General features: G+C 66.5%; 51 protein-coding genes, 1 tRNA gene and 2 pseudogenes (2 of these 54 only partly in view). 16 read left to right on the top strand and 38 right to left on the bottom strand.

What is annotated here, in order from left to right; all coding sequences use genetic code 11:
* Window positions 1–1,380: the 5' portion of an ATP-dependent DNA helicase RecG gene (locus JOD60_RS10845; RefSeq protein WP_076690624.1), read on the bottom strand. 786 nt of this gene lie to the left of the window's left edge; the window shows 1,380 of its 2,166 coding nt (coding positions 1–1,380); it begins with the start codon at window positions 1,378–1,380; its stop codon lies off the left edge, out of view.
* A gap of 54 nt (window positions 1,381–1,434) precedes the next feature.
* On the opposite strand from JOD60_RS10845, the gene JOD60_RS10840 reads away from it, so the two are divergent.
* Together JOD60_RS10840 and rsmD are read left to right on the top strand one after the other, a co-directional pair.
* Complete coding sequence (locus tag JOD60_RS10840; protein WP_076690623.1) at window positions 1,435–2,016, top strand: 1-acyl-sn-glycerol-3-phosphate acyltransferase; 582 nt, start codon at window positions 1,435–1,437, stop codon at window positions 2,014–2,016.
* 18 nt (window positions 2,017–2,034) lie between these two features.
* Window positions 2,035–2,592: a 16S rRNA (guanine(966)-N(2))-methyltransferase RsmD gene (gene rsmD, locus JOD60_RS10835; RefSeq protein ID WP_076690622.1), complete on the top strand. Its 558-nt coding sequence runs from the start codon at window positions 2,035–2,037 to the stop codon at window positions 2,590–2,592.
* Between the two features lie 33 nt (window positions 2,593–2,625).
* On the opposite strand, the gene thiL is transcribed toward rsmD, so the two are convergent.
* Window positions 2,626–3,612, bottom strand: a complete 987-nt coding sequence (thiL, locus tag JOD60_RS10830) for a thiamine-phosphate kinase (protein ID WP_076690621.1) — start codon at window positions 3,610–3,612, stop codon at window positions 2,626–2,628.
* Between the two features lie 22 nt (window positions 3,613–3,634).
* On the opposite strand from thiL, the gene JOD60_RS10825 reads away from it, so the two are divergent.
* Window positions 3,635–4,102 carry a DUF3515 family protein gene (locus JOD60_RS10825; protein WP_232321599.1) on the top strand — a complete coding sequence of 156 codons (468 nt, stop codon included), beginning with the start codon at window positions 3,635–3,637 and terminating at the stop codon, window positions 4,100–4,102.
* Window positions 4,103–4,111: 9 nt separating this feature from the next.
* On the opposite strand, the gene JOD60_RS10820 is transcribed toward JOD60_RS10825, so the two are convergent.
* From JOD60_RS10820 to JOD60_RS10790, 7 genes are all read right to left on the bottom strand, one after another.
* Complete coding sequence (locus tag JOD60_RS10820; protein ID WP_076690620.1) at window positions 4,112–5,194, bottom strand: D-alanine--D-alanine ligase family protein; 1,083 nt, start codon at window positions 5,192–5,194, stop codon at window positions 4,112–4,114.
* Window positions 5,100–6,245: an NAD(P)H-dependent glycerol-3-phosphate dehydrogenase gene (locus JOD60_RS10815; protein ID WP_076690619.1), complete on the bottom strand. Its 1,146-nt coding sequence runs from the start codon at window positions 6,243–6,245 to the stop codon at window positions 5,100–5,102. Before JOD60_RS10815 ends, JOD60_RS10820 begins: the two co-directional genes overlap by 95 nt.
* Complete coding sequence (locus JOD60_RS10810; protein ID WP_076690618.1) at window positions 6,235–7,008, bottom strand: lysophospholipid acyltransferase family protein; 774 nt, start codon at window positions 7,006–7,008, stop codon at window positions 6,235–6,237. The genes JOD60_RS10815 and JOD60_RS10810 overlap by 11 nt, the downstream gene beginning before the upstream one ends.
* Window positions 7,005–8,363, bottom strand: a complete 1,359-nt coding sequence (murA, locus tag JOD60_RS10805; protein WP_076690617.1) for a UDP-N-acetylglucosamine 1-carboxyvinyltransferase — start codon at window positions 8,361–8,363, stop codon at window positions 7,005–7,007. Before murA ends, JOD60_RS10810 begins: the two co-directional genes overlap by 4 nt.
* Window positions 8,364–8,439: 76 nt before the next feature.
* Window positions 8,440–9,060, bottom strand: coding sequence for a 3-isopropylmalate dehydratase small subunit (gene leuD, locus JOD60_RS10800; RefSeq protein WP_076690616.1), 621 nt, complete (start codon window positions 9,058–9,060; stop codon window positions 8,440–8,442).
* Between the two features lies 1 nt (window position 9,061).
* Window positions 9,062–10,507, bottom strand: a complete 1,446-nt coding sequence (gene leuC, locus JOD60_RS10795) for a 3-isopropylmalate dehydratase large subunit (protein WP_076690615.1) — start codon at window positions 10,505–10,507, stop codon at window positions 9,062–9,064.
* Between the two features lie 159 nt (window positions 10,508–10,666).
* The gene (locus JOD60_RS10790; protein WP_076690614.1) at window positions 10,667–11,734 is read right to left on the bottom strand and encodes a TerC family protein; all 1,068 of its coding nucleotides are present in this window, start codon (window positions 11,732–11,734) and stop codon (window positions 10,667–10,669) included.
* Window positions 11,735–11,960: 226 nt separating this feature from the next.
* On the opposite strand from JOD60_RS10790, the gene JOD60_RS10785 reads away from it, so the two are divergent.
* Both JOD60_RS10785 and JOD60_RS10780 read left to right on the top strand, forming a co-directional pair.
* Window positions 11,961–12,521 (top strand): RNA polymerase sigma factor, encoded by a 561-nt coding sequence (locus JOD60_RS10785; RefSeq protein WP_076690613.1) that lies wholly within the window; start codon window positions 11,961–11,963, stop codon window positions 12,519–12,521.
* Window positions 12,518–13,618 carry a DUF4349 domain-containing protein gene (locus JOD60_RS10780; RefSeq protein WP_076690612.1) on the top strand — a complete coding sequence of 367 codons (1,101 nt, stop codon included), beginning with the start codon at window positions 12,518–12,520 and terminating at the stop codon, window positions 13,616–13,618. The genes JOD60_RS10785 and JOD60_RS10780 overlap by 4 nt, the downstream gene beginning before the upstream one ends.
* Before the next feature lie 69 nt (window positions 13,619–13,687).
* On the opposite strand, the gene JOD60_RS10775 is transcribed toward JOD60_RS10780, so the two are convergent.
* Window positions 13,688–13,763 (bottom strand) — tRNA-Glu (locus JOD60_RS10775).
* A 122-nt stretch (window positions 13,764–13,885) separates the two neighbouring features.
* On the opposite strand from JOD60_RS10775, the gene JOD60_RS10770 reads away from it, so the two are divergent.
* Window positions 13,886–14,524 (top strand): MBL fold metallo-hydrolase, encoded by a 639-nt coding sequence (locus tag JOD60_RS10770; protein WP_076690611.1) that lies wholly within the window; start codon window positions 13,886–13,888, stop codon window positions 14,522–14,524.
* A 105-nt stretch (window positions 14,525–14,629) separates the two neighbouring features.
* Here JOD60_RS10770 and JOD60_RS10765 read toward each other — a convergent pair whose 3' ends face one another.
* The 4 genes from JOD60_RS10765 to JOD60_RS10750 are packed head-to-tail and all read right to left on the bottom strand — an operon-like array spanning window position 14,630 to window position 18,770.
* Window positions 14,630–14,902: an HPr family phosphocarrier protein gene (locus tag JOD60_RS10765; protein WP_076690610.1), complete on the bottom strand. Its 273-nt coding sequence runs from the start codon at window positions 14,900–14,902 to the stop codon at window positions 14,630–14,632.
* A gap of 41 nt (window positions 14,903–14,943) precedes the next feature.
* Window positions 14,944–17,001, bottom strand: a complete 2,058-nt coding sequence (locus JOD60_RS10760) for a PTS fructose transporter subunit IIABC (RefSeq protein ID WP_076690609.1) — start codon at window positions 16,999–17,001, stop codon at window positions 14,944–14,946.
* Between the two features lie 45 nt (window positions 17,002–17,046).
* Window positions 17,047–17,991 (bottom strand): 1-phosphofructokinase family hexose kinase, encoded by a 945-nt coding sequence (locus JOD60_RS10755; protein WP_076690608.1) that lies wholly within the window; start codon window positions 17,989–17,991, stop codon window positions 17,047–17,049.
* The gene (locus tag JOD60_RS10750; RefSeq protein WP_076690607.1) at window positions 17,988–18,770 is read right to left on the bottom strand and encodes a DeoR/GlpR family DNA-binding transcription regulator; all 783 of its coding nucleotides are present in this window, start codon (window positions 18,768–18,770) and stop codon (window positions 17,988–17,990) included. The genes JOD60_RS10755 and JOD60_RS10750 overlap by 4 nt, the downstream gene beginning before the upstream one ends.
* A gap of 417 nt (window positions 18,771–19,187) precedes the next feature.
* On the opposite strand from JOD60_RS10750, the gene JOD60_RS10745 reads away from it, so the two are divergent.
* Entirely contained in the window at window positions 19,188–19,511 is a 324-nt protein-coding gene (locus JOD60_RS10745; RefSeq protein ID WP_076690606.1) for a hypothetical protein, read from the top strand.
* A 134-nt stretch (window positions 19,512–19,645) separates the two neighbouring features.
* On the opposite strand, the gene JOD60_RS10740 is transcribed toward JOD60_RS10745, so the two are convergent.
* Window positions 19,646–20,419 (bottom strand): hypothetical protein, encoded by a 774-nt coding sequence (locus JOD60_RS10740; RefSeq protein ID WP_076690605.1) that lies wholly within the window; start codon window positions 20,417–20,419, stop codon window positions 19,646–19,648.
* Window positions 20,420–20,545: 126 nt separating this feature from the next.
* Between JOD60_RS10740 and JOD60_RS10735 the strand changes: the two genes are divergently transcribed.
* The gene (locus JOD60_RS10735; protein WP_076690604.1) at window positions 20,546–22,591 is read left to right on the top strand and encodes a DUF262 domain-containing protein; all 2,046 of its coding nucleotides are present in this window, start codon (window positions 20,546–20,548) and stop codon (window positions 22,589–22,591) included.
* Window positions 22,592–23,102: 511 nt separating this feature from the next.
* Here the strand turns inward: JOD60_RS10735 and JOD60_RS10730 are convergent.
* The 5 genes from JOD60_RS10730 to JOD60_RS10710 all read right to left on the bottom strand — a co-directional run bounded on the left by JOD60_RS10730 (window position 23,103) and on the right by JOD60_RS10710 (window position 27,980).
* Window positions 23,103–24,473, bottom strand: coding sequence for a DUF6414 family protein (locus JOD60_RS10730; protein ID WP_076690602.1), 1,371 nt, complete (start codon window positions 24,471–24,473; stop codon window positions 23,103–23,105).
* On the bottom strand, window positions 24,470–25,711 hold the full coding sequence (locus JOD60_RS10725; protein WP_076690601.1) for an ATP-binding protein: 1,242 nt from the start codon (window positions 25,709–25,711) through the stop codon (window positions 24,470–24,472). The genes JOD60_RS10730 and JOD60_RS10725 overlap by 4 nt, the downstream gene beginning before the upstream one ends.
* On the bottom strand, window positions 25,708–26,406 hold the full coding sequence (locus JOD60_RS10720) for an adenylate/guanylate cyclase domain-containing protein (RefSeq protein ID WP_076690600.1): 699 nt from the start codon (window positions 26,404–26,406) through the stop codon (window positions 25,708–25,710). The genes JOD60_RS10725 and JOD60_RS10720 overlap by 4 nt, the downstream gene beginning before the upstream one ends.
* Window positions 26,397–26,975 (bottom strand): Pycsar system effector family protein, encoded by a 579-nt coding sequence (locus JOD60_RS17040; protein WP_076690599.1) that lies wholly within the window; start codon window positions 26,973–26,975, stop codon window positions 26,397–26,399. Before JOD60_RS17040 ends, JOD60_RS10720 begins: the two co-directional genes overlap by 10 nt.
* A 183-nt stretch (window positions 26,976–27,158) precedes the next feature.
* A complete protein-coding gene (locus tag JOD60_RS10710; protein ID WP_269746928.1) occupies window positions 27,159–27,980 on the bottom strand; it encodes an IS3 family transposase in 822 nt (273 codons plus the stop codon).
* Here JOD60_RS10710 and JOD60_RS10705 point away from each other — a divergent pair.
* A protein-coding gene (locus tag JOD60_RS10705; protein ID WP_157127939.1) for an IS3 family transposase occupies window positions 27,957–29,107 on the top strand; the annotation gives its coding sequence in 2 pieces (ribosomal slippage) (window positions 27,957–28,227 and window positions 28,227–29,107; 1,152 coding nt in all). The two genes, JOD60_RS10710 and JOD60_RS10705, sit on opposite strands and share 24 nt — an antisense overlap.
* A 13-nt stretch (window positions 29,108–29,120) precedes the next feature.
* On the opposite strand, the pseudogene JOD60_RS10700 reads toward JOD60_RS10705, so the two are convergent.
* The 7 genes and pseudogenes from JOD60_RS10700 to JOD60_RS10670 all read right to left on the bottom strand — a co-directional run.
* A pseudogene (locus tag JOD60_RS10700) lies at window positions 29,121–29,560 on the bottom strand (transposase); the annotation flags it as partial.
* A gap of 75 nt (window positions 29,561–29,635) precedes the next feature.
* The gene (locus JOD60_RS10695) at window positions 29,636–32,338 is read right to left on the bottom strand and encodes an ATP-dependent DNA helicase (RefSeq protein ID WP_076692178.1); all 2,703 of its coding nucleotides are present in this window, start codon (window positions 32,336–32,338) and stop codon (window positions 29,636–29,638) included.
* Between the two features lie 59 nt (window positions 32,339–32,397).
* A complete protein-coding gene (locus JOD60_RS10690; protein ID WP_076690596.1) occupies window positions 32,398–34,386 on the bottom strand; it encodes an N-6 DNA methylase in 1,989 nt (662 codons plus the stop codon).
* Window positions 34,383–36,935 (bottom strand): EcoAI/FtnUII family type I restriction enzme subunit R, encoded by a 2,553-nt coding sequence (gene hsdR / locus JOD60_RS10685; RefSeq protein WP_076692177.1) that lies wholly within the window; start codon window positions 36,933–36,935, stop codon window positions 34,383–34,385. Before hsdR ends, JOD60_RS10690 begins: the two co-directional genes overlap by 4 nt.
* Before the next feature lie 87 nt (window positions 36,936–37,022).
* Window positions 37,023–37,586: a hypothetical protein gene (locus tag JOD60_RS10680; RefSeq protein WP_076690595.1), complete on the bottom strand. Its 564-nt coding sequence runs from the start codon at window positions 37,584–37,586 to the stop codon at window positions 37,023–37,025.
* Between the two features lie 42 nt (window positions 37,587–37,628).
* Window positions 37,629–38,711: a PDDEXK-like family protein gene (locus tag JOD60_RS10675; RefSeq protein ID WP_076690594.1), complete on the bottom strand. Its 1,083-nt coding sequence runs from the start codon at window positions 38,709–38,711 to the stop codon at window positions 37,629–37,631.
* A complete protein-coding gene (locus JOD60_RS10670; RefSeq protein WP_076690593.1) occupies window positions 38,708–39,007 on the bottom strand; it encodes a hypothetical protein in 300 nt (99 codons plus the stop codon). Before JOD60_RS10670 ends, JOD60_RS10675 begins: the two co-directional genes overlap by 4 nt.
* Before the next feature lie 104 nt (window positions 39,008–39,111).
* On the opposite strand from JOD60_RS10670, the gene JOD60_RS10665 reads away from it, so the two are divergent.
* Window positions 39,112–40,389 (top strand): hypothetical protein, encoded by a 1,278-nt coding sequence (locus JOD60_RS10665; RefSeq protein ID WP_084201987.1) that lies wholly within the window; start codon window positions 39,112–39,114, stop codon window positions 40,387–40,389.
* A gap of 18 nt (window positions 40,390–40,407) precedes the next feature.
* On the opposite strand, the gene JOD60_RS10660 is transcribed toward JOD60_RS10665, so the two are convergent.
* From JOD60_RS10660 to JOD60_RS10630, 7 genes and pseudogenes are all read right to left on the bottom strand, one after another.
* On the bottom strand, window positions 40,408–41,295 hold the full coding sequence (locus JOD60_RS10660; protein WP_076690592.1) for an LURP-one-related family protein: 888 nt from the start codon (window positions 41,293–41,295) through the stop codon (window positions 40,408–40,410).
* Between the two features lie 1,171 nt (window positions 41,296–42,466).
* On the bottom strand, window positions 42,467–43,006 hold the full coding sequence (locus JOD60_RS10655) for a DUF3846 domain-containing protein (RefSeq protein ID WP_076690590.1): 540 nt from the start codon (window positions 43,004–43,006) through the stop codon (window positions 42,467–42,469).
* Window positions 43,000–43,533 (bottom strand): DUF3846 domain-containing protein, encoded by a 534-nt coding sequence (locus JOD60_RS10650; protein ID WP_076690589.1) that lies wholly within the window; start codon window positions 43,531–43,533, stop codon window positions 43,000–43,002. The genes JOD60_RS10655 and JOD60_RS10650 overlap by 7 nt, the downstream gene beginning before the upstream one ends.
* A 207-nt stretch (window positions 43,534–43,740) precedes the next feature.
* The gene (locus tag JOD60_RS10645) at window positions 43,741–44,070 is read right to left on the bottom strand and encodes a hypothetical protein (protein WP_076690588.1); all 330 of its coding nucleotides are present in this window, start codon (window positions 44,068–44,070) and stop codon (window positions 43,741–43,743) included.
* Window positions 44,071–44,213: 143 nt separating this feature from the next.
* Window positions 44,214–45,101, bottom strand: coding sequence for a hypothetical protein (locus JOD60_RS10640; RefSeq protein WP_076690587.1), 888 nt, complete (start codon window positions 45,099–45,101; stop codon window positions 44,214–44,216).
* Window positions 45,102–45,110: 9 nt separating this feature from the next.
* On the bottom strand, window positions 45,111–45,740 hold the full coding sequence (locus tag JOD60_RS10635) for a TIGR02391 family protein (protein WP_157127937.1): 630 nt from the start codon (window positions 45,738–45,740) through the stop codon (window positions 45,111–45,113).
* A 225-nt stretch (window positions 45,741–45,965) separates the two neighbouring features.
* A pseudogene (locus JOD60_RS10630) lies at window positions 45,966–46,130 on the bottom strand (IS256 family transposase); the annotation flags it as partial.
* A gap of 261 nt (window positions 46,131–46,391) precedes the next feature.
* On the opposite strand from JOD60_RS10630, the gene JOD60_RS10625 reads away from it, so the two are divergent.
* Window positions 46,392–46,787: a hypothetical protein gene (locus tag JOD60_RS10625; RefSeq protein WP_076690584.1), complete on the top strand. Its 396-nt coding sequence runs from the start codon at window positions 46,392–46,394 to the stop codon at window positions 46,785–46,787.
* 3 nt (window positions 46,788–46,790) lie between these two features.
* Here JOD60_RS10625 and JOD60_RS10620 read toward each other — a convergent pair whose 3' ends face one another.
* Both JOD60_RS10620 and JOD60_RS10615 read right to left on the bottom strand, forming a co-directional pair.
* Window positions 46,791–47,678 carry an HIRAN domain-containing protein gene (locus tag JOD60_RS10620; RefSeq protein WP_076690583.1) on the bottom strand — a complete coding sequence of 296 codons (888 nt, stop codon included), beginning with the start codon at window positions 47,676–47,678 and terminating at the stop codon, window positions 46,791–46,793.
* A 24-nt stretch (window positions 47,679–47,702) separates the two neighbouring features.
* Window positions 47,703–48,518, bottom strand: a complete 816-nt coding sequence (locus JOD60_RS10615; protein ID WP_084201986.1) for a hypothetical protein — start codon at window positions 48,516–48,518, stop codon at window positions 47,703–47,705.
* 37 nt (window positions 48,519–48,555) lie between these two features.
* Here JOD60_RS10615 and JOD60_RS10610 point away from each other — a divergent pair, with 37 nt between their 5' ends.
* The 5 genes from JOD60_RS10610 to JOD60_RS10590 all read left to right on the top strand — a co-directional run bounded on the left by JOD60_RS10610 (window position 48,556) and on the right by JOD60_RS10590 (window position 53,952).
* Entirely contained in the window at window positions 48,556–49,191 is a 636-nt protein-coding gene (locus JOD60_RS10610; protein WP_076690582.1) for a hypothetical protein, read from the top strand.
* Window positions 49,192–49,363: 172 nt separating this feature from the next.
* Entirely contained in the window at window positions 49,364–50,407 is a 1,044-nt protein-coding gene (locus JOD60_RS10605) for a prepilin-type N-terminal cleavage/methylation domain-containing protein (protein ID WP_076690581.1), read from the top strand.
* Window positions 50,407–52,275: a carbohydrate binding domain-containing protein gene (locus JOD60_RS10600; protein WP_157127936.1), complete on the top strand. Its 1,869-nt coding sequence runs from the start codon at window positions 50,407–50,409 to the stop codon at window positions 52,273–52,275. Before JOD60_RS10605 ends, JOD60_RS10600 begins: the two co-directional genes overlap by 1 nt.
* 820 nt (window positions 52,276–53,095) lie before the next feature.
* Window positions 53,096–53,392 (top strand): hypothetical protein, encoded by a 297-nt coding sequence (locus tag JOD60_RS10595; RefSeq protein WP_076690580.1) that lies wholly within the window; start codon window positions 53,096–53,098, stop codon window positions 53,390–53,392.
* Window positions 53,389–53,952 carry a uracil-DNA glycosylase family protein gene (locus JOD60_RS10590; protein ID WP_076690579.1) on the top strand — a complete coding sequence of 188 codons (564 nt, stop codon included), beginning with the start codon at window positions 53,389–53,391 and terminating at the stop codon, window positions 53,950–53,952. The genes JOD60_RS10595 and JOD60_RS10590 overlap by 4 nt, the downstream gene beginning before the upstream one ends.
* Here the strand turns inward: JOD60_RS10590 and JOD60_RS10585 are convergent.
* Both JOD60_RS10585 and JOD60_RS10580 read right to left on the bottom strand, forming a co-directional pair.
* Window positions 53,949–55,334, bottom strand: coding sequence for a hypothetical protein (locus tag JOD60_RS10585; RefSeq protein ID WP_157127935.1), 1,386 nt, complete (start codon window positions 55,332–55,334; stop codon window positions 53,949–53,951). The genes JOD60_RS10590 and JOD60_RS10585 overlap by 4 nt on opposite strands.
* Window positions 55,335–55,381: 47 nt before the next feature.
* On the bottom strand, window positions 55,382–56,771 hold the 3' portion of the coding sequence (locus tag JOD60_RS10580) for a hypothetical protein (RefSeq protein WP_076690577.1). It continues 104 nt past the right edge of the window; only the last 1,390 of its 1,494 coding nucleotides appear in the window; its start codon lies beyond the right edge, outside the window; it ends in the stop codon at window positions 55,382–55,384.

Raw genomic sequence — 56,771 nt, 5'->3', positions numbered from 1 at the left:
CGGCGCGACGTGGGTGGCGATGCCGGCACGGCCGGCCGGCATGGTGCGGATCGTGGAGACGTCGAGGTCGCCGAAGACCGTCATCGCGACGGTGCGCGGGATTGGGGTCGCGGTCAGCACGAGCACGTGCGGGGCCGTGCCCTTCGCGCGCAACGTCTCACGCTGTTCGACACCGAAGCGGTGCTGCTCGTCCACGACGACGAGGCCGAGGTCGGCGAACGTCGTGGACGCGCTCAGCAGCGCATGGGTGCCGACGACGATCCGTGCCTGACCGGATGCCGCACGCAGCGCCGCCTTGCGACGCTCCGCCGCCGGCAGCTGCCCGGTGAGAAGCGTCGGCATGAGCTCGGGGGCGAGCTGCGGCCCCAGCATCCGTGCGATGGAGCGCACGTGCTGCGCGGCGAGCACCTCGGTCGGGGCGATGAGCGCGGACTGGCCGCCGGACTCGGCGACCTGCAGCATGGCACGCAACGCGACGAGCGTCTTCCCAGAGCCGACCTCGCCCTGCACGAGACGGTTCATCGGCCAGTCGCCGGCGAGGTCCGCGCTGATCCGGTCGCCGACGGCGATCTGATCGGGCGTCCGCGCGAACGGCAGGCTCTCGTCGAAGGCGGCCAGCAGGGCGCCCGGGCGGCGCGCGGTGGCCGACATGGCACGCACGAACTGCCGCTGCTGCAGCAGCGCCGTCTGCAGCACGAACGCCTCGTGCATGCGCAGGGTGCGTCGCGCGGCGTCGACCTGATCGATGAAATCCGGCGCGTGGATGCGTTGCAGCGCCGTGCGCATGTCGAGGAGGCCCTGCGCGAGCCGGAACTCCTCCGGCAGCGGGTCGGCGACGTCGCCGAGCTTGCCCAGCACATCGGCGACCGCCTTCTGCACCTGCCACGTGGCCACGGTGCTGGTGGCGGGATAGATCGGGATGGGGGTGTTCTGGTTCGCCTCGGCCGTCAGCCGGGCGAGGTCCACGTCCTCGAACAGCTGGTAATCGGGGTGGGCCAGCTGCTGATGCCCCTTGAAGACACCGACCTTGCCGGAGAAGATGCCCTGACGTCCCACCTGCAGGTCGTTCTGCCGCCACGACTGGTTGAAGAACGTCAGCACGAGCGCCCCGGCGCCGTCGCTGATCACGACCTCGAGGATCGACCCGCGTCGCTGCTTCATCGAGCGCGACGACACCGAGCGCACCTCGGCGACGATGGTGACCTGCTCCCCCAGCGGCAGGGAATCGATCGGCGTGAGCTCCCCACGTCGCGCGTAGCGGCGCGGGTAATGCGTCAGCAGGTCGGCGACGGTGTCCATGCCGAACGCGCGCTCGAACAGCTTCGCCGTCGCGGCGCCGAGCGCATCGACGAGGCGCGTCTCGAGCGTCAGCACGGGCATGCGTCGAGTCTATGCAGGTGCGGCGACACCCCGTCCGCGCCGTACAGTGACAGGGTGATCCGCCGCCTTGTCGCCCGCCTGTTCTGGCTGTGCAGCCGCTGGCGCCTGCGCACGGAGCCGGCGCCGACGCGGCCGACCGTGCTCGTGGGCGCTCCCCACACCTCGAACTGGGACTTCGTCCTCATGCTGGCCATCGCCTGGCGCCTCGGCATCCACATCCGTTGGCTCGGCAAGGCGAGCCTGTTCGCCGGCTGGCGCGGCCCCGTCATGCGGGCGCTGGGCGGCATCGCCGTGGATCGGGCCGACGCGGCCCGGGTCGTCGCCGAGATCGTCGCCCGCGTCAACGCCGGCGAGGTGTTCAGCCTCGTCGTGACCCCCGACGGCACTCGCGGCGGCAACGCGTACTGGAAGAGCGGGTTCTACCGGATCGCGAGAGAGACGGGGATGCCGGTCACGCTCGGCTACGTCGACCGCACCACGATGACGACGGGGCTCGGGCCGACGATCGAGCTCTCCGGCGACGTCGCCGCCGACATGGACCGCATCCGCGCGTTCTACGCCGACAAGGCCGGGCTGCGCCGGGAGCGCCGCACCGAGCCGCGCCTGAGCAGCGAGGGCGCGGAGCCGCCGGTCTGACGCGGTTAGGGTGAGGCTGTGACCCGCATCATCGCCGGAGCCGCCGGATCGCTGACCCTCGCCGTGCCCGATGCCGGCACGCGACCCACGAGCGATCGCGTGCGCGAGTCGCTGTTCAGTGCGCTGGAGTCGGCCGATCTCATCGCGGAGGCCGCGGTCCTCGACCTCTACGCCGGTTCGGGGGCACTGGGGCTCGAGGCCGTCAGCCGCGGGGCGGCCTCGGCGGACCTCGTGGAGAAGGCGCCCCGGGCCGCGTCGGTGGCCGCGCGGAACGCCCGCGCGATCGGCCGGGCCGTTCCGGGGGCGTCCGTTCGCGTGCACCGCGCGAGCGCCGACGCGTATCTGCGGTCGGCGAACGGCGTCTTCGACCTGGTGTTCCTCGACCCGCCCTATGACGTCGGCGAGACCGAGCTGTCCTCGACGCTGTCACTGCTCGTGCCGCGCCTCGCCGCGGGGGCCACCGTCGTGATCGAGCGCGCCTCGCGCTCCGCGGAGCCTTCGCTGCCGGCCGGCCTCACCCACGACCGCGCGAAAAAATACGGCGACACGACCCTGTGGTGGGCGCTCCGCGCCTGACCCGGCGGGGCGTTTCGGGCCGATGCCGGGGGCTCAGCCGCGGCCGGCGTCCCAGTCGCGGTGCGGATCCCAGCCGAGGTGCCCTGTGACGGGTGCGCCGCCGACGGTGACGGCCGACGACCCCTCGCGCGGGGCGACGCGCCCCACGGCGCGGAAGCCCGCCGGCAGGTGCACCTCGGGCGGGAAGCACGCCAGCAGGGCGTGACCTTCGCCGCCGCGGAGGTCGTCGGCATCCATACCCGCATCGAGGTCGATCGACACGCGCGATGCCTCGGCCAGGCGCGTCGCGTCCACCAGCAGGCCGTCCGAGACGTCCATCATCGCCGTAGCGCCGGCATCGGCCGCCACCGGCCCCAGCGCGATCGGAGGCCGGGGCCGCAGCTGGGCCGCCAGGTCGTCGCGCTCCGCCGCGGTCAGCGCCCCGGCATCCACCGGCACCGGTCGCCCCTCCGCGTCGCGGAAACGATCGAACAGCAGCGCAAGGCCGCGCGCAGCCGCGCCGAGCTCGCCCGCCACCGCCACGACATCGGCCGGTCGGGCACCGGAGCGAAGCACCGGCGGCCTCCCGTCGAGCACGCCGATCGCCGTCACCGCGATCGTCAGGGTGTCGGATGCCGTGAGGTCACCGCCCTCGACGGCGCATCCGGGGGCGAGATCGGCACAGGCCCCGCGGAGCCCCCGCGCGAGATCCTCGACGAAACCGAGGGTCGTCTCGTCGGGCAACGCGAGCGCGACGAACAGCGCCGTCGGACGCGCACCCATCGCCGCGACGTCGGCGAGATTCACCGCCGCGGACTTGAACCCGAGGTCGAACCCACCCGACCAGGCGAGGCGGAAATCCGGTCCGTGCACGAGCGTGTCGGTGGTCACGACGATGCGACCGCCCGGCGCCGACAGCACGGCGGCGTCATCCCCCGGCCCCACCTCCGCCCGCGACGCGTCGCCGAGCACGGCCAGGATGCGGGCGAGCAGCGCCCGCTCGCCCAGGTCGCCGACCGTCTGCGCGCGGGGGTCCGTCATCCCTCCACGGTAGCCTGGAGGGGTGCCCCGCCTCCGCCTGCTCGCCCTGCCCCTGGCCGTCGCGGTGATGTTCGGCGGTGCGGCCTGCAGTTCGACGGTCTCGATGACCCCGGCGAAAGGCGCGAACGACCCCGCCTGCGCCGAGGTCAGCGTGCGCCTTCCCGACACCGTCGACGGTCAGGAGCGCCGCTGGACCGACGCGCAGGCGACCGGGGCATGGGGAAGCCCCGCGACGGTCCTTCTGACGTGCGGGCTGGCGGCGCCCGGCCCCTCGACCCTCGACTGCCAGACCGTGGACAACGTCGACTGGCTCATCGATGGCAGCGAGGCGCCGCACTACCGATTCACCACGTTCGGGCGCACGCCCGCCGTCGAGGTGTACCTCGACTACGACGCGGTCAGCGGCCGCGACGTGCTGAACGCCCTCGCGACCGCGGTGAAGACGCTGCCGACCGACGGCCGCTCGTGCACCGAGCGTCCCACCACCTGACGCGACGGTTCAGCGTACGCGGGCGAGATCGATCAGCTCGCCGATCAGTTCGGGGTAGCTCATCCCGGTGGCGATCCAGCACTTCGGGAACATCGAGATCGGCGTGAACCCCGGCATCGTGTTCACCTCGTTGACGAAGAACTCCGTTCCGGTGAAGAAGAAGTCCACGCGCGCGAGCCCCTCGCCGCCGACGGCCTCGAAGGCGCGCACGGCGATCCGCTGCATCTCGGCGAGCTCTCCCGGCGCCAGGTCGGCGGGGCAGACGAGGTCGATGCCGGGAGCGTCGAGGTACTTCGCGTCGAAGTCGTAGAACTCCCGCCCGCTGATGACGATCTCCCCCGCGACGCTCACTCGCGGGCCCTCGCCGTCGCGACCGGCCAGGACGCCGCACTCGACTTCGCGGCCGACGACCGCCTGCTCCACGAGCACCGCCGGATCCTCCGCGAACGCGATGTCCAGCGCCGCATCGAGCTCGGACCAGTCCGACACCTTCGACACGCCGACGCTCGATCCAGCCCGAGCGGGCTTGACGAAGGCGGGCAGCCCCAGGGCGCGGATCCGGCGCTCCCACAGCGTGCGGTCGCGGTCGAGGTCGCGCCGGGTGACGGTGACCCACGGCACGACGGGGACACCGGCGGCCTTCAGAACGCTCTTGGTGGTGTGCTTGTCCATGCCGATCGCCGACATCAGCAGGCCCGCCCCGACGTACGGCAGGTCGAGAAGCTCCAGGAAGCCCTGAATCGTCCCGTCCTCGCCGAAGCGGCCGTGGAGGATCGGGAAGACCACGTCGACCTCGCCGAGGGAGCGGATGCCGTCGGCATCCGTCACGCGCAGCTCGCGCGATCGCGCCGAATCGGGCCAGAGGATGCGGGTGCCGTTGTCGACCACTTCGGGCAGGTGCCCGGGGTCGAGCGCGAACTTGTCCGGGTCGTCGTCTTCGAGGATGAACGCCCCGTCGCGCGTGATGCCGATGGGGATGACGTCGAAGCGGTCGCGGTCAATCGCCCGCAGCACGCCCCCGGCCGTTGCGGAACTGATCGAGTGCTCGCTGGAGCGACCGCCGAAAAGCACCGCCACCGCCGTCCTGTCCATTCTGGGTCCTCTCGCCCGTGGGCTTGTCGTCGTCCGTCGTGAGGTGGGGCGCGATGTCGCGCGGGTTCATCGTGCCGTCGAGCACGCGCTTGACCTGCTCGACGATGGGCATCGCGACGCCGGACTCACGCGCCAGCTGCAGCACGGGCGCCACCGAGGCCAGTCCCTCCGCCGTCTGGTTCATCTGCTTCACGACGTCCTGGAAGCTGTATCCCTGCCCGAGCAGGCGGCCGGCGGTGTTGTTGCGGCTGAGGGGCGACTGGCAGGTCGCGATGAGGTCGCCGAGGCCCGCGAGGCCCTGCAGCGTCTCGTGCTGGGCGCCCTGAGCCACCGCGAAGTCGGTCATCTCGACGAGGCCGCGCGTGATGATGGAGGCTTTGGTGTTCTCGCCGTAGCCGACGCCGTCGACGATGCCGATGGCGACGGCGATGAGGTTCTTCAGCACGCCGCCGAACTCGGTGCCGATGACGTCGGTGTTCACGAAGGTGCGGAAGTACGCGTTCCGGGCGCGCAGCGCGACGGCTTCGGCGGTCTCCCGGCTCGTCGAGGAGATGACGGCGGCCGTCGGCTGCTCGCGGGCGATCTCGAGCGCGAGGTTGGGGCCGGATGCCACGGCGATGCGCGCTGGGTCGCAGTGCAGCTCCTGCTCGATGACCTGACTCATCCGCAGGCCGGTGCGCTTCTCGACCCCCTTCATCAGCGAGACGATCGGAGCGTCGGTGGCTGACACGAGCGGCCGGACGGCCTTGAGGTTCTGCCGGAGCGCCTGGCTGGAGATCGCGAGGTACACCTGCGATGCGCCCTCGAGCGCCTCGGACAGATGATGGGTCGCCGACATCGACCGCGGCAGGTTGATGCCGGGGAGGTATTCGCTGTTGCGGTGCCCCTCCTGGATCTCCTGGGCGAGCTCGGCGCGCCGCGCCCACATGACGACATGGGCGCCGCCGTCGGCGAGCACCTTGCCGAAGGTCGTGCCCCAGCTGCCCGCACCGATCACGGCGACGCGGGGCAATGCGGAATCGGACTGACGCGCAGACGATCTAGGGTTCAAGGCGCCCCGTTTCGTTCTGCCCGTGCGCCGCCGGGTTCCAGCGCTCCGCGGGCGGGTCCTCGCCGCGCAGTTCGCCCAGCAGGCCCGAGATGTCCGCCATGACGGCGTCGGTCGCCGCGATCAGGGCGGCGCCACCGGAGGGGCGGCGGTACGGGGCGAGGTCGGTGGGCGGGCCGAGCCTGACCTGCACGCGCTTGCGCGGCGGCCAGAAGCTGAGCTTGCCGTAGCGGGGCAGGATGCGCTGCACGCCCCACGTGGCCACCGGGATGACGGGAATGTCGCCGGCGAGGGCGAGCCGGACCGCCCCGGTCTTGCCGCGCATCGGCCACATGTCGGGGTCACGGGTGAGTGAGCCTTCGGGGTACACGATGACGCCGCGGTCGTGCTCGACGAGCGCCTCGGACTGCTCGAGCGTCACCTTCGCGGCCGCCGACGAGGAGGAGCGGGCGACGGGCACCATGCCGGTCGCGCGGAGCGCCGCGCCCAGGACGGGCACCCGGAACAGGCTCTCCTTCGCCATGAACCGGGGAGCGCGGCCCATGCGCCAGGTCGCGACGGCGATGATCAGCGGGTCGAACTCGCTGTAGTGGTTGGGGGCGAGGACGTAGGGACCCTCGGCGGGCAGGTGCTCGGCGCCGCTGATCTCGATCCGCGCGAACCAGCCCACCGCGGGGATGACGACGGCCGCCAGCGGCCAGAAGACGCTCGGCCGGGTCTTCTCGGGCGACGCGGCGCGCCGCGCGGGACGGGGCGCCGTGCTCATGCGACGACGTCGAAGTCGGCGCCGAGCGCCGTGAGCTTGTCGAGGAACTTCTCGTAGCCGCGCCGGATGATGTCGACGCCGCGCACCGTAGAGGTGCCCTGCGCCGCCAGCGCGGCGATGACGTAGCTGTACCCGCCGCGGAGGTCGGGGACGACGACGTCGGCGCCGTGCAGCGGGGTCGGACCCGTGATGACGGCGGCCTGCTCGAGTGCGCGACGCGCGACGCGGCGGTCGGGACTGGCGAGACCCTCGGGGTGCACGACGATGTCGGCACCCATCTTGTTGAGCGCCTGCGTGAACCCCAGACGGTTCTCATAGACGGTCTCGTGGACCGTCGACACGCCGTCGGCCTGGGTCAGCGCCACGATGAGCGGCTGCTGCCAATCGGTCATGAAGCCGGGGTGCACGTCGGTCTCGACCATGACGGGCTTGAGGGGGCCGCCGCGACGGAACCGGATCCCCTCCTCGGTGATGTCGAAGTCGCCGCCTGCCTTGCGGAAGACATTGAGGAACGTCAGCATCTCCTGCTGCTTCGCGCCCGCCACGAGGATGTCGCCGTCGGTGGCGAGGGCCGCGCACGCCCACGACGCCGCCTCGTTGCGGTCGAAGATCGACCGGTGGTCGTAGCCGCGCAGCGACTCGACACCCTCGATGAAGATGACGCGGTTGGGCTCGTAGGAGATGATCGCGCCCATCTTCTGCAGCACCGCGATGAGATCCATGATCTCGGGCTCGATCGCGGCGCCCCGCAGCTCGGTCGTCCCCTTGGCGCGCACGGCGGTGAGGAGCACCTGCTCGGTGGCTCCGACACTGGGGTACGGCAGCTGGATGTTCGCCCCGTGCAGGCCGTTGGGCGCCGACAGGCGGATGCCGCTCGGCAGCTTGTCGACGGTCGCGCCGAAGGCGCGCAGCGCGTCGAGATGGAAGTCGATCGGACGGTCGCCGATCCGGCATCCGCCGAGGTCGGGGATGAACGCCTGGCCGAGCAGGTGCACCAGCGGGCCGCAGAAGAGGATCGGGATGCGGGAGGCGCCGGCGTGCGCGTCGATCTCCTCGATATGGGCCGACACCGCGCCGCGCGGGTCGAGCCGCAGCACACCCTCGCCGTCGTCGGTGATCGTCACGCCGTGGACCTCGAGCAGCGACCGCACGACCTGCACGTCGCTGATGTCGGGCACGTCCCGGAGCACGCTCTCGGTCCCGCCGAGGAGGGAGGCCACCATCGCCTTCGTCGCGAGATTCTTCGCGCCCTTGACCTCGACGCGTCCGCGCAGGGGTCGGCCGCCGCGGAACTCGAGGACTGAGCCCGCTCCGCCGGGGGGTGTGGACGCCGAGGCGCTGAGCAGGGTGTTCATCGATCGGACCTCATTCGGTGTGTCGGCGATGTGCGCCGAGGACGTTTCAGACGGAGCCCCTGATGGGGGCATCGCCTCAGCGGACGGGGAGCGTCCGCGGCCGCCACGCCTCCCGGCGCGCCTCGAACTGCGCGATCCTGTCTTCGTTGCGCAGCGTCAGCCCGATGTCGTCGAGCCCTTCGAGGAGCCGCCATCTAGTGTAATCGTCGATGTCGAAGGGGACCCGGAGGCGGTGTCCTGAGCCTGTCGAAGGGTCGCCGATCACGGCGGTGCGCTCGGCGAGGTCTACCGTCATCTCGATGCCCGGGGCCGCGTCGATGGCCGCCCACACCGCTTCGAGGTCGTCCTCGGAGATCACGCCCGTCACCAGGCCCTGCTTGCCCGCGTTGCCGCGGAAGATGTCGGCGAACTTGGGACTGAGCACGGCTTTGAAGCCGTAGTCCCGCAGCGCCCAGACGGCGTGCTCGCGGCTGGACCCGGTGCCGAAGTCCGGACCGGCGACGAGGATGGATGCCGACGCGAACGCGGGCTGGTTGAGGATGAACCCGGGGTCCTGACGCCAGTTGGCGAAGAGGGCGTCGTCGAAGCCGGTCTTCGTGACCCGCTTGAGGTAGACCGCGGGGATGATCTGGTCGGTGTCGACCGCCGAGCGCTTCAGGGGCGCGGCCACACCGGTGTGCGTCGTGAACTTCTCCATGTCAGGCCTCGACCTTCAGGACGGCGGGCAGGTCGGACGGACTCGCGAGTCTGCCCATCACGGCGGTCGCGGCCGCCACGAGCGGCGAGACCAGGTGCGTGCGACCACCCTTGCCCTGCCGGCCCTCGAAGTTGCGGTTGCTCGTGGACGCGCAGCGCTCCCCCGGTGCGAGCTGATCGGGGTTCATGCCGAGGCACATCGAGCACCCCGCGAAGCGCCACTCAGCGCCGAAGTCGGTGAACACCTTGTCGAGGCCCTCGGCTTCGGCCTCCAGGCGCACCCGCGCCGAGCCCGGGACGACCATGACGCGCACGCCCTCGGCCTTGCGGCGGCCCTCGATGACCGAGGCGAACGCGCGGAGGTCCTCGATGCGGCTGTTCGTGCACGAGCCCATGAACACGGCATCCACCGTCACGTCCTTCAGCGGGGTTCCCGCCTGCAGATCCATGTACTGCAGCGCCCGCTCGGCGGCGGCACGCTCGTTGGGGTCGGTGAAGGATGCCGGGTCGGGCACGACGTCGCTCAGCGAGACGCCCTGGCCGGGGTTCGTGCCCCAGGTGACGAACGGCTCGAGCTCTGCCGCATCGAGGAAGACCTCGGCGTCGTACACGGCGCCCTCGTCGCTCGGGAGCGTTCGCCAGTAGGCGACCGCGTCCTCCCAGTCCTGCCCCTGCGGGGCGTGCGGCTTGTCCTTCACGTACGCGAAGGTGGTCTCGTCCGGGGCGATCATGCCGGCGCGTGCGCCGGCCTCGATCGACATGTTGCACATCGTCATCCGGCCCTCCATCGACAGCGACCGGATGGCGCTGCCGCGGAACTCCAGGACGTAGCCCTGGCCGCCGTTGGCGCCGATCTTCGCGATGATCGCGAGGATGATGTCCTTCGCCGTGACGCCGGGCTTCAGCTCACCCTCGACCGTGATCGCCATCGTCTTGAAGGGCTTGAGCGGCAGGGTCTGGGTGGCCAGGACGTGCTCGACCTCGCTCGTGCCGATGCCGAACGCCATCGCCCCGAACGCGCCGTGAGTGGAGGTGTGACTGTCGCCGCAGACGACGGTGATGCCGGGCATCGTCAGTCCCAGCTGCGGGCCGACGACGTGGACGATGCCCTGCTCCTTGTCGCCCAGCGAGTGCAGCCGGACGCCGAACTCCGCCGCGTTGCGACGCAGCGTCTCGATCTGCGTGCGGCTGGTGAGGTCGGCGATGGGCTTGTCGATCTCGAGCGTCGGGGTGTTGTGGTCCTCCGTCGCGATCGTGAGGTCGAGACGCCGCACCGGCCGGCCCTCCGCGCGCAGCCCGTCGAAGGCCTGCGGGCTCGTGACCTCATGCACGAGGTGCAGGTCGATGTAGATGAGGTCGGGCTGGCCGTCTTCGCCCTTGACGACGAGGTGGTCGTCCCACACCTTCTCGGCGAGGGTGCGCGGGCGGTCGGGGATGGTTGTGCTCATGTCTGTCTCGTTCTCCTGAGTGGGATCAAGCCCGCGACGGACTCCGCGACGAGGGAGGGCTCAGAACGAGGTCTCGCCGCGGCCGCTAAGGAGAAGACGAGCGATCCGCACGGGGTCAGACTACCACCGTGCGGATCGCCGTCTGCGCGGCGCCTGCCGTCAGGGGCCGTCGACGGTCGGGGGCGTGCCCTTCTCGTCGGCCACCCGTTCGGCGGCTTCGACCGGTGTCTGCGCGGGAGCGGCGGGCGCCGCCAGACGCTCCCGACGGGACGCGATGAGGCTCGCGGCAGTCGCGACGACCATCGAGAGGATGATGACGCCGAGCGACATCCACGTCGAGATCTCCGGAGCCCAGTCGATGTGCTCGCCGCCGTTGATGAACGGCAGCTCGTTGACGTGCATGGCGTGGAAGAACAGCTTCACGCCGATGAAGGCGAGGATGAACGCGATGCCATAGTGCAGGTACTTCAGGCGGTCGAGCAGATCGCCGAGGAGGAAGTAGAGCTGACGCAGCCCCATCAGCGCGAACAGGTTCGCGGTGAAGACGATGAACGGGTTCTGGGTGATGCCGAAGATCGCCGGGATCGAGTCGATCGCGAAGAGCAGGTCGGTCATGCCGATCGCGGCGAACACGATGATCATCGGCGTGAAGATCTTCTTGCCGGCGACGACCGTGCGCATCTTGGCGCCGTCGTAGTGATCGCTGATGTCGACCATGCGACGCAGGGTGCGCACGATGAACGGCTCCTGCTTGATGTCGTCGTCGTGGTCTCCGCCGGGGAATGCCTGTCGCCATGCGGTCCAGATGAGGAACGCCCCGAAGATGTAGAACACCCAGCTGAACTGCTCGATGATCGCCGCCCCCGCGAGGATGAACAGACCGCGCAGGATGAGGGCGATGATGATCCCCACCATGAGGACTTCCTGCTGGTAGCGCCGCGGGACAGCGAACTGCCCCATGATCAGCACGAACACGAACAGGTTGTCGATCGACAGGCTGTACTCCGTGAGCCAGCCGGCGATGAACTGGCCGGCGAACTCGTGGCCGGCGAACAGCCACAGCATCCCCGCGAAGATGAGGGCGAGCGTGACGTAGAAGACGACCCAGAGGGTCGACTCCCGGGTGGAGGGGATGTGGGGGCGCTTGAGGACGAGCAGCAGGTCGGCGACGAGGATGAGCACCAGGACGACGAGCGAGCCGACTTCGAACCAGACGGGAAGCTCCATGCGGGCCTTTCGGAGGGAAGACGAAACGTCGAAAGTCTCTCCCCCGCTCCCGGATCACCGGGGCGGCGCGTGCCCGGAACCCCGACGACGGGGCCCGTACTGACGGGTCACGCGAAACGGGATACTCCCTCTCGCTCGCACAAGAATAGACGAGTTCTGAGACGGTCGTGACGCGCCCGACACTCTCTTCTCGGAAGGCACCTTCTTCCGAGACGATGAGGGGACCATGAGCGACACCGGCATCCGGACCGACGCCGAACTGGTCGCGGCGGCAGCCGCGGGCAGTCAGGCGGCCTTTCGCGCGCTGTATCGCGCCTATATCCGCCCCGTGTTCTGGGTCGCGCACGCCCTCGTGGGCACGCGGGCGGATGCCGAGGATGTCGCGCAGGACACCTTCCTCGCGGCGTGGCGGAAGCTTCCCGGTCTCGACCTCGCGGGTGACTCGCTGCTGCCGTGGCTCGTGACGATCTGCCGGTTTCAGGCGGCGAATCGCGTCCGGCGTCAGCAGCGCGAACGCGCACACCTCGCGGCATCCGCCGACGACACGCTGCCCGCCACCGTGGATGTCGAACGCCAGGTCGTCGACGCGCATCTCGTGGAACAGATCCTCCGCGAGGTGCGCACGCTCGGTGAGCTCGACCAGGGCATCTTCCGGCTGTGCGCAGCCGAGGGGTACGGGTACCAGGCCGCCGCCGACCGGCTGGGCGTGTCGCACGGGGTGGTCCGCAACCGTCTCGCCCGCATCCGCACCCGACTGCGGAGCACGATCGAACCGGAGGGGACATGAACGACACCGCACTGCCCGCGCTGTCCGACGGGCGCATCGAGGAGATGGAGCGGGCGCTGTTCGCCCAGATCGCCGATGAGCGCGACGAGCGCCTGCAGATCGCCGAGCGGGCACGGCTGCGCGCCGTGCACCGCGGCCGGATGTGGATGGGCGGCGCCGCGGCTGCGGCCGTCGTCGCGGTCGCCGCCGTCATCGCCCCGCAGGTGCTGCCGAGCGTCATCGGGACGACAGAGAGCGCGGCGGTGGCACCGGCATCCGGCTGGTCGCTGACCGATGGTGCTGTGACGGACTCTGCCGGAGGAGCCGAATCAGCGGCGGGGAGCACGGCCAGCGGTGAGGTCGGCGGCGACGCCCGAGAGATCGCCGCGTCCGCGTCGGCGACGGTCGAGGTGGACGATGCCGCCGCCGCCGTCGATGCCATCGGAAAGGCGGCCGTGGCCGCGGGCGGCTATGTCGAGACCATGAGCGTCGGCCAGGCCGGTGAGGTCGCCGTCGACCCCGCCGCAGGCGGCGGCGAGGTCATGCCCTGGCGACCGTCCGGCTCCTGGATCACCGTGCGCGTGCCCGCCGACCAGCTGACGGCGACGCTCGCCGGGCTGTCAGAGGCCGGGACCGTCACGTCGTCCCAGATCGACCGGCGCGACGTCACCACCGAGGCCGTCGACCTGCGTGCCCGCGTCGCGGCGCTGGAGACCTCCGTCGCCCGACTCACCGAACTGCTCGCCCAGAGCACGTCGACCGCCGACCTCATCGCCGCCGAGTCGGCGCTGTCGGAGCGTCAGTCCGAGCTGGACTCGCTGCGTCAGCAGCTGACCTGGCTCGAAGGCCAGGTCGACATGTCGAGCGTCACCGTCACCCTCACCGAGCCCGCGCCGACCGTCCATGCCGATCCCGCCGGCTTCGGCGACGGCGTCGCCGCGGGGTGGAACGGGCTCGTCGCGACGCTCAACGGAGTCGTGATCGCGATCGGGTTCCTCCTCCCCTGGCTCGGCGTGCTGGCGATCGCCGGTCTCGTCGTGTGGGCGGTGCGCGGGGCCGTCCGCCGGCGGCGCGCAGCGCGGGGCACGGATGCCGGGGGTGACGCGCCGGAGGCGTGAGCGCCCCCGTGCCGCTCGGCTTTCCCCGGGGAAAGCGAAACGCCCGGCCGATGGCCGGGCGTTTCGTGGTGGTGACCCCAGCGGGATTCGAACCCGCGTTACCGCCGTGAGAGGGCGGCGTACTAGGCCGCTATACGATGGGGCCTTGCACTTTTCGCTGCGTAAGCAACCGTTCGATTATGCCATGGTCGCCCGGTGTCGGCCAAATCGAGCCCGCCCGTCGTGTCGCGCCTTGCGGGTGCGGGTGTGGAAGCGTTGACTGAGCGCATGCGCGTCACGAAACACGAACACGCCTGTCTCCGCCTCGAGGCCGAGGGGCACCAGCTGATCATCGATCCGGGGTCGTTCACGCTGCCCCTCGAGAATCTGCACGGTCTCGTCGCCGTCGTGCTCACGCACGAGCACCCCGATCACTGGACGCCGGAGCATCTGCGCCGGCTCCGCGACTATGCGCGCGATGTGCCGATCTACGCCCCCGCCGGTGCCGCGACGGCGGCGGCGGAGTTCGGTGCCATCACCGTCTCCCCCGGCGACACCGTGACCGCCGGGCCCTTCACCCTCACCTTCCACGGCGGGCGGCACAGCGTCATCCACGAGTCGATCCCCGTGGTCGACAACGTGGGCGTGCTCGTCAACGACCAGTTCTACTACCCCGGCGACTCCTACGCGGTCCCGTCGCACGCCGACGTCGCGCTGCTCGCGGCGCCGATCGGCGCGCCGTGGCTGAAGATCGGCGAGGCCATGGACTTCGTCCTGGCCGTAGCGCCCCGCCGGGCGTTCGGCACGCACGACATGACGCTGTCGCGCTCCGGCCTGGAGATGCACCGGGCACGTCTCGCGTGGGCGACCGAGCAGAACGGCGGCGAGTTCGTCGCCCTCGAGCCCGGCGAGTCCGTCGACCTGTAGCCGGATCGCCACCCGCCGAGGCATGCGGGGCCGACAGCCACGCGAGGCCGCTCAGACGACGGATGCCGCGACCGTGGTGGTCGCGGCATCCGTCGTCTATCGTTCTCAGCCTTCGGCGTCGTGGTCCGTCTCGAGGAACTGCACGAGCGAGTCGAGCGCCGCGTCCGCCCCGTCGCCGTCGGCCTTGAGGGTCACGACGGTGCCCTGCGTGGCACCGAGACCCATCAGCGTCAGGATGCTGCCGGCGTTGAGGTCGGGGCCGCCCTCCACCGCGATCGTCACGGGGATTCCGGTCTGCTGCACGGCCTGCACGAACAGCTTCGCGGGGCGGGCGTGCAGTCCGGAGCTGCTGGCGACGGTGGCCTGGCGTTCTGCCATGGGATCCTCCTGGTGAAAGACGAACGGTCGTTGCTTCGAGACTATGCGGTGAGGGCGGCTGCGGGAACCGTCTCATCGACGGGAGAAACCCCGCGGCGGTGCGCGAAGCGCTTGAGCGCGACGACCGAGAACGCCGAGACGACCGTTCCTGCGGCGATCGCGACGAGCCACAACCAGAAGTTGTCGATCGCGAAGAACACGAACACGCCACCGTGCGGAGCCTTCGCGGTCACCGCGAACGCCATCGACAGACCTCCGGTCACGGCGCCGCCGAGCATCGTCGCGGGGATGACGCGGAACACGTCGGCGGCTGCGAACGGAATCGCGCCCTCCGAGATGAACGCGGCACCGAGCAGCCACGCCGCCTTGCCGTTCTCGCGCTCGGGCTCGGTGAACAGGCCACGCGCGAGGACGGTGGATGCCAGCGCCATCGCGAGCGGCGGCACCATGCCCGCCGCCATGACCGCCGCCATGATCTGCAGGTAGCGGTCGTCGCCGGCGAGCCCCGCCGACAGACCCGCGGTCGCGAAGCCGTAGGCGACCTTGTTGATCGGGCCACCGAGGTCGAAGCACATCATGAGGCCGAGGATGACACCGAGGATCACGACCCCGGCGCCGGTGAGGCCGCCCAGCCAGTCGCTCAGCGCAGTCATGAGCCACGCGATCGGGCCGCCCAGGACGAGCAGCATCAGGCCGGAGGCGAAGATGGATGCCAGCAGCGGAATGATCACGACCGGCATCAGGCCGCGCAGCCACCGCGCCACGTTCAGCTGATTCAGCCACCACGCGGCGAGACCGGCGAGCAGACCCCCGACGATGCCGCCGATGAAGCCCGCGCCCATGAGACCGGCGACGGCACCGGCGACGAAACCGGGGGCGATGCCGGGGCGATCGGCGATGCCGAACGCGATGTAGCCGGCGAGGGCGGGGATCAGGAAGCCCATCGACGTGTTTCCGATGATGAACGCGACCGAACCGAGGTATTGGCCGAGCGGGCCGAGCGGTGAGGTGATGTCGGTCGTGGGCAGGTTCCACAGGGCGTTATTCAGGACGACATCGCCCGCGTTGTCGGTGACGTTGTAGCCGCCGAGCAGGAACCCGAGGGCGATCAGCAGACCACCGCCGGCGACGAACGGGATCATGTAGCTGACACCGGTCAGCAACGCCCGCTTGACGTTGCCGCCGAGCGACGTCGGTGCCGCCTGTGAGGTCGAGGCCTCGCCCGCCGACGCGCTGACCCGCGCTGCCTTCGGGTTGCCCACGGCGGCGACCGCTTCGGCGATCAGGTGCGACGGCTCTTCGATGCCCTTCTTGACGGGTACCCGCACGACCGGCTTGCCGGCGAAGCGCTGCTCGCCGCGGACGTCCACGTCGACGGCGAAGATCACGGCATCCGCATCATCGATGACCTGCTGCGGCAGCGCCTTGTAGCCCGACGATCCCTGCGGCTCGACGGCGAGGTCGACGCCCGCTTTCTGACCGGCGGCGGTGAGGGCGTCGGCGGCCATGAAGGTGTGCGCGATCCCTGTTGCACAGGCCGTGACGGCGACGATGCGTGCGGGGCGCCCGTCGACGGTCAGTCCCGGGGCGGCCGCGGCTGTGGGCGCAGCGACCGGCGCGGCCGCGGGCTTCGCGGCGGGAGCGGGCGCGTCGCTGACGGCGTGCTGCACGAGCGCGACGACGTCCTCCGGAGTCGTGGCGCCGCGCAGCCCGGCGGTGAAGTCCTCGCGCATGAAGGCGCGCGCCAGGCGCGAGAGCACAGCGAGATGCTCCTCCGCGGCGGTGTCGGGCGCCGCGATCAGGAAGACGAGATCGGCCGGGCCGTCCTCAGCCCCGAAGTCGACGCCGGGCTTGAGTCGGGCGAAGGCGAGCGTCGCCTCGGTCACGGCGCGGCTCTTGGCGTGCGGGATGGCGATGCCGCCGGGCAGGCCCGTCTCGTCGGTCTGCTCGCGCTTCCAGGCGTCGGCGGCGAGAGCGGCCGCGTCGGTCGCGCGCCCGGTCGCCGCGACGCGCGCCGCGAGCGCGTCGATGACGGCTCGCTTGTCGGTGCCGATCGGCTCGTCGAGACTGACGAGTGCCGGCGTGATGATCTCTGACACAGTGACCTCCAGTGTTTCTGTCTCGGGTGGTTCGGTGGGAGGGCTTCAGGGGGCGAGGGCGCGGACCGGCACGTCGCCGGGCAGCAGGTCGGCGGGTGTGGGGGCCTGCGTGCCGGGCAGGGCGGCCGCCGCCGATCCGTACCGGATGCCGCTGCGCAGGCATTCCTCGGGCGATGCGCCTGCGGACTCTGCGAGCAGGAAGCCGGCGAGGGAGCTGTCACCGGCGCCCACGGTGCTGCGCACCCGCGTCGGCGGCGGGGTGCCGTGCCAGGCGCCGGATGCCGTGACGAGCACGGCACCGGCGGCACCCAGCGTGACGAAGGCCGCGCCGACCCGCGCCGGGACGAGATCGGCCGCGGCGACGCGCACCGCGTCGGCAAGGTCGCGGCCCGCGTCGAGCGCGACACCGGTCAGTTCGGCGAGCTCGTCGTCGTTCGGCTTGATCAGATCGGGGGCGCCGTCCGCCACGACGGCGTGGAGCGCCGCGCCCGAGGTGTCCACCGCGATCCGCGGCGGGTCGCCGGCCGCACGCACCGCGCGGATCACGTCGACGTAGAAGCCGTCCGTGACGCCGGGCGGCAGCGAACCGGCCAGCACCAGCCAGCGCGCGCCGCGCGCGGCCTGGACCGTCGCGGCCACGAGCGCCTCGGCATCCGCCTGCGTGCGCGTCACGCCCGGCAGGTTCACCTTCGTCGTCACGCCTCCCCCGTCGACGATCGTGAGGTTGGCGCGCGCCGCGCCGGGCAGCGGCACCGGCACGACCGGGACGGCGGCCGAGCGCAGCACGCCCGCGAACGGGTCGTCGGCGTCGAGGGGCAGGACGGCGGCGCTGCGCATCCCGGCGCCGACGACGACACGCGTGACGTTGATGCCTTTCCCCCCGGGATCCTCTCGGACCGAGAGAGCCGACTGCACCTCGCCGACGCGCAGCGGCGTCGACAGTGTCACGGTGCGATCGAGCGAAGGGTTGGCCGTGAGGGTGACGATCATGCGACCCACACCTCCACGTCGGCCGCTTCGAGGCGTTCGGCGAGCTCGCCGCCCGGCGCGGCGTCGGTCGCGAGGATGTCGAGATCGTCGAGACGGGCGAAGGAGATCAGGAGTTCGGCGTCGAACTTGTCAGCGTCAGCCAGCACGACCACACGCCGCGCCGCCGAGATGATGGCACGCTTGACGGCGGCCTCGTCGGGATCGGGAGTGCTGAGACCGAACGTCGCGGACAGTCCGTTGGTGCCGATGAAGGCGAGATCGGGACGGAGACGCGAGATGGCGTCGACGGTCTGGGCGCCGACCGCGGCCGCCGTCAGGCCGCGCACGCGCCCGCCGATCGCCGTGAGGCCGAGGCCCGGCGCACCCGCGAGCAGGTGCGCGATGGTCATCGAGTGGGTGACGACCTCGAGGGGACGGATGCCGGTCGAGCGCTGCACCAGCAGGTGCGCCAAGGCGGCGGTCGTCGTTCCGGCGTCGATGTAGATCGACCCGCCGTCGTCGGCACCGACCGCGTCGAGAGCGCGGGCGGCGATGGCGAGCTTGACGTCGCCGCGCTGCTGCGTGCGCTCGGCCAGCGACGTCTCCGCGGTGCTGACCTTCGTGCGAGCCACCGCACCACCGTGCACACGGCGGATGTGACCCCCCGCTTCGAGGTGGTCGAGGTCCCGACGGACGGTTTCGGTGGTCACGCCGAAGCGTCGGGCGAGGTCGACGACGACGACACGACCCTCGGTCGCCACCAGGTGCTCGATCAGCTGCTGCCGCTCCGTCGCGTACATGTCTCCTCCTCGAATAACCACACGGTACAACACACACACAGACTAAACAAGACTCGGCCGCCGTTACGGCTCCGGGGCGGACCATTTTGGGGAGCATCTACAAGAGACTCAGCGTCACGCCGGATGAGACTTGGTGTCACCCGGAATCTCCGCCGGTCTTTCCCCCGACGACGAACGCGCGCTGTTACGGTCATCACGCTCTGACGACACACCGACGGCGGCGAAACTGTCCGACGGTGCCGCGCAGGTGGATGCCGGCGCAGCCCAGGCCTCCACCTGAGCGGCAACGCCGACAGCGCGACCTCGCACCTGGCGACTCTCGCCGCGCTCCTCACGGCCGCCCAGGCCGATCCCGCGTCGGCGGACTGGGCGACGATCTCGGCGCTGACGACGGGACTCCAGCAGGAGGTCGGGGCGATGTCCGCGCACGCCAAGGCCGCGCCGGGCCTCGCCACCGGGGCGGGCAACCTGTCGGCGGGGGCGACGTCGCTCGCCGATGGCACGCAGCGCCTCTCCCAGGGCGCGGGTTCGCTCGCCACCGGATTGAACGACCTCTCGGCGGGCGCGACCACCCTCTTCGACGGCTCGGTGAGGCTGACCGAAGGCTCGGGCGCGCTCTCGGCCGGGGCCACGAGTCTCGCCGACGGGAACGCCCGGATCGCCGACGGCACCGGTCAGCTCGCGACCGGCACGTCGGGACTTGCTCCGACGCTGATGCCGTGGCTGCGATCGCCGGCCTGATCGCGATCGCCGCGTGGGTGGCGCACCGCCTCGTCCACCGCACCCGGGAGCGTGAGCTGGCGCTCGCGTAAGCGACTCACACACAGAAGAGGGTCCCCGCCGCGATGGCGGGGACCCTCACGTGTACCGGAGGCTTACGCCTCGCTCATCACGTTCACTTCCTGCTGGCCGCGGGCGGCGAGGGCTGCCGCACGCGCGGCGATGCGGCGCTCCTGCTCGATCTGCCCGGCATCCAGGGTCTCCTGGTCGACGGGGTAGCTCTCGACCTTGTTCACGCCGTTGTACTTGGCGATGTAGGCGTCGAGCTCGGGGCCCGACTCCCACGACGTGATGAGGCAGTAGCGCGGCTCCGTGCCGTAGTGGGCGGCCGCGTGCCACAGGCGCTGCGTGTCGACGATCAGCTGAGCGCCGGCGGGAAGCGCGATCCGCGTCTCCTGGCTCGGGTCGGTGCGGTTCTCACGCAGCACGAAGTAGCTCGTCTTGTCGTCGGTCAGGTTGAAGAACCCGCGCACGACCCAGCCGGTGCCGTCGGGGTTCAGGCGGTTGTTGTCGTCCTGGTGGAGGTTGTAGAGGCAGTCCGCGTAGGTGTTCGGCTGCAGCTCGATGATGCGGCAGCGACCGACGTTGGCGCCCGGCTCCTTCGCGCGCTCGGTGAGCGTCGGCGCGATCGCGGTCTGCGAGTCGATCCAGACGCCGTCCTTGTCGGTGCGCGGCGGCTTGTGGTTCCAGAAGCCGTTGCACTCGATCTCACCCTTGGCCGACGCCAGCGGTGCGAAGCGGGTGTCGCCGGAGCTCTTCCAGTCGACGTACTCGACCTCGAGCCATTCCTTGGGATCGATCTCCTTGCCGTACGGATCGAGGACGACGTAGCCGGTCTCCTCGAGTGCGGCGCTCTTGATGTATGCCATGACGGATCATGCCCTTTCTGTCGGACAAGCGAAGTTTTTACAGGCCCGACTTAGGCAAGCCTACCTAGCCGCGGCGGGTGCGCCAGTAGACTCGATCGGGGTTTCCGAGGAGTGATTCGCACCAAAATGAGCAACGCCACGACCGTCCCCGCCGCCAACGTCGCGGCCGTCGCCGTCAACACGATCGGGTGGCTCTCGGCATCCGACACCACGATCGTCGTCCCGGTGTATCAGCGCCAGTACCGGTGGGACATCGGCGGCTGCGAGCAGCTTCTGGGCGACATCCGCGCCGTCGCCGGCGCCGATTCGGCGGACACGCACTTCATCGGCTCCATCCTGTCCACGGCCGGCGGGGAGGATGCCGGGGACGCGCACCTCGTGCTGATCGACGGTCAGCAGCGGATCACGACCCTGATGCTCCTGATCGCGGCGCTGCATCACACTCTGCGCGATGACGACCCGCGGCTCGCCGCGGAGCTGGAGCGGGTGCTCGTGCGCACCGACGACCCGACACGCACGAAGCTGCGCCCGCACCGCGCCTGGGCCGACGTGTTCGAGAGCGTCGTCCTCGACCGACGCGCCGAAGGCGAAGAGGGGCGGGTGTCGCGGTTCGACGACAACTACGCCTTCTTCCGCAGCCAGATCCGCCCCGATGAGGCGGCCGACATCTGGCGGGGTCTGCAGAAGCTCGAGCACGTGTCGATCACGCTCGGCGCCGAGGCCAACGCGCAGCAGATCTTCGAGAGCCTCAACTCCACCGGCGAGCCGCTGCGCGATCACGAACTGATCCACAACTACGTCCTCATGGGTCTCACGCACGCCGAGCAGACCGAGATCGAGCGCGACTATTGGCTGCCGATCGAGCACGCCACCGGGGAACAGATCGGCTCGTTCTGGCGGCACTACCTCGTGATGCTGACGGGGCGGGAGGTCTCGGTCACCGGTGGCCGCGGCGTCTACGACGCTTTCCGGCACGAGTTCCCGCGCCTCGACGTCGCGACGCTCCGTCAGCGCGCGGCGCAGTGGCGCGAGTTCGCCGAGATCTACCGGCTGCTGCTGGAGCCAGCCGAGACGCCCGATGCCGCGATCGGCGCACAGTTCGCGTCCCTCGGCACCTTCGGCGGGGGCGTCTACCCGCTCGTGCTCCGGCTGTACCGCGACCACATCCACGGCGAGCTCGCGCACGACGAGCTCGTCGCGAGTCTCGAGCAACTGCAATCGCTGCTGCTGCGGCGCACGATCGTCGGGGTCACCACCGATCGCCTCGTGGCACGGCTGTGTCGCGCGGCGCAGCTCGGGCGCGACGAGCTCGTGCACGCGATCGCGCGCATCACGCCGTCCGATGAGCGCACGCGGGTGGGCCTGAAATACAGCGCGCTCCCCCACGCGCGCTACGTGCTCGGCCGGATGTCGGGGGTCGGCGCGGAAGCGGGGTGGGACATCGAGCACATCGCGCCGACGGCTCCCGGCGACGATTGGTCGCCCGACGGCATCCGTCGCTGGGCGGAGCTCTCCGACGACGAGCAGAACAGCTTCCGCGCGCTCGCGCCGACCCTCGGCAACCTCGCGCTCCTGGAGGAGTCGCTGTTCGAGCGCGCGTTCGATGCTGCCTACCCGGCAAAGCGCGCCGTCTACGGCGACAGTGCGCTGGCGTTGACGCGCGAAGTGGCGGATGCCGAGGTGTGGAGCACCGCGGCGATCGCCCGTCGCACCGAGCAGCTGACCGAGCGCTTCCTGCAGGTGTGGCGCCGCCCCGCGGTGGTCAGCATCGACGACGACAACCTCACGCCGATCCTCGACGCGAAGCAGCGCCGTGGCTGGCCTCGCGGGTGGGAGCGGGAGTTCGACTACGTCGAGTTCCGGGGCGAGCACTGGGAAGTGAAGGACATCCGGTATCTGTTCCACCGGATCTTCCAGCGCCTGTGGGCGGAGTCCCCCGCGTCGCGGCAGAGCGTCATGGATTTCAGCGCGCGCCGCGGCGGCCCGGTGTATCCCGCGATGGCATGGAACGGGCAGTGGGACCGCCTGTCCGCCGACGAGGACAGCCCGTTCCTCTACATGGGCTGGGACTCGCGCTACATGCTCTCGGCCGTCCAGGGCGTTCTCGAGGAGGCCGGCTGGGCGAGCGAGGTGTTCGTCAAGTACTCCTACATCGGCGACGCGATGCGCTGACGCATCACCGCGCCAACGACAAAACCCCCGGTTCTCCGGGGGTTTGCGTCTTGCTGACCTAAACGACCTCTGTTCTAACCATTGGGATCTGCCGTTCACCCCTGTAGAACTGCGGAATCTCGCGGTTCCTGGCGATGGGGAGGAGGGTTTGAGCACCCCGGATGCGTACCGAAGCCACGAGCTGTCGAAGCGCCTCGGCAGCGTCAAGGTCGCGGAGCTCGTCCAGCGCGCCAAGACAGGTGAGAGCGTGCGGTCCCTCGCTCGCGAGCTGGGTGTCGCGAACTCCGCGCTCACCCGGATGCTCCGCGAGCAGGGGGTTCAGATCTCGAAGCGGAAGGTGAGTGACGAGGAGGCTGCGGCGATGGCACGTGATTACGAGGCTGGCCGCACCATGTCGGAACTAGAGAAGGAGTATGGGCTCTCACACGGAGCAGTACTTCGATCCCTGCACCGGTCTGGTGTCGAAACACGCGCAAGGGCTCCGCGACGGAGGCACTAGGGGGGTGCGGGGCTACCAATAGATCGCGATGATCTCTGTGTCGATAAGGTACTCAACTTCTGCATCTGTCGAAATGGTGGTCGGCGGCGCGGTCGGCACGAGCGCGTTCGAGCCCATCATCGGAAATAGCGGAAGTCCGCTTGCGGTTCGTGCCTGCTCGCGAAGTTCAAGATCGCGCTTCGACTTCACCTTCGCTCCGGTGATCTCCTGCAAACGTCCATTCGTCATTGCGAAGGCGCTTCGTTGATCCGAGGCAGACCCCGAGCGATTGCTCAGCGTCGTGATCTCGCGAGCGAGTGCGGACTGCTCTGATTCGGTGAGCGTCTTGTCGGTAGCAACCAGGAAAGCCTCCACATAGAGTTCGAGTGCCTTGCTGAGCTTCGCGCTGTTCGGGTTTTCGGTTGTGACTGGCTCGGCGGCCGAGAGTGGGATACGTCCAGCAGCATTGATCTGCCCCACAAGATCGGGCACGAGCTCCTGGAACATATCCGCGAGCTTCACCGGAGTCCACGAAGAGTGCAGCCCAGGTCGCGAGACCCGCCCGATCAGGGTGAACTCGGCGTCTGAGAAGAGAACACGTCGCAGGTCCTTCCAGTACGCCAGATGCTCGGTGAGTCCAACGATCTGAAGAGGTTCGCGCTTCACCTTTAGGTCGCGAATGAGATCGTCGTGAACGACGTACTTGTTTCCCTTGACCGTGATGACTGAGTAGTCAACTGCCGTCGCTCGGATGGGGATGAGCCCGGCAAGAAGTCGTTCGAGGATCTTGTTCACGGGCTGGACCTGTTTGAGCGTCTCGTGAGCGTTGCCGGCGGCGAACATGTCCGGGAAGTCGTCAGCCATTCCAGTGAACTCGGTCACCATCGTGCTGAGCCGGTACACCGGATCTGCCGAGAGCCTCACCCGGAACTCGACCAGTTCTCCTCGTCGAAGGTCCTCGTCCGCAGCGAGGAGCGACTTGTCTGTCGTCGTCAACAGGGCGTCGAGATCCGCGGCGGGGCTCTGCGCTTCAGCAACCTCGATGAGACGAAGCCCCTTGATGGCTCGAAAGTCTCGGAACCATGACTGAACGGTCGCCTTGCGCGAAGTTTGGATGGTGCTACTGTTGGTCGTCTGAAAACGCGAAGATACGCCGGCCGTGCCGACCAGTGCGTTTGTCGCTTCAAGATTCGTCGCAGCTTCAACCTGAATTTCGTCCGCCGTCTGCTCGGACAAGCCGTCGCGCAGATCGCCGCGGAGCGATGAGAGCAGGCTTCGCAGGCTGACCTCATCGAGATAGACGAACTCTCGCAGATCTTCCTTGGTTGGCTCCGGCCGGGACTCGGCGACCTTCTTTCGTTTCGGTCGATTGCGCCAACGACGCCACCTGTCTCGCAGACTCATCGCGTTGCCTCCTGTGCGTTAGACCGTCGAGGCTTGCTCGCCACTCGTTCGAGCGCTGCTGCAAGGTCTTCGGCAGAGATGGCCGCGCGATCATCACCGGCCGCTACCAGAGCAGCCTCGGTCCAGATCGCCGTCAAGTCGGCGGCTGACCATCCCTCAGTGAGGGCCGCAAGGTCCTCAAGCGGAAGCTCCCCACTCGTAGTCAAGTGGTTAGCGCGCACCTGGAGGATTTCGAATCGATCTTGGAGAGTCGGCATGCCGAACTCAATCTCCCAGTCAAAGCGGCCAGGACGGGTGAGTGCCGGGTCGAGAGCCTCAACACGGTTGGTCGCAGCAATGACGATGACGCTCTTGCCTTCGTCGTCAAATCCGTCCATCAAGGTCAGGAGCTGCGCAACCAGGCGACGTGAAGCCTCATGAGAGTCGCCTCCACGTCGCTCAGCGATGCTGTCGATCTCGTCGAAGAAGATGATCGCGCGGCCCGAAGGACTGGCCGTAGCTGCCTCGAAGATCTTGCGCAGCGTGTCTTCTGTGTCACCGACCCACTTGCTCACAACCGAGGGACCGCTGACTAGGAAGAACTCCGCCTTGGACTCCCGGGCGATGATCCGCGCTAGATGGGTCTTGCCGGTTCCGGGAGGACCTGTGAATAGGACGCCCTTCACCGGGCGAGCCTTGATCTTGTCGAGCTTCTTTCGGCGCTCGAGCTGAGTCTCGATCAGCTCACGCGCACGCTCCTTAACCTCGGGATAGCCACCGAAGTCGCTGAAGCCTGCACCAAGGTTGGCGGTGTCCCAGAGATACTCACGACGCACGCCGTCGATATCGACGTCCTGACCAAAGCTTCCGCTGCGAATCGGTGTCTCAGAGATGATGCGAAGAATACCGTCGGCGTCGTTGTACTCGACGGTATTGCCCGTTTCGATCTCGATGCCCAACGGGTTGTGGATTGGTCGGATGGTGACACCGCTGTCGATGAGGATTGACCCGTCATCGAGAACGCGACGGACGACCGCAATCGAGTTCTGATCTGACCAGATATCGTTCGGTACCTGCTCCCACCCGTTGTCGCTTACGACAATCGTGTCACCCGCATCGATCGTGTCGACATTGAGCAGTCCAGAGGCTCGTCCCACGCGGCCGTCGGGTAGACGGAAGTGAAGTGTCTGGTTGTCAGGGTCGGTACGGACGACGCGCACGAGCGTGCCGACGATGCCGATGGGCGCAGGAGTACTCATGACATGGACCACCAGAACGTAGACCCGTAGATCTTCCCGTAGCCATCGCCACTACCAAGATCTGTCCACATATCGCGCTTGGGCGTTCCGCCGAACTTTGTCTCGTCCGAGAGCATGTTGTAGACATCCGCGGTGATGTATGTCGGGTAGCTGGAGTGAAGAGCGGCCAGTTTGGCAGCAATGTTGGCTGCGTTCCCCACCCAGACGAGGTCATTGCTCCCCCGGATTCCGGTGCGCGAGACCATCGTCTTCGAAGCCGCGATCCCAACCTTCTGCTGGAGCTGGTAGGTGTTCTTCGGATACTTGGCGTCGATTGCGGGCTGAAGGATGTTCTTGACTGCCCAGTTGATCTTGAGAGCGACCTTCGCCGCGTTGCTGTTCTTCGATCCTCCGATGAAGACGCCCATGACCCGGTCGCCGTCAAACGCTGTTATCGAACCGTCGTGTGCGCGGATGATTCTCGACACCGTGTAGAGATAGTTCTTGTAGACAGCCGACGCGAACCAATCCTTATATCCCTTAACGAGGCCTGTCGAATCCTTGAGATCCGCGTAGAGCACAACAGCATCAAGATCAACCGCGTCGTTTCCGAGCGAGACGTCGTCCGTCGAAGGAACCTTCTGGCCGCTACGACGAGACCAGGTGGAGTCGTGGGTCTTCTTTGCGTACTCACGAAGCTCATCGGCTAAGGACATGGGTTGACTCCTGTCGGACACGGTGTTCTGGCAAGATCGCCAAGCGCGGCGGGAAAGAAACCGATGACGAACAGGAGGTACAGCCCGCCGATCACGACGATGCCGGCAAGCAGAAAGTAGAGCGACCACTGCAGGAGAACGTGCTTCCGCCAAGCGATCTGTGACATCTTGATGACCTGGTCCGCGATCTGCCCGTCACTCACTTGGTTGCGAGCGAGAGTTGCGGTCAGCGCCTCCTTGTCCCAATGGCGCAGGTGTCCGAAGTACAGGTAGCCGCGATCTTTGGGCTTCGGCTCTCTCAATTTGATTCGAGGCATCAGCACGAGCATCGAGAGGACCACACTTACGAGCAGCAGGAATAGCCCCACTCCAACGATCCAGCGCGACAGGTCAGTGAGTTGGCTGAGGGTATCCGAGTTAGTGATGAGGGCGAGCGCGAATCCCAGCACGGCGGCCTCGATCGCGAGCGCGGCTGCCGACTTCACGTCAACCTGCGAGATCCAACCCTTCGCGTTCTCGTGGACTCGCCACGCAAGCTCATCCGAGAGCTCTACTTGCTCCGGCTCCACGTCCCGCCGTTGTTTGTCTCTTCTTCCCATAGCTGCGCCTGATTATGACAGCGAGGTCCGACACGTCAAGCGTGAGCGGAATCCGTCCACTGAATAGTCTCCGATAGCCAAATCGCTCACGGCGTCACTCGAACCTTCTGCATGCGCGGCCGCCTCGACACTGGAGATAGTGAGCCGCCCCCTTCATTCGGTCCGGACGTTCTGTGAGTCGTCGGTTTCCATTTGATGGGTGCACTGTCGAGCGTACTCGGCTGGGGGTAGGTAGCCGAGCGAGGAGTGCCGGCGGTGGTGGTTGTACTCGTCCTTCCAGTCGCCGATGATGACCTGCGCGTGCAGCAGCGAGTAGAAGCTGTTGATGTTGAGGCACTCGTCGCGGATCCGGCTGTTGAACGACTCGACGTACCCGTTGCGCCACGGCGAGCCCGGAGGAATGTAGGACAGGCCGGTGCGGGTGCCGGCCCAGTCGGCCATCGCCTCGCTGATGAACTCGGGCCCGTTGTCCGATCTGAGCACGGCCGGGGCGCCGCGCACGGCGACGAGGTCGTCGAGGTGGGCGGTGAGCCGGTCAGCGGTGATCGACCGTTCGGTGAGCCCGCCGATGCACTCCCGAGTGTGCTCGTCGACGATGGAACAGATCTTGATCGGCCTGCCCTGTTCGTCGGCATCGAACTGGAAGTCCACCGCCCACACCACGTTCGGCGCGTCCGCTGTCGGTGCGTCGACGGTCGAGGACCCGACGCGTTTGCGGCGACGCCGCTGCGGGACGCGCAGTCCCTCCTCGCGCCACAGCCGTTGGATCTTCTTATGGTTCACGCCCCAGCCCTCGGCTCGGGCGTCGTGATACGCCCGCCGATACCCGTAGCGGGGATGGTCCTTCGCCCAGGCGCGCAGCCAGTCCTGGGCTGACCCCGTTTCGTAGGTCCGGTGGTTCTGAGAGTCGTCCTGTCGCCCGGAGTCGCGGGCAGGGAGACTGGTCAGATCATGTCGAACAGCAGGAAGCGTCACACCCCGGAGCAGGTCGTCCGTAAGCTCGGGCAGGCCGACAGGATGCTCGCCGACGGGCAGGATGTCGCCGCGGTGTGTCGGGAGCTCGGCGTGTCCGAGCAGACGTACTACCGGTGGCGGAACCAGTTCGGCGGGCTCAAGGCCGACGACGCGAAGCGCCTGAAGGAGCTGGAGAAGCAGAACGCCACCCTCAAGCGGCTACTCGCCGAAGCGGAGCTGGAGAAGGCGGCGCTGAAGGAGTTGGCTGAGGGAAACTTCTAGGCCCGGGCAGACGTCGCGCCGCCGTCTCGCACCTGCTCAGGACACTGCAGGTGAGCGAACGGATGGCGTGCCGCCTGGCCGGGCTCTCACGCTCCGCATACCGGCGCCCGCTCAAGGGTGAAACCACCGACGATCCGGACATGGCGCTGCGGGACTGGCTGCGCGCCTGGGCGAAGGACCATCCCCGCTACGGGTATCGGCGGGCGTATCACGACGCCCGAGCCGAGGGCTGGGGCGTGAACCATAAGAAGATCCAACGGCTGTGGCGCGAGGAGGGACTGCGCGTCCCGCAGCGGCGTCGCCGCAAACGCGTCGGGTCCTCGACCGTCGACGCACCGACAGCGGACGCGCCGAACGTGGTGTGGGCGGTGGACTTCCAGTTCGATGCCGACGAACAGGGCAGGCCGATCAAGATCTGTTCCATCGTCGACGAGCACACTCGGGAGTGCATCGGCGGGCTCACCGAACGGTCGATCACCGCTGACCGGCTCACCGCCCACCTCGACGACCTCGTCGCCGTGCGCGGCGCCCCGGCCGTGCTCAGATCGGACAACGGGCCCGAGTTCATCAGCGAGGCGATGGCCGACTGGGCCGGCACCCGCACCGGCCTGTCCTACATTCCTCCGGGCTCGCCGTGGCGCAACGGGTACGTCGAGTCGTTCAACAGCCGGATCCGCGACGAGTGCCTCAACATCAACAGCTTCTACTCGCTGCTGCACGCGCAGGTCATCATCGGCGACTGGAAGGACGAGTACAACCACCACCGCCGGCACTCCTCGCTCGGCTACCTACCCCCAGCCGAGTACGCTCGACAGTGCACCCATCAAATGGAAACCGACGACTCACAGAACGTCCGGACCGAATGAAGGGGGCGGCTCAGTCCCGCAGCGCCATGTCCGGATCGTCGGTGGTTTCACCCTTGAGCGGGCGCCGGTATGCGGAGCGTGAGAGCCCGGCCAGGCGGCACGCCATCCGTTCGCTCACCTGCAGTGTCCTGAGCAGGTGCGAGACGGCGGCGCGACGTCTGCCCGGGCCTAGAAGTTTCCCTCAGCCAACTCCTTCAGCGCCGCCTTCTCCAGCTCCGCTTCGGCGAGTAGCCGCTTGAGGGTGGCGTTCTGCTTCTCCAGCTCCTTCAGGCGCTTCGCGTCGTCGGCCTTGAGCCCGCCGAACTGGTTCCGCCACCGGTAGTACGTCTGCTCGGACACGCCGAGCTCCCGACACACCGCGGCGACATCCTGCCCGTCGGCGAGCATCCTGTCGGCCTGCCCGAGCTTACGGACGACCTGCTCCGGGGTGTGACGCTTCCTGCTGTTCGACATGATCTGACCAGTCTCCCTGCCCGCGACTCCGGGCGACAGGACGACTCTCAGAACCACCGGACCTACGAAACGGGGTCAGCCCAATAGCCCGCGCCGCGCCTTGAGGAGGTTCTCATCCTTGGTGTTCTCCTTCACGGCAAGGCGACTCAGGATGCGCTGCTGCGTCTCAGGCGTCCAGAAGATCTCCAACCGCTCACGCGCTCGTGTGATCGCCGTATAGAACATGCTGTGCGTGACATGCGACTCGTTGACATCCGTGATCACGATCTTCACGGAGTCGAACTCCAGGCCCTGTGCCTTGTGGAAGGAGACGGCGTAAGCGATCTGGAATGGAACCACCGTGCTCAGCGAGTCGTCGTCTTCATCCTGATCGGCAATCTCGAACACATCGAAGCTGACGGTGGACCCCTCGATCCAGGTCAAGTCGGTACCCAAGCAATCGGCGGCCGTGACAGCGCGAGCAAGTTGCACGCTGAAGGTGAACCGCCCCAATGCCTCTTCGATAGCGACGATCGTGCCCTTCAGATTGTTGAAGATCACGCCAGGGAACCGATTGGTCTCGTTGAAAAGCACCGGGTCGCCGACCTTGTAGGTCGCCCCGCGGCGAACGAAGGCCGGGCTCGGGTTGCTCGCTTGAAGGAACCGATTGACGTTGTTGATGCCGTAGAGACCGTCGTAGTTCATGCACAGGACGATCTCGTCGTCCCGCTGCGGCGCGAACAAGGTATCGCCGAGGACTGTGGAGTAACCGTTCTTCGAGAGCGACTCTTCGATGCGGTCGTCAAGATTCCGTACCCGATCCCACAGCGTCAGCAACGCCTCGTCGTTGGTCCGGAATGGCTTGGTCAGTTCGAAGACGGCGGTGGGAGGAAGGTACGAACGGATGGTGGTGAACCAATTGCCAAACTCGATGGACTCGATCTGATACACGTCTCCGACGAGAACGAGGAGGTCAAAGCTCGTGTTCTCAAGTACCTTGAGCAGGCTCGCGTTGCTCACCGTGCTGCACTCGTCGATCACGAGCACATCCCAATGACGAGTCGTCCCCATACCGCCCAAGTGACTCGTAATGGTGTTGAAGAACGAGTTCGGCGCCGACACCCGCCGACGCAGGTTGTCGACCGCCGGGTTCGTGTGCGCAAGGAAGAGCTTCCTGTCACTGCTGAAGTAGTGGGCGATGTGATCGACCATGGTCGACTTGCCGGTACCGGCAGCCCCATAGACCAGCGCAACCTTCGAGTCAGCAAAGAGTCCCCTGAGGGCATCGGCCTTGAGTTCGTCATCGATGACGGTCGGATTGGCAACGAGCCAAGCGTCCACGTCCTTCTCATGATCGACGAGCCCAGTCGCCGCAACCTTCTGCAGCTCATTGATGATGGTCACGGTGTCATCCTCATATCCCTTGATGAAGACGTGCCCGTTCGCGTGAACCAACTTGCGTGGTGCGTGTGCTGGGGTCGGAGGCAGCAACGCGTTGTGCTTCGCAATGAGCGCGTCGAGATCCCCAAAGCCAGCAAGATCAGCATCCGGCGTGTAGATCACACCGTTCTGCTCGACGTTGCTGCGCACCCGTCGGGCGAGAATTTCATGGCGGCGCGTCGCCGAGTTGAGACTCTCGGCAAGGTCGGCGAAGTGCGGGTTGTGACGCCGCGGTGACGAACAGAAGGGCATCGTGTCGAACGGGCGACAGGACTGCGACGCGTGAAGGCCCGAGAGCCAGCTGCACGCGGTGGAGTCGTACTGCGCGCGGATCACTTGGTTGTTCATTCGCAGGAGTAGATAGCGGAGCAGGTTCGCTCCCGGCCGGCCGCGGCGGATGAGTGAACGAGCTTGGTCCAGCATCGCGAAGATCAGCGGGCTGCGCTTGGCATTCGCCAGCGCCCAGGTCCGGATCTGCGTGTAGTGAGCATCCTCCATATCGATGAGGTCGAGGAGGCTCGAACGCGTCGCGGTGAGGTACTGCATCAGATTCTTGTACTCGACCAAGCCGCGACTAACGTCGCCATTCGACTGGCCCAGGATCTTAGCGAGGTTGTTGAACTCGCAACCTCGGATGGCCACACTCCACGACTGGATCAGCGTGATCGGCATCGTCTGGCCCAACACGTCAATCGAGTCCTGTGCAAGTACGAGGCTCGCCGCGTACTTGTCTGTGACGTCGATGTCGGTGAAGCCGATTACCCGATCGAACTTGCTCGTCTTGTTGTGCGCGAGGGAGAAGGTCACCTCGTAGAAGATGCGCCCCCCGACGAAGAACGGCCTCGAGCTGTGGATGTAGTAAACGCCCTCGTTGGTCGGCGGCACCGGCCCCGCGCGCAACGCATCAACTCGTGTCGCGATCTTCTCGTAGTACTCATAGAGGGAGGGGTCGAGATCGATCGGGAACTGCGCAAGGTTGCCAAGAATGTCCAGGCCGAACTGCGCTTTGGCCAGGTCTCTCGTTCGCATGAGGTACTCGTAGTACTTGAGCATCAGCCGCTCGGACGGATCACCGTCCAATGTGTAGTGCGACGCACTGGCCTGCAGAAGATTATGGAAACGACTGAGCAAATTCAGCTTGGCGTTGGCCTTCACGACAGCGAGCGCAGGCGCGACCAAGCTGTAGTCGAAGGCCTGCGTGCCATCTTTTACGTGAGCGCGGACGATGAGCCCTTCGACCAGATTGCGAAGTTGCGCCAACACATTCTGCGAGAGAAGATCCCGCTGCGTCTTGAGCATGTCGATGTTTCGGACGATCGCATCGTCCGCGCTTCGAATCTGCTGATCAATTGTCGCCATGCGCATATCCCCTCGTAGGTGCTGCACTACCCCCAAGACGTCCTGATGCCGTGCTCATCTCACGCTCCCGCGAACAAGAGGGATGCAAGATCGGACGCCGATGACGCACCCGCAGCCTTACGCGTGACCTCGCGCAGCACTGCCATCGATTCCAGGAATGCATCCCACTGGGTACTGTCGGTCGGCACTGGCACTTCCACGTTCTCGAGGCCTGCGTAGTAAAGCCGAGCGCGCACCCCACCGCGCACATGACGATTGATCTCGTCGCGCCCCGCCTGGCTCGTGAGGAAGAAGAGAAGGTAGTCCGCACTGAACGGGGCATCCTCCGCAATGGAGAAGACGACGTACTCGGGCGAAACCCAGCCCTCCTCCGTCGCGGAGCGGCAGTAAGCCAGCGACCCCACGTTGATCCTCATCGGGTTGTAGACGAAGTCGCCAACCTCGATCCGTCGGTAGCGAGATCGATCGGATGCCGCTGCACCTCGGAACTCAGCAAGTCCGCCCGAGTTGGACACCCCGACGAGGCGCTCAGCAGGGTCGCCCGCGGCGCGGTCACCTCGCTCGATGATGAAGTTCTTGAGCTGCACGCGATTCCCGGCCTCGAAGTTATCGAGCCGGTCAAGCGACTCGCTCCAGCGCGCGGCCGTTTCCTGGACAACCCCGACCTGGCGGCGCAGATGCTCGACAACATCGAGCGGATCAGCCTGTACTCCCGCCTCGGTCTGCAGACGCGGACGAGTATTCAGGTCATAGCCAGCGGCAGCGATCTCCTCGTACGTGGACTCCCATCCGTGTGCGGTCTCGACGCCGTCTCGAATCCACTCAACGGCAGGCGTAAGAAGATCACGCGTCAGCGGCAGTGACTTGGAGAAGCCGGGCCGCCCGTGGGGCGGACGCACCAGGTAGAAGCGAATCGACTTGGTGGGTGCTCCGGTGCGACGGAAGAACATCAGGTTCGTTCTCGCGCCGGGCGCATTGGTGAAGACGCCGCTCGGCAGGCGAATGATTCCCTCGACGCTGAACTCGTTGAGCAAGCGTCGTCGCACGCTCAGGAATGCCTGGTCGGTGCGGAAGAGCACCCCGTCAGGCACAACGATCGCGCAGGTACCACCGGGGGCCAACTTCGCCATGCAGTGCTGCAGGAACAGAAGCTCCGTCGAGTCAGAGCGGGCAGGGAAGTTGCGCTGCACCTGCGGGTTCTCTTCGCCACCAAAGGGAGGGTTGGTGAAGATCAGGTCGCGCTGGTCACCTGGGTCAATCGACCGCACATCTTCCTCAAGAGTGTTGCGTCGAATCGCCTGCGGGTCATCGATTCCATGCAGGAGCAAGTTCACAGTTCCAACGAAGTGCGCGAGAGCGCCGGACTCCTGCGCGAAGTAGGTGCGCGACTTCAAGAGCTCCGAGTCCGCTGTCGTGAGTGCCTGAGGGTAGAGGCGCTCGTTGACCGACACCAGGAAGCCACACGATCCAGCGCAGGGATCGTAAACCGTCTGCCCAAGCTTCGGCTGAACGACGTCGACCATTGCGTCGACGATCGGGCGGGGCGTGTAGAACTCTCCTGACCAACCGGCGTCCGTCGCCTGCGCCAGTAGCGATTCGTAAACGACGGACATAGTGTGCGCGTCCGAGAGTGCATGGAAGTCGATCTGGTCGACGAGGTTGATGACCTCCCGAAGGGTGTGACCACTCTTCATCACCACCGTGACCGACTGAAAAAGCGTTGCCAGCCGTTCAGCCCGACGGGATCCTTCGAGCTTGCGCAGCGTGGGCAGGAGGTCCTGGGTGACGAACTCGATCAGTGCATCGCCCGTCAGTTCGGAACGAGCCCACTCAGACCACCGATACCGACCGGTCACGACTTGCAAATAGTCCGTGCCGTCAATCGCGGCGATGGCGGCGCGGTCCTCTTCGAGCGCCTCGTACTGCTTCAGGAACAGGAGCCACGTCAGCTGCTCTAGGTACGAGAGATACCCCTTGGTGTTGTCGTCAGCTCGCATCTGATCTGACGCGGCCCTAATCAGCCCGCGCAGCTTTGCCTCCGGAGTCATCGCTCCTGCTCCTCGTTGTCAATCGGGTAAAGCCAGCGCTGTACATCGCGCAGCAGTTGCTTGACCGGCTCCGGTCCCCCCAGCGCCCGAATTACGCCCTGGATCCCACCGAAGCCGCTCGTAAACGGCTCGAGGGAAAGGACATCGGCGCTTGCGATCTCCTCAACGCCGGCCTGCCGATACTTGTCCGTCAAGGCAGCCACGATGACACCCTCGGCAGTAAGCGCCTCATCGGAAACGTCGTGGGCAAGCGCAAAGGCGCGCGCACGTTCCTCCCGCGACCTAATGTCTGCGCCGAAGGCGGCGAAGGCCAGGAGGTCGAGTTCGTCAGCATCGGGTCGTCCCGCCACGAGGGCCAGGATGCTCGGCTGTACGTCGACAACCGACAGAGCCGCCCGCAGAGCGGATCGAGTCTCCGGATCGCGCCACCGCTGGATCAGATCCTCGTTTGTACCGACGAGTTCCCGCGTCTTGGCTCCGGCCCGTTCGATGTACTCCTCCACGGTGAGTTCAGCGCCGTCCGCCAGGGTGAGGTCGGTCTCCTCGGCGATAGTGACAGTCACCCCGCTGATGACGAGCCGTTCGACCCCGGGCTGCGGCTCGCGAAGCGTGATGACAATCTCCGTCGGCTCCGCGGCGACCGGCACTCGCACGCGCTTGCTCGAGAATCCGCGAGCCGCCGCGTCGACCGTGAGTGTCGTCTCGGGCAATGCGGGAACGTGAAACAGGCCACGAGCATCGGTCTGAACGTCCGCGAACGTCCGAGATCCCGCACGCACCACAACCGCAGCACCCTGAATCGGCTCGAATCCGTCGTGGTTCACCACCTGACCAGTCAGCACCCCGTGGCCCTCGGTCAGGATGGTGCCGCCCGCAGGCGGCAGGTCCCACTCATCGAGAAGCCTCGTCGCGTCGGTATAGTCGACAATCCGGAAGAACTCCTTGTGCGTCGCAGCATCGAGGCGGCTCCCCCGTCCGAGAATCTGCTTGAAGACCGTCGGCGATCCAACCGGCTTCATGAACACGATGTTCCGGCACGACGGCACGTTGACGCCGGTCGTAAGGAGGTCGACAGTGGTCGCGAGCACCGGCTGAGTACTGCTCGAGAGCTGAAACTCCTCGAGAAGCGCTTGGCCCGCGGGCTCTTCGCTCACAATCCGTACTGCGTAGTGTGACTTGCCAGTCTCCGGCCCCAGGAGGCGCTGCATGTGGTCACGCACGCGCGCGGCGTGCTCCATGCTCACGCAGAACACCATCGTCTTCTCGTTCGGTCCCCACTGTCGAAGAAGCCCCGCCAGGTGCTCGCACATCGCGCGCGTCCGATCCTCGACCTGGATGGCGCGCTCAAACTCGCTTGATGCGTAGATCTCCTTGACCGGCGCGCCGTCAGGGACAATTAGGTCCGCGCCCTGATCGAGTTCTTCCTCGATTCGGAGGCCGTCCTGGTCGATGTTGGTCTTCACGCGACGCACTCGGTACATCGCAAGGAACCCGTCGTCGATGCCGCGTCCGAGCGAATACTCGAAGGCAGGCTGGGGCGCGCCATCAGCATCGCGGTTCTCGCCAGCAAAGAATTCGTAGGTGTCGATGCTGTCGCTTCGCTTCGGCGTCGCTGTCATGCCGAGGTGAAAGGCGCTGTCGAAATGATCGAGAATCACTTGCCAGTCGCCGTAGCCCGAGCGGTGACACTCGTCGATGATGACCAGGTCGAAGAAGTCACGCGGGTACCGTTCGTAGAGACGGACACCGTCCTCGCCGCGCGCATACAGCGTCTGATAGATCCCGAAGTGGATGTCGCGCGCGAACGGGGGCGACCCTGCAACTACTCCTCGGGCGGTGTCGAACGGACCGAACTCGTTGAAGGCCTGGTCCCGCAGCGAGACGCGATCTGCCAGGAATAGCACACGCTTGCTATAGCCGCTCTTGAGCAGCTTCCATGCCAGGTTGAACGCGATGTAGGTCTTGCCAGTGCCGGTGGCCAGCGACAGCAGCGCTCGCCGACGCCCACTGAGCATCTCGTCCAGTGCGGCAGTCACCGCGCGCTCCTGATACCAGCGCATGCCTCCGGTCTGCGCGGGGTACGCGGGCTGAATGATCGGGTTGGTAACCATGACGCCGTCGGGGTTCTGCAACTCTGCAGTCCGCGTCGGCCGTGACGAGGAGATCCGCTCACGAAGCTCGGCAGGCGAAGGGAACGACTCAAGGTCGCGGACCTGGTTCGTCAGCCGATCGTGCTCCACGAGGCCGTGACCGTTGGACGAATACGCGAAATAGATGCCGATGTCTTCGGCATATCCCAGAGCCTGCTGCAGCCCGTCGGAGGGACCGTGAGTCTCATCCTTGGCCTCGAGGATCGCAAGGATCGGACCACGAGCTCCATCCCGAAGGACGTAGTCGCAGAACTGCGGCTGATCGCGAATGCTCTGCTCGCCGACGAGTCGAACCCGGCCGCGCCGATACGTGTACTCGCGCTCAATGAGCGCCTCGCTCCAGCCATCAGCCAGAAGCCGCGGATCAATCAGCTTTGCCCGGGTGTCGGCCTCGTTCATCGCCACAGTGCCCTGCCTCTCGAGCACTAGTCTAGTCGACCAACCCATCAAGACCCGCTGGTCTAAAAGGGTGTGTCGGGATCAGATTCAGGCGAGTGCTCCAGCCGCATCCAGCACCTTCAGCGTTGCCAAGACCGCGTTGTCGCGGTACTGCTTAGAGCCCGCCACGTTGCGGACGATCTTCACGACCTCGGCCGCGCCAACGACAACGATGGGTCCAACCCCGACACCCTGCTGTGCGCACCACTCGCGCACGGCATCTTCGCTGCCGCCACCCGCGAACTTGCCGACGTAGAGCCGCAGCTCCACCTGGGACACCTCAAAGCCGAACCGCTCAGCCGCGGCCGCAACCACGGTCGAGCGAATCTGCTCATCGTTAAGGAGCGCATAGGCGGCGTTCCAGGTGCGGTTCTCGCTCTCGCCGCGCACGTGAGCGGCCACAACACCGCGCGAGCCGAAGAAGGACTTCACGGTCGCGAGCACGAGCTTGTCGGCACGCGCAGCGACAAGATCCACTTCAAAGCCGTGGGTCTGCCACTCCTCATAGGCAATCTTTCGCGTTCGCCGCTTGACTGGGAACTTGAGCGCGCTCGAGACGACGAGCCCTTCAGCTTCCAGCGCCAGAGCGACGAACTGTTCGAACGCCTCCATAAATGTCGAGCGTAGCCAGCGCTGCCGACGTCGCTCGGAAGGCTACGGCGCTTTGCGCACCGCGTCGTCCGGCCGCGCTTCCGTAACGCCCTCAGCACGGAACCGCTCAATCTCCGCGTGCACCTCGGCCGCCGCAGCTTTGAGCTCCGCGATGGTCAGGCCGGGCGTCTTGACGTACTTGTAGACAAAGGACGGAGCGAAGTGATTGAACTCCTTGCGCCCGGCGAGCGCCCGCGGAAGCTGAGCAGGGAACGAGTAGAACTCGGGGTGCTCACGGCTGACATCCTCTCGCAGCCGCCGCGACTCTTGGCTTCGTCCAGAGATGGACTGGTCGTGGTAGACGGCCGCGCGGCGGAACTGGTCACCCTGAAGTTGCCAGCCGAGGTGAAGATGCATACCGCGAGTGAAGACGTACTCGAACGACTCGACCAGCGGTGTCGCGTTGCTCATGCCACCCGCGGCGGGTTGTTCCAGGCCAGGCAGAATGTCATTGAGGACGCGAGCGACTCGTTGGGCTCGTGCCTTGCGCAGCGCAGCGCGCATCTGCGAGCTGGAGATCGCCGAGAGCAAGCTGTCCGGGAGCCAGACCCGTTCCTCATCGGATTGCACGTCAACGGCCGACACCAACTGATGCAGGTCAGAGACGAGCGCGGCGTAGCGGCGCATTGTTTCGACCTCGTAGGACGCCGACGCGGGGAGCGCATCCCGGATCCGGTCGGCGAACTCCGCGTAGCTCAGATACCGCCACTCACCCAGATCGAAGTTCGGCTCGCTGACGGACAGCAACACGAGGGCCGGCGGGTGCGGCCACTTGCTCGCAGCCGCCTCGTACTCCTCGAGCTGTTCTCGGTGCGGCAGCGAAAAGACCTTGTTCTCGATGACGAGCGGTGCAAGGTCGGACCAGTGGAAGACGAGGTCCATGTGACCGCGCTCACGCTCCACGAAGCGGCGTGAGTCCTCACCGGGCGCAGCGAGCGGTCGAAACGTCGCGTCGGCAGCCTCGGGCAGTTGGTCAAAGTACCAGCCGATGAGGTTGGAGTGAAACAACTCGCGCTGTCCGTACATCAGGCGGCCGAGCGGGTTCGCCTCGATGCGCGCCGCAGTTGCCTTGAAGTCCTCGCTCATGACACCACCCCGGCGACGCGCACCGCGTCGAAATCGCGCAGAAGCGCGCGCCCCGCCTCGGTGATCTCCCACTCGATGATGATCTCCCCGGGCGGTGGGGTGTACTCCAGCGGCGCGATGAGCCCGTCGCGCGCCAACCGACGAGCGGTCTGGACGCGCACGATCTCGTGTCCCGGCCACGGCAGGTCGAGGTGAGCCATCGCGAGGGGCCCGTCCAGCGTGACGGTCGGAACGGTCAGTCCGAACTCCTCGATCTTCCGAAGCGTCGAGAGCTGGGTAGGCGAGAGCGGGCGCATGCTCCGACTGTATTCATCGACACGGACATGAGCCGCCCACGTGTGCGTCGGGTCGTGGTGTCTCCAGGCTGAGATACGTTCTCCCAGGGAGCTTCTCTCCCGGAATGGGGCGAACGGTGGGCGACGAGATCGAACTGATCAGCGACGGCGACGGGCTCGCCGTCGTCGGCGACGCCACGGCCGTCGAGCGGTTCCTCTCCTCCGCTGGTGTGCCGTCGAAGGATCTGCAGCTGCACCAGAAGCTCGGCTCGGCGCTGAACGCAGGATCGGGCGTCGCGCAGGCTGGGTCGCAACTCGCGGCCAACTCCGGCCGCTGGGTGAAGCTCACCGAGGAGTCCGCCAAGGCGCTCAAGCTCGGCCAGGCGATGAAGGGCTCCACGGACGGTGTGAGCCGCGCCATCGCTACGACGAGCAAGGGCAAGGTCACGAAGATCCTCGAGTTCGCCAAGCCCGGCTCGGTCGGGTCGATGCTGACCAATCCTGCGATGCTGGCCGGCGCTGCCGGAATCATGGCGCAGATGGCCATGCAGCAGACCATGGAGGAGATCACCGAATACCTTAAAGTCATCGACGAGAAGGTCGACGACATCCTCCGCGCCCAGAAGGACGCCACCATCGCCGAGATGATCGGCGTCGGCATGGTCATCGACGATGCCATGCTGAAGCGCGAGCACGTCGGCCGGGTCTCCGAAGTGACGTGGTCGAGCCTGCACGGCGCCGCGCAGAGCATCGCGACGACGCAGGCGTACGCGCTCCGCCAGCTCGATGCTCTCGCCGAGAAGATGGAGAAGAAGTCGCGTGTGGGCGAACTCGACAAGCTCGCCGGGATGGCGGAGGCCACCGTCGAGGAATGGCTCGCTGTGCTGGCGCGCTGCTTCCAGCTTCAGGACGGCCTCGCTGTGCTCGAACTCGACAGAGTGCTGGATTCAAGCCCAGGGGACGTCGACCGCCACCGGGCGGCGATTCGAGCTGCTCGGCAAAAGCGGCGAGACCTGATCTCGACGAGCACTGCCCGACTCCTGTCGCGCATGGATGCGGCCGCGGTCGGGGCCAACGAGCAGGTGCTCTTTCATCCGCTCAAGGCTGGCCGAGTCGTGCGCTCGGGCAACGAAGTGGCGGGTGACGTGATCGTCTTCCACGAGACGATCGGCGTCGAGGGCGACCGCCATGCCATCGAGCCGAAGCCCTGGCGTGAGGCGGTCAGCGATGCCCGGGACGACGCGGTCGAGATCACGGAGAAGGGCGCGAAAGCCGTCGGTGAGTTCGGCGTTCGGACGTTCGAGGGCGCCAAGACTGGCGCAGAGAAGGTAGTCGGGACGATCAGCGACAGGTTCCGAGGTCGAGGCGCAGCGAGCGACGACAAGACCCGTGACGGCGAATGAGCGCCCGCGCACGGTGGCTCAGCGACTGCGCTGTTCGCTGCTGCCTTGCTTGAGCACCGTGTCCACCACGAGCGCCGCGGACACGACGAGTGAGTGCAGCGGATCCTCGAGCGGGCGGTAGATCTCCAGCACGTAATTGTCCGCCTTCGTGAAGTTCTCCTTGCCGAATCCGGCCCAGGCCTTCGTAATGCGGCCGATCTCGTCGCCCCTCGGGTCCTGGATGCTGAAATCCCAGGCCCGCCAACTTTCGGCGTTGATCGTCCCGAGCGTCTCTCCGCCCGCTTCCATCCGGAATCGGATGTTGAAGCGGCCACCGAGCACCGACGCCATGACGCCGAAGTTTTCCTGGGCGATCTGGCCGACAGGCGTGCCGTCGTCACGCATCACGATCACCTTGGACTTCAGCATCGTGGCGGGGCGGGTGAGCGTGAGCACTGGTCGGCCGTCGGCGTCGACAATCTGAAGGCGCTTGGTGGAGTTCTCGCGGCCCACGACCATGCGCGACATGCTCACGCCGTACTCACGAACGCCACCGACCTTGAGGCCGTGCTGGTTGAAGACGGCGTACTCGGCCTTCTTCTCCCAGAGCTTCGCCTTCTGGTTGACCACCAACACCTGCTCTGTGAAGAGCGTTCCGCCGCCGACGCGAGTCCGATCTCCAACGCCCAGCTTTTGAATCTGCCGCTGCACCTTCTTGTTGGTCACCGGAGTCAGGGCGACGGTCTGCATGGCCGCGACCGTCTGCTGTTGGGCGACGACCGGAGCCGGTGGCGCAACAACAGGTGCATCAACCATCTGGCGGCCCTGCGAGCCGACGTGTTCCGTCCACTGGGCGCCGTCCCAGTAGCGGTGCTCGTGACGGCCGAAGGGATCCGCGAACCACCCTGCGGGCGCCTGCTGACTCATGGTTGGAGGCTAACAGTCGCGTGGGACCTGGCCGCGAGACGACGCTCGCGTCACCGCACCGGCGTACACCCAGGCGTGATGCTCTTGCCGGTCCTCACTGAGCCAGCGCACAAGCACCGCGGCATCGGTCCATGCGATGGCGACGGCTCCGACGACTCTCGGCTCGACATGGGCGACCTGAAACTGGAGCCGCGCTGTCACAGGAATGGGGTCGCGGGCGTCGCGGCGCCGGCCGGTAGCGCGCACCTCATCAATCGAGAGCCCGAGGGGTGTGCCGCGTTCTGCGCGGGCGCGTCGGCACGCTCGATGTCGCGCCCGACGAGGTCGTAGCGGCGGTTCTGGCCCAATCTGCGTCAGTCCCACGCAGCGACGAGCAGCCATCGTTCGCCAACGCGCTCGACGTCCACGACCACCGTGCGGTGGTCCTGATCGGAGCGAGCGGTGAAGCGCCAGGCGTCCCAGAGGTTACCGTCGGCTTGCAGAGTAGGAGTGTCGATAACGCGCCAGCGTTCCCGCCGCCAGACAAGGCGGCGGGGTACACCCGCCTCACACCAAAGTTGAATGTCCTCGCGGACCGGTACTCGCATCGCCATCCCCATTGTCGTAGAGATGTTCGATGCTAGGACCCGTCTCGGACACCGCGGGACTCTCCTCGGGATCGGTGATCTTCTCGCACTGAGGACACCACCAGCCGAAGCTGCGCGCCTCGAGCCGCGATAAACAGCCGGGGCAATTTCTCGTGGCGAACTCCAGTGGGTCACCGGGGAACTGGAGCAGCATGGAGCCCACCGTAGCGCCGGCCGGGAGTCGTCAGGAGAGTTATCCACAACCTCGGCTACAGTCGTCCGGACCGACCTCGCAGGGAGTTTCGGTCCGGGCGAATGGCACCAGGGGTGCCGCACGCCTCACTCAACCAAAAGAGACCCGGCACGCGGCTGGCGCGACTATCACGAATCCACATGTGGGCAGAGCCGTGATGATCGCGAAGAATGTGCTGAGCGCCCCGTGTCACGAGTCCGCTCCTGCCCTAGCTATACGAAAGCTAGGTCGAACCGTCAATGATCTGCGGTGCCAGCCCAAGACATGGAGAAGGCGGCGACCGCGCCGGTCCGAGAACTCGCAGTTCTCAAGGACCGGGCAGTCGCCGCCGTTGCGAGAGCGCCTGATGCCGTCAGGCGGCGGGTTCGGTGACGTCCGCTCCCCCGGCGAGCTTCCCGCCAGAAGTGGAACCCGCGGGGACAACGCGAACATCTTCGGCTTGGGTCCAGCGTTCCAATGTGACCATCGCCCAGACGAGAGCTTCGAAATAGTCCGAGTAGGTCGCCTGGTTGCCGTACCACTTCGGATCGCCGTGGACTTTCACCTCCACGCGCCAAGGTCCGGTGCCAGTGAGCACATCGACAACTCCCCCGGGGATGCTGGTGCTGTCACCATTCCGGTCGGGGAGCCCGACGATGAGCGCCGACCCGACCAGCATCGCCTTTTGGCGCGCTTCGGGGACGTAGTACCACCAGAGGAAGGTGGTGCGGGGATTGAAAGGCAACCCCAGCGCCAGGCCTTCCTCGTGGACGTAGATCGTTATCCCGAGCTGAGGGATGTCAACCGGCTCGATCCAGCCGCCCACCGCGGCTTGGTAGTCCTCAAGTTTGTCGACGTACAGCTCCGTGATCGGTTCGTCCTGATCCGCCGGGATGCGCAGCGCCCTCACCACAGCGCGTCGCTTTCGCTGAGCGCCGGGCCGAACGCGTCCGGTTGGGGCGTCCGGCTTTCCAGTCGGAGGCGCCCCCCAGGCCCAAGTGTGTTGATCAGGAGCATGCACCAAGTCGCAGCATCGAAGACGTCATGGAACCGGGCGAACGAGTCGCGCCAGGAGTCCTGCCCCGAGGGCCGGACCTGGACGACGAACTCGCGCTGCTCGAAAATGTCCCCGACGATCCGCTCCAGCAGGGCCGTGGCTTCCTCGCCGTCGTCGGTGCTGGTGAGCACGACGTCGCCGAGGAAGATCGGGTACTGGGTCGGGTCGGCGCTGTAGAGCCACCAGAGCGCCATGGCGCGGCAGTTGATCGGGTGGTGTTCCCGACGGGCTGCCTCGTTGACGTAGACGGTGACACCCAGGGCGGGCATCTCGATGGGCTCGAGCCAACCGTCCACCGCGGCCTGGAATTCGCTGGCCGTAGCCAGGTGTCGCAGCCGCGGCGAACGGGCTTGATCGTGCGGGATGACGATGCTTCGCACCACCTCCCACCTCCTTACTGTTGTCGCGACCGAGAACTCTCATGGGTTCCCTGACAAGTCGCGGGGCAGCAACGAGATGGGTTGCGTCAGGCGACCGGCCCGGAGGGAGTGCGCTGAAGCACTCGACCTCCGGGACAGCCGCCCTCTCTCGAACCCCCAGTGACGGGGAGGGAGTGCTGGCCGCTCAACCGAGCCCGGACGAATCTCGTCCTACGCGGGAGCAGCCTTTCCGCGACTCGACGGAGCTTTCGCTCCGGAATCGGCGGCGCCGAAGATGGCCTCGATCGCGCTCTGCTTGGTCTTCGCTTCGCGCTCGATCTCAGCCCGCACCGTTTCGGCACGCTGGAGCACCTTCGGATCGGACTTGGAAGCCTCGATCCAGGACTCCAGCGCCAGACGGATCTCTTCGGTGACGGTGCGGTCGTTGAGCTGGGCGATCACGTCCAACTGGGCTCGCAGGCCGTCGGTAATGCGAACAGCAAGTGTCCGCAGGGGCCCGAGGGCCGTGGCCGGCACCTCGGGCAGTTCATTCTCAGCCATGCTGAGCCTCCTCATCGGAAGCGATGGATGACCCCCGGGTGGGGTCCTCTACACCGCAGCCCGACGAGGAGTGGATGAGCGATTATGAACGAACAGTCTGAGAAGTCAATACCCGTTGTCTATTCCACAACGGGCTACCTCTGTTAGCTGGACTCGGCAGCCGCGCGCCGTTCGGCCCGATCGGGCGCGGGTTTGACGAATGCACCGATCATCTTGTCCACCTGATCCATCGCCTGCCGCCACCGATCGAGGTCAGAATCAGTAGCGCCGAAGGCGACGGCGAGGCGCAGCGCAACGGTGCGCATGGATTCAATGAGGTACATGCAGTACGCGAGCAGCATCGTGTCATCGCGCTGGAGTCGGGTGGTATCGAAGCTGTAGAAGTTGGCGGTGGCCCAGCCCTGGCCGTGTGCGGCGGCAGAGAGGTCGGAGTAGACAACGCGGCCGTCGCCGTAGGAGACCTCGAGAAGCGCGGTGGCGAGGGCCGTCGTGCCTCGCTTCACGAGCTCGAGCCCACGCGCGTGGAGCCACGCCTTCAGCTCCTCGCGGTACTCGCTGATGAGTGTCATGGGCTCCGTTTCAACGGGGAGTCGACGGAGCCTCTGCCCGTACTTCGCGGGGTATTCCATGTCGTAGAACTCGAGCGAGGCGACCCGGCTGACGAGGTCGCGCATATCGGGAGCTGTGACCAGCCAATAGGCGCGGCCGAGCGCCTCGATGCTGCCACGGGTGACGGTAGCAAGCGGCACCGCCAGTTCGCGCTTCGAGCGACTCATCTCGAAGAGCGCCAGCCCGTGCTGGCAGGCGGACTCGGTGGTTGTACGCAGCGCCAGCTGCACCGTGCGGAACGGATGATTTCGATCCCAGCCGGGCTCGGCGTTGAGCGGATCCGTCGCCAGCTGTCCCGCCCAGGAACTGATGGGCGGCCAGTCGGCGTAGAGCGCCCCACGCATCAGGCGCTGCGACGCGAGGACGACACGCAGCAGCCCGCTGGTGAGCTCCTGACGGTCTCTCGCCTCCATGGTCAGCATGGCGTCCCGCTACTCCGCAGCCAGACGTCGCAGGATCCGCAGCAGCAGGTCCGCGAGCAGGATAACCTCGCTCGCTTCCGCCGGATCTTGGTAGTCCACCCGCCGGTGAGACGGCGGGTTCTTGAACAGTCCCATCGCCCCGGCGAAGAGATTCATCTGGGCGACGGACTCAGCCGAATGCACCTCGGGGTCATGGAGCGGGCCACCGTCACGAAAGGCTTGCTGCATGAGCGCCACCCCAACCAGATCGCCGCCAAGCCCGCTTCGCTCCCGGACGGCGATCTCAACCTCGCGCATGGCGGCGAAGGCCGCGAGCTCGAAGTCTCCGAGTAAGAACTGCGGGCGCACCTTCTGCTCCAGCGGTTCGACCAGTTCCACGTCGAGCCGAATCACGGCGCGCACGTATGCGGTGCCGCGAGCGAGCGCCTCGTGACCGGCGCGCGTGACGTGGAAGTCATGGAAGTCGTACGAGCCGCCCGTGCCCTTCGTCGAGATGAGGGTCTTTGCCATGAGCCAGCCCCACGCCTCAGCGATCGCGTTCTGCGCGTCAGCCAATCCCTCGCGGGGGCGGTCCTGGGCGAAGCCGAGCGCCCAGTTGCGCCAATTCCACGTACTGACCCGAAGGGCATCGTCGAGCACCAGCAGCGCCAGGCGGTCGACGGGAAGCTGCGTGATCTCGCTGTTACTCAGCGTGCGGACATCTGCGGCTGTCACGACGCAGGTACACGAGAGAAGAGTGTCTCCATGGCGATCAGGGTATTGCTCAGCGCGGACACTCCACGCATATGTGCGCGCGCGTTGGTGTGCGACGCCCGGGTCAAGTCCCTGGTAGTGGTATAGCGCGGTGTCCTTCGCGTTGGTGGGTTAGGCGCTGAGTTCCAGGACGGTGTCGTTCACCTCCTCGGTCCTGTTGTCGACGACGAGGGTGAGGCGGGACTTGGCGAGGATGTCGAGTCCGAGGTAGCGGCGTCCTTCGGCCCATTCGTCGGTCTGTTCGGCCAGGACGGCGCCGACGAGGCGGATGATCGCATTGCTGGGCTCGAAGCTGACCGTGATCATAATGAAGCGGAGATTTCGAAGCTGGCGAAGACTGTCGGTGATCCGGAGGCGGTGGTCGACGTACATGGCCGACTGCCCCGAGATCGACGACCGCTGACGCTCGTCGGCTACGACTGCCACCGACGATTCCGCGTCGACGAGCTGCAGACGTCCATCGCGGCACAGCGAGAAAGCCTCTCGACCGAAAAGGACCGCACGAAGAAGAGCTCGCTTCGCGCGAGAGTCGCGGGAATGGAGCGCGAGCTGACGGCGCTGCTCGCGGTCCCGCGGCTGACCCCCGAAGACATGTGTGCGGACTGCGACACCCCGATGACTCAGCACCTGGCGAGCGGGAGCGATGCGCGCGGATGTCCCCATTGGCCGCTTCGCGCCGCGCGGATGAAGCAGGCGCGGGAGGACGTCCGGCGGATTCTCGAGGAGACGAGACCCGCAGGCCCGCTGCCGCCAAAGCCCGAGCCGCTGGCAACGGTCCCGGGCAATCTCGGGATCGGCGAGGTCATCGAGCGACTCAAAGCGCTGCTGGCGAAGCACCCTGACGCGGTGATCAAGCGTGGGCGTGCGAACCGATGGGAGCTATGTCGCGCGGAGAAGCAGCAAGGCGGATCAGCCCACCAGACGTCGTCGTGAGCATCACGCGTTGAGCTTGCTGAGACGTTCCTTGATCCGGCTCCCGTCGCGGCGCTCTGGCGGACAGGCGGCGAGCCAACGCTCAAGCGCGGCAATCTCCTTGTCACGCTGCCCGAGCTTGCGGTGGATGATGGCCGCCTGCTCGGTGTACCAGGGCGCCGGTTCGCGCCCCTCACGATTGGCTTCGGCACCGTCGATTGCGGCGTAGCAGAGCACCAGGGCGTCCTCCAGGTGCCCGTTGCGCTTGAGCTGCTTGATCGGCTCGACGAGCTGGAGGTAGTGGACGCCGTTCACCATGCCCTGCGCGAACGACTCCGCACGCGCACCGCCGCCGTCCAGCGCGTCTGTAACCATCTGGTCGATGCCCTGCTGGTGCGCGGCAACCTTTGCGCCCGAGGACAGTGGTGGCCGGTTCGTTTCGGACCACTGCCACTGCGCGGGTCCGCTTGCAAGCCAGGCCCACGCCTCAGAGCGCAGACCCTTCGGCAGCACCTCGGTGAAGATCTGCACCTGCACGGTGCGTGCGCCGCTCGTCGAGAGGTCGACGAGCTTCGCGAGGTAGCCGGGGAGGTAGCCGATCTTCTCCCCCTCGACGTGCACGGCAACCGCGTTTGGATCCGCTTGATTGTCGGGCTCGCGCTGCAAGGTGCCGGACGTCTCGATATAGCCACCCGCTCCGGCTCCGCGGCGCTCGGCGAGACGGGTGATGGCGTCCTTGGCAAAGGTCGTTGTGCCGGTGAGTTTCACCAGATCTTGCTCGCCGCCGAGTGAATAGGTCATCTCGACGCGCACCTTCGGTCGGGCGAGTTCACGCCGCGTGGGTTGTTCCACCCTGACGACGCCCGTCGTGGTCGCTTCCGACTTGCCAAACAGTCTGCTCAGGAACCCCATGGGCTGAATCCTCCCAGACCGGCCTCAGGCAGCGTCGTCTGCTTCGCTCCGAGCAAGCAGGATGTCGTAGATCTCTTCGCGGTAGCGCGGCTTGACGCGGTGGCGAACCCCGCGCTGCATCTCGGTCACGAGCTTCGCAATAACCGCGGCGTGGCCAAATGATCCGCCGACGGCGAAGTACGCCCGCGTCCAGAGCTCCGAATCGACCGGGTAGCCGTGCGGTTCGAATGCCCGCACCAACTGGACTATGGCGTCTTTGCCGCGGCCCGAGGACAGCCCGTTGTAGTCCTCGTCTTTGATGGACTCGGCAGCCTCGCGGAGCACCGGCGCGATCGGCGCAACCGATGTCCCAGTGTGAAGGTTGGTCGCGCCCATCGCATCGAGCCAGACCCGGATGGGGTAGCTGTCGTGGTGCACGACCACGAACACCTTCTGAAGCCGACCGCTCACGACAAGCTCGGCGAGAAGATCGCAGTCCGATTCCTCGGACGGCCGCAGCACCGTGATGGCGTGAGAGAGGAGCGAGTCGTCGCGGATCAGGTCGTGGAGGCTCTGGATCTCGACCACCGTCCGATCGGACGCTGTCGGAGCGATGTGTTCCACGATCGTGCGATCGAGGCTGGCGTGGCCGTCGTACTGCTTCTTGCTCGCCGTGGCGAACAAGAATGGTGCGGCACCGAGCCACTCTCGGATGCGGGCGCTCTGCGGCACCATGGCGGTGCCGTGCTGGCCCCAGTCTGACAACGTCATATACGCGAGTTCGGTCACGCCCTCATCGTGCCAGCGCACTCCGACACTGAGAGCGAACGTAGCCGCGATGTCGGAGCCGGGGAGGAACATGGGATCAGTCTGTCCTCGCCGTCGATCGGAGAACCACGTGCCCGAACTTCACCCCGACACGTTCCTGCGCGCCGCTGCGTGGGTACCCGACGACGACCCCGAGCGACCTTGGGAAGACGCAGCCGACCTTGCCGCAGAGTGGATCTGGCAGCGCAGCGAGGAAGAGGACGCGGCACCGATGTTGGTGACGAACACCCTCCAGAACGCTCGCGGTATTCAGAGCCTGCAAGAGGTCGCCCAGGAAGGTGGGCACGCCACCCCGCAGGTTCGGGATCGTTTCAGCGCTGGCCCTGTGCTCGCCTACGTCCCGAACGCGAAGACTCTCGACTTCGCCGTCGGGCTCGCGCACGGCTACTCACTCGTCGTGGTGGAGAGCGTCAGCTTCCCGCTCGCGGAGTGGGCCGCAGGGGCGGGCGCCCTGAACCTCCTGGATGGCACGGCAACAACCAGCACGATCCCCGACGACGTCAAGCGCGACCTCGACTTCACCGTCGGGTTCGGCGGCAACAACGGCTGGAGCGGGTCCCACGAGAAGCAGCACGCCCGTCGTTACCTGCGCCAGCACGCCGAAGACGGCCGGCTCGATCCTGACGCAGCAGCGGCCTACGTCATGGCCCAGGGCGTGTCTGACAAGGGAGCCAGGCGGCTACGCGAGCTACTCTCGCGCGGCTAAAGCGACTCCACCGCGGGCGACTGAGTTCCGCGATGGTCGCCGCGGGTGGAGGCGGCGGACGTATCCACAGGCTGCGTTGTAGTTTCGTCAACGCGTACCCCCGTTGAGCGGATGCACTCAGCGATCTCGCCGTTGACCGCTGCCTCCTCGTGATTCATAGTCAGGCGCAGTTATGGCGCGCACGGCATCACGCACCACTCCGAATCTTGGGTCTCAGCCACTCCGCGGCGCAGATTTCGGGCGTGCTCACTCATCAGTTGTTCTGGGTGAGGACGTTCGAGACCGACGCCGCGGCTTCACCATCGTCGAGCTACTGATCGTCGTCGTGGTGATCGCGATCCTCGCAGCAATCACAATCGTCGCGTACAACGGCATCACGAACCGGGCCAAGGCGACGGCTGCTGCCACCGCTGCTGAACAGGCGGCAAAGAGGGTGATGACCTACGCCATCTCGAACGCCGAGAACTACCCTGCCTCTCTGTCCGATGCCGGAATTTCCGATGGCTCTGCCACATACCAGTACCGCGTCGACAACAGCACGAGCCCGAAGACGTTCTGCCTGACTGCGACGACGCAGAACGTGAGCTATTGGGTGTCGAGCACTGCCACGACGCCAACCCCAGGCGCTTGTGCTGGGCACGGAGTGAATGGTGGCGGTACCATCACCAACCTGGCGCGTATGCCGATCGCTTCCGAGAGCTGGGCGCATGGCATGGGAACATCCGGCTCGGGCAGTAGGTCGGTTGTGAGCGACGCTCGTTTTCCAGGAGGCATCGCGTATCAGTTGACTTGGTCCACCGCACCGACGTCGAGTTCGAGTCTCTACGTCAGCGAGGTTGCAACCATTCCGTGCGTGATCGGCCAGCAGTACTCGCTTTATGTCCGCTATGCACCCTCGTGGAGCGGGGCGATTCCGAGCTTCTACCTTAACGGCCCAGGAACGGGAGTGGTAGGAACCGTTGTTAGCCGTGGAGATGGGACGTATGAAGCACGCGCGAACTGGACGGCGACGGGCGCTTGTACCTCGTCGTTCATACCCTTCTTGTCCCTCGCTGGGAGTTCGGCGCTTCCTTCTGCAACGTCTACTCTGCGTGTCGGCGGATTCATGGTTGTCGCCGACCAGTCGGGGACCGTTGTGTACGCCGACGGTGACTCAGCGGGTTGGGTGTGGAACGGATCAACAAATAGTTCGACCTCAACGGGGCCAGCACTCTGATGGCCCGACTTCCGAACGTCGGTGGTGACGATGGCACCTGGGGTGATGTCCTGAACGACTTCCTCGCTCAGTCCCACAACGAAGACGGAACGCTGAAGGCGGACACCGTCGGGGCGCCGCAGCTCAAATCGAACTCAGTGACTGCCGCAGCCATCGCAAGTGGCTCGATCTCGAACGCGAAGATCGCAAACGGAGCTGTCGGCCGCTCACAGATCTCGAACGGCGCGATTGACGAAGATCACCTCGCGACCGACCTGAAGACCAAGCTGAACGCCTCGGCCGTGCTCGCAGACGGCAGCGTTTCGGAGAGCAAACTCGACTCCGCCGCTCAGGAGAAGCTCAATGCCGGCGTAGCAGATGGGTCGATCACGACGGCGAAGCTTGCCGATGGCGCGGTCACCGTTCCCAAGCTCCACGGCGCGGGGCAACCAGATGGACTGGCCACTCTCAACAGCGACGCACGGCTCCCGGAGAACCAACTTCCACTACGACTCTCGAGCGAGGACCTGGATGCGAGGTACGGACGATCAGGTCCAGACATCGTCATCTGGGGCGACTCGATGTCTGCCCCGGGCTCAGGCTTTGGCGATCAGCTGAAGCAGACGACTACCGCAACGATCTACAACGGCGCGGTGGGCGGCGAGACCTCAACTGGCATCGCGGCCAGGGTCGGCGTGCGCCCGTATCGCCTTTCAGCCGTGGGGGGCTTCATACCTGCGCAGGGTTCTGTCGAGGTAACAATCATCTCGCCGAGCGAATGGCCGTTGCTGCAGGGTTCCGGCGTATCCGGACCGCAAGGAAATCATGCAACGTTCACGGGAAGCCTCGCCGGGGTCGTCGGAACTTTCTCACTTACGAAGTCGGGTCAACAGTGGATTCACGACCCGGGCGACAAGTACTACTTCACACGAAAATCGAGCGGCGATACAACGCCTTGCGTTGCCCAACCGTGGCTTCCTGACTTTGGTGCGGCGCGGAGAGGAGATATCCACGTCCTCTGCATCGGCACCAACCGCGGTGACCGGCGCGATGTCACGATGAGTGATATCGGAGCCATCGTGCGATACCGACGCTCACAGGACGATGCATACCTCGTTCTATCACCGTTCAACGGCGCTGGCGTAGGCGTCGGTACGACCGGCTACGCAGACAAGATCGCTCTTCGCGATCGGCTGGCCGCAGCCTACGGCGCCCGATTCAGGGACATCCGCGGCTGGCTCGTGAGCAATGGACTAGCCGAGGCTGGCATCGAGCCGACCACTCAAGATCAGGCAGACATGGCGAACGACATAGTTCCCACCTCGCTTCGAGCCGACTCCACGCATCTCAACGCGGTCGGAAAGCTCTTGATGGCAAACTACGTCGGACGCAGTCTGCTCGACCTCGGTCTACTCCCCGACTTCACTCCGCTTCCGTACCCGGCCGCGTCGACTCAACTTCTGACCAACCCCGGATTCGAAGGTAGCCTCAGCGGCTGGACGAACTCCTACGCCGCGACGCTGACACGCGACACCTCGACCTTCCGGAGCGGTACGGCCTCAGCCCATGTTGCTGGCGCGACGGCGCCGTACCAAGGTCTCAAGACCGTCCCTATCCTCTTCGCGAATCACCCTTCAGTCCTCAGCTCCAGCGCCTGGGTCAAGGCCCCGGCTGGCACCTACGCAAAGATCAACCACCATGAAACGAACGCAGCTGGAGGATACATCCGGACTTTCAGCGGCACGACAATCCAGATGACCGGCGCATGGCAAGAACTGACCTACACCAGCAACGTCAGCGGCGACGCTGGCGGCGCGATCTTGGAAGTCCTCGGCGTGAACTCGCTCTTCAACTTCAACGTGGACGACGCGAGCCTACGAGCCAACTAGCAGGTGGGTTCGCCATTCTCGCCAAGGGCAGCGCGTGAGAAGAGCCCGCCGAGCGACGAATCGCCCGTGCGGGCTCTTCTTGTTTGTCGCTCGAGGCGGGCTCGAGGTGGGTGCACTCTCACTGGATGGTCATACCGCCAGCTAGAGTGCCTTGACTTACTCGCGCGAAGTACTGCAATTGCAGCCCTCCACTGAGTCTCGCGTTTCCGTCCACGCGCGCCTCGTGGTTGAGTTGCACACTTCCACGAAGTATTGCGTCGCCCCCAACGCTTGAGTCCCCCCGGAGGGTGCAAGCATCACCTACGACAGCACTACCTTCGATCACTGCTCGGTCGAATAGGCGAACTGATCCGACCACAATTGCGTGATCTTTGATGATTGCTCTCGGGGCTACGTAGACGGACGCTGCCACGTGCGCCGTGAGGGCCACCAGGCCGCCTCCGTTCTGATGGATGCGGTACTGCTCGGTTCGGACGTCGACAATGTCTTCGTCCCGATAGATCGTCCATGGCCCAGAGCGCGGGCTCGTCTCAATGCTCATTGTTCTCCCCCAGTGGATTCGGGTTCCCCAGTTCCTGCGGTTGCAGGAGCGACAGCATCACGCGCCGCGCATAGTCGCGCCGCGGTGGTACCGCCGCTCCCGCACCCGGAAGACGGGTGGAGAGCTATCCCGAACGCTTCGAGCCAGGCAAGTGGTGAGCGTTCTGTTGAAGGTGTCGCCAATCAGAAACAACCCTCAACTAGCCTGCATTATCGCATATTTGTTCGAATTTGTCAATATCTGTTGGTGTCTCGCCGCTCGCCACCCACGCTACTGCTGGTGCTTATGGTCGCATTCTCGCGGTACGTTCCAGGGGTGAGTGAGCGACCATCGGACTTCATTGCCGCGACCGGGCTGCGCCGGGTAGTCGCCGACTCCGCTGACGTCGAGATCTCCCCGGATGTGCTGGCAGATCAGGATCTGTCACTGATAGCTCGCGGCCTGTATGGGCTGCTGATAGCGGAGCAAGGGCGACCCATCGATCCCTACGACAACGCCTACGAACGCGACGAGGATCTCGCCGCCGCGATCGAAGAGCTCATCGTCGCCGGACTGGCAGTGAGGTGTAGCTTATGACGACGTCGGACGGACCGCTTGTAGGTTTTCAGGAGCGCGCCGTGTGGATGGGAGACCCGATCCTTACGCTCGCGGATCTCTGGCCGGATGAAACGAGAGCCATGATCGTGGGGCTTAACCCCGCCACGAAAAGCGTCGAGATCGGACACTACTACCAAGGCGCCTCCGGGCGGTGTCAGCTGCTCCGATTGGCCGACGCAGGACTGCTCCAGGTGCCAGCGCAAGGCACGTTCTTCGAGGAGGCGGCATTGACGGCGGGTGTCGGGTTCACCGACTTGGTGAAGCGTCCGACACGTGGCGAGGGCGACCTCGCACCCGCAGAGCTCGCACGTGGTCGCGCGTCACTCATGGATGCGCTTCGTGCCCGTGAGGCGCCGCTTGTCGTGTGTGTCTTCCGGCAGCCCGCCGACGCGATCATGGGTGCGAAAAGCACCGTGGGCTTCCAGGCGACGCCGACACCGTGGGGCGGGAAGCTCTTCCGGATGCCGGGGCCGTTCGAGCGCGCGGATCGCGTCGACGATCAGATGCGCGCGCTGAAGGTCGAGCTGCAAAGCGTTTAGTAGAAGATCTGAGCGACGTCTTCGTAGTCAGGCGCGTCCGGCGTTCCCTCACGGACTGCGATCCTCAGATAGCCACTACCCCCAAGCTCGAAGAGGTAGGGCTGACCGAGGGGACCGCTCGGATAGGTGCTCCAGAACGGATATGCCACGCCGCCGGGCTCCACGCACTCGCCGGCCGAGCCGCCCCATCCCTCGACGGCGACGTCGGGCCCGCCGGAATGAAAGGTGCACCAAGCACCATTCACCAATCTCAGCCCTACCGGGGAGAGTGTCGGTTCGGAGCCGTCGTCAATGGCGGGCTGCACGGGCGCCAAGATTCGGTACGGCGTCCATGTGTTCGTCGACGGATCTCCGCATGCGGCGGTGTTCGCATCCTGGCTCAGGAAGCAGTCCGCTCCGGTCTCGCACTCGACGCGGTCGGCGCGAAAGGCACTCTGGCTGCACCACCCTTCGAATTGCTCATCGGCGTCATCAGCCTGGAGAGCGGGGTCGTTCCACGGATCGACCCGCACGAAGGCAGTACGGGACTCAGTTTCGGGAGCCGGACGCGGCGCACGGAATGCGTCGGCGACAGTATCCCGCACTGTCAGATAGTCCGTGCGAATCTGCTGCGCTTGGTGGCGAATCGTCATGGCCTCGTTGTCAGATCTCGGCAGACAGACACCGCCGGCTTGCGTGGAGCTCGCGACGTTGCAGAAGAACGCCGTGGTGCCATCGTTCTCCAGTCCCGCGACAACGCGAAGCGTGCCTCGACTGGGCAGACCTGGCCAAGCGATCGCGGTGCCATCGGATGCCGCGCCGTCGATTGGAAGCGAGACAGGCGACCCGTCAGCCTGTGCGCGAATAGTGCCGTCGAACGCGTAGTCACCTTGGATGAGTGCGCCGAGGCCGACGGGTCGGGTGCCCTTCACGGTAACCGTGGCGGGAACCGGCCCGTCCGTTGTTGGGGTCAGCGCGTGAAGCCTCCCTTGAGCGTCCTCGTCGAGTCGGAGCAAGAGAGGAGCCCACTCAAGCTCACCGCGCTCCGGTTCGCCTGCAGGAAGTGAGGGCGCGCCGCACTGGAGAATGAAGCCCTCGCGCGGGTCGGAGAAGCGACCATCTGCCGTGAACGAGACGGCAAGGGGTTCTTCCGATGTGGAACGCAGCAATATGGCCTGCGGGGAGGGAAGAAGTGAACCGTGTTCCGAGAGCCACGCGGAGAGTTGAATGCCGCACTGCGACTCGGTGCTGCCTTCTGCGTCGAGTTCTTCGAGCGGCGCCGACAGCGGAACCCAGTAGGCGACGTTTGTCGCCTTTCCGGCTTCGGATAGTGCCGAGCGTCCCTCGTTGGTCACGCGCAGCGACGTCCTCGCAGCAAGGAGCGCGCCGATGACGACAGCCACGACGACAAGACCAATGCCGGCGAAGACGACGATTCGCAGGCGACGCGTCACTGGTCGCCCCAGAGATCGCCGAGCGCGGTTCGAAGACTCGCGACGGAGCAACTCGGGAGGGCAGAGCCATTGACCGTGCAGAGGGGTTCGTCGTCCGGGCTTGGAAGGGTGTACACGACGGTCTTGTCGCTTGGCATGCCGTGCCAATCGATCTTGCGATCGCCGCCGCCCTCCAGTGCCGGAACGATCAGTCGCGATGAACTGCCCCCGGTGGGGATGACGTCGGCGGTCAGAGTGCCGGTGAAGTCGTGCTCGCCGCTGGGGACGACCATGATGCCACTGGTCTCGCCCTTGGGCATGTCACTCCAGAAGTAGTCACTCACCTGCGACGTGTTCTTTAGCGTCGCGACGGCGTCCTCGTCGATATCGAGCGCGAGCACCGTCCAATCGATTCCACCGCCCTCCCCGCCGCCGCTGCACTTCACGATCAACCCAGGCTTCGCGGGCGAGACGGTACCGCGAGAGGCGACCTCTGTGAGACCGATAGTGTCGCCGCTGACGTTCCGCACGGTGAAGTAGAACGCATCCCTGTAGACGCCATGCTTCTGGAGCCACTCCCTCGCCGCGGGGTCAGCGCATCCATCCGTCGCCGCTTCGAGCTCCTCGAGCGGCGCAGAGGCAGGCACCCAGAATGCAGTGTTGATCGTCCACCTGGGTGGTTTGCTCGCGACTGATTCAATGGTCGCAATCGGCGCCGACGCCTCAGCAGCACCTTCGGCCGCGCCGGTGATGCCGTTTGAGAGCAGGATCCCCGTTGTCACCACCGCAACCAGCACCGCAGCCCCACCGGCCCACAGGAACGGTTTCGTCCAGCGCGGGGCTGGGAGCGCACCCTGCGCCTCAGTGAGCGCATGCGGCCGCTCCTGGGGGTCGGGGAGAATCGGAAGTCCAGCGGCCGTGGCCTCCGCGATCACGCGCTGAAGCGTCACGGTATCGTCGAGCGTCCGACGTAGGGATGCAGCGATTGCCGGGCTGATCGCCCGTCCCGTACTGGTTTGACCCGGGCGGACGGCGTCCCGATTCGTGCCGAGCCGCGACGCGCGAGCGGCGTACGCCTGGCGAAGCGAAGCCGACGATCGGTACTCGGCGCCGGACTGCACGTTTGCCGCCTTGAGCAACGCCTGCGGGGAGATACCAACAGACCGAGCGAGCGCGCTCAAGTCGCTGTAGGGAGCTGGCCGATCGGGAGCCGCGGGGTTACGGCCCGCAGCGATGAGGTGAGACGCCGCGACCAGGAGGGGCCGCTCCGCTTCGGGAGCATCACCCGTTCTCGTGATTGCAAGACGAAGCAGCTGCCACGCGATCTGCTTGTCGAACCGCACGTCGCGCCGGGGGGCGGCTTCATCGAGGCGGCCAGTGATTGTGACGAGCAGGACGCCCGAGAGG

The sequence above is a fragment of the Microbacterium aurum genome, from assembly GCF_016907815.1.
Taxonomy (GTDB): domain Bacteria; phylum Actinomycetota; class Actinomycetes; order Actinomycetales; family Microbacteriaceae; genus Microbacterium; species Microbacterium aurum.
Note: the sequence above shows the minus strand (reverse complement) of the source record. Positions and strands in the feature narration are given on the sequence as shown.

Bases quoted from the DNA above. Each gene is read 5' to 3' on its own strand.
- JOD60_RS10755 (WP_076690608.1), bottom strand. From the start codon at position 17,991: ATGATCGTCACCCTCACGGCCAACCCTTCGCTCGATCGCACCGTGACA.
- JOD60_RS10790 (WP_076690614.1), bottom strand. From the start codon at position 11,734: ATGGAGCTTCCCGTCTGGTTCGAAGTCGGCTCGCTCGTCGTCCTGGTG.
- leuD (WP_076690616.1), bottom strand. From the start codon at position 9,060: ATGGAGAAGTTCACGACGCACACCGGTGTGGCCGCGCCCCTGAAGCGC.
- leuC (WP_076690615.1), bottom strand. From the start codon at position 10,507: ATGAGCACAACCATCCCCGACCGCCCGCGCACCCTCGCCGAGAAGGTG.
- JOD60_RS10625 (WP_076690584.1), top strand. From the start codon at position 46,392: ATGGAGCGCGAGCTGACGGCGCTGCTCGCGGTCCCGCGGCTGACCCCC.
- JOD60_RS10770 (WP_076690611.1), top strand. From the start codon at position 13,886: ATGCGCGTCACGAAACACGAACACGCCTGTCTCCGCCTCGAGGCCGAG.
- JOD60_RS10640 (WP_076690587.1), bottom strand. From the start codon at position 45,101: ATGCTGACCATGGAGGCGAGAGACCGTCAGGAGCTCACCAGCGGGCTG.
- murA (WP_076690617.1), bottom strand. From the start codon at position 8,363: ATGAACACCCTGCTCAGCGCCTCGGCGTCCACACCCCCCGGCGGAGCG.
- JOD60_RS10780 (WP_076690612.1), top strand. From the start codon at position 12,518: ATGAACGACACCGCACTGCCCGCGCTGTCCGACGGGCGCATCGAGGAG.
- JOD60_RS10695 (WP_076692178.1), bottom strand. From the start codon at position 32,338: ATGGCGACAATTGATCAGCAGATTCGAAGCGCGGACGATGCGATCGTC.
- hsdR (WP_076692177.1), bottom strand. From the start codon at position 36,935: ATGAACGAGGCCGACACCCGGGCAAAGCTGATTGATCCGCGGCTTCTG.
- JOD60_RS10810 (WP_076690618.1), bottom strand. From the start codon at position 7,008: ATGAGCACGGCGCCCCGTCCCGCGCGGCGCGCCGCGTCGCCCGAGAAG.
- JOD60_RS10720 (WP_076690600.1), bottom strand. From the start codon at position 26,406: ATGTCCTTAGCCGATGAGCTTCGTGAGTACGCAAAGAAGACCCACGAC.
- JOD60_RS10820 (WP_076690620.1), bottom strand. From the start codon at position 5,194: ATGGACAGGACGGCGGTGGCGGTGCTTTTCGGCGGTCGCTCCAGCGAG.
- JOD60_RS10615 (WP_084201986.1), bottom strand. From the start codon at position 48,518: ATGTTCCTCCCCGGCTCCGACATCGCGGCTACGTTCGCTCTCAGTGTC.
- JOD60_RS10745 (WP_076690606.1), top strand. From the start codon at position 19,188: ATGTCCGCGCACGCCAAGGCCGCGCCGGGCCTCGCCACCGGGGCGGGC.
- JOD60_RS10665 (WP_084201987.1), top strand. From the start codon at position 39,112: ATGGGGCGAACGGTGGGCGACGAGATCGAACTGATCAGCGACGGCGAC.
- JOD60_RS10785 (WP_076690613.1), top strand. From the start codon at position 11,961: ATGAGCGACACCGGCATCCGGACCGACGCCGAACTGGTCGCGGCGGCA.
- JOD60_RS10590 (WP_076690579.1), top strand. From the start codon at position 53,389: ATGACGACGTCGGACGGACCGCTTGTAGGTTTTCAGGAGCGCGCCGTG.
- JOD60_RS10680 (WP_076690595.1), bottom strand. From the start codon at position 37,586: ATGGAGGCGTTCGAACAGTTCGTCGCTCTGGCGCTGGAAGCTGAAGGG.
- JOD60_RS10725 (WP_076690601.1), bottom strand. From the start codon at position 25,711: ATGAGTACTCCTGCGCCCATCGGCATCGTCGGCACGCTCGTGCGCGTC.
- JOD60_RS10750 (WP_076690607.1), bottom strand. From the start codon at position 18,770: ATGTACGCGACGGAGCGGCAGCAGCTGATCGAGCACCTGGTGGCGACC.
- JOD60_RS10620 (WP_076690583.1), bottom strand. From the start codon at position 47,678: ATGGGGTTCCTGAGCAGACTGTTTGGCAAGTCGGAAGCGACCACGACG.
- JOD60_RS10765 (WP_076690610.1), bottom strand. From the start codon at position 14,902: ATGGCAGAACGCCAGGCCACCGTCGCCAGCAGCTCCGGACTGCACGCC.
- JOD60_RS10675 (WP_076690594.1), bottom strand. From the start codon at position 38,711: ATGAGCGAGGACTTCAAGGCAACTGCGGCGCGCATCGAGGCGAACCCG.
- JOD60_RS10735 (WP_076690604.1), top strand. From the start codon at position 20,546: ATGAGCAACGCCACGACCGTCCCCGCCGCCAACGTCGCGGCCGTCGCC.
- thiL (WP_076690621.1), bottom strand. From the start codon at position 3,612: ATGACGGACCCCCGCGCGCAGACGGTCGGCGACCTGGGCGAGCGGGCG.
- JOD60_RS10730 (WP_076690602.1), bottom strand. From the start codon at position 24,473: ATGAGTCTGCGAGACAGGTGGCGTCGTTGGCGCAATCGACCGAAACGA.
- JOD60_RS10600 (WP_157127936.1), top strand. From the start codon at position 50,407: ATGGCCCGACTTCCGAACGTCGGTGGTGACGATGGCACCTGGGGTGAT.
- JOD60_RS10605 (WP_076690581.1), top strand. From the start codon at position 49,364: ATGGCGCGCACGGCATCACGCACCACTCCGAATCTTGGGTCTCAGCCA.
- JOD60_RS10645 (WP_076690588.1), bottom strand. From the start codon at position 44,070: ATGGCTGAGAATGAACTGCCCGAGGTGCCGGCCACGGCCCTCGGGCCC.
- JOD60_RS10670 (WP_076690593.1), bottom strand. From the start codon at position 39,007: ATGCGCCCGCTCTCGCCTACCCAGCTCTCGACGCTTCGGAAGATCGAG.
- JOD60_RS10690 (WP_076690596.1), bottom strand. From the start codon at position 34,386: ATGACTCCGGAGGCAAAGCTGCGCGGGCTGATTAGGGCCGCGTCAGAT.
- JOD60_RS10740 (WP_076690605.1), bottom strand. From the start codon at position 20,419: ATGGCATACATCAAGAGCGCCGCACTCGAGGAGACCGGCTACGTCGTC.
- JOD60_RS10660 (WP_076690592.1), bottom strand. From the start codon at position 41,295: ATGAGTCAGCAGGCGCCCGCAGGGTGGTTCGCGGATCCCTTCGGCCGT.